The organism is Nonomuraea jiangxiensis (assembly GCF_900099965.1).
Lineage (GTDB): Bacteria > Actinomycetota > Actinomycetes > Streptosporangiales > Streptosporangiaceae > Nonomuraea > Nonomuraea jiangxiensis.
On sequence record NZ_FNDJ01000047.1, the window covers coordinates 1 to 57199 of the forward strand.

Here is a 57199-nt window from a genome sequence, read left to right on the forward strand (position 1 = left end):
CGGGTTGAAGGCGGCTCGGTTGGCTGGGCCGGCCGGGGTGGCGATGCTCGTGCCGTCCCAGGCCACCAGCAGCAACTCGCCCAGGTGGGACCAAGGGGCGCGGCCCGCTGTCAGGGGCGAGGCCACCCGCTGCAGCAGCTGCGCGAACACCACGCTGCCCAACCGCGCACGTAGCTTTGACAAGGCGGTGGAGGAGGGGATGCGCCAGCCTGCCGTCCGTAGCCGGTCGGCCAGTCCGGCCACCATCTGCCCGGCCACATCGATCGAGTTCAGGTGCGAAAACAGGCATAACGCCAGCACGAAGTACACCCCGAACCGGGCTGGCAGCGCCCGTGTCCGCGCCTTCTTGCCATGCGTGGGCCGCCAGCCGGCGAGTACTTCATCGACCAGGTCGGGCGGCAGGAACCGAGTCAGTACGCCCAGCCCGACGTGATCCAAGATCTTGCTGTGACTGGATCTTCTCAGTAGCGATATGGCAGCATCAGCGGGCAACGAGGCTCCTTGCCAGGCCAACGATCTTCAGCAATCGTCAGTCCTAGCAGGAGCCTCGCCACATCTCACACCATCGCCATCGACCGGCTCCATATCGTGATCACCTGATCCGTTGCAGACCCAAGATGCCCTTAAGTTCCTGGCATTGAAGCCGGCCGCCACCCGCCGCACGTGGCTGAGGGCCTCCAGGAGAACGGCCGCTGACCGGCGCGGGGCGGGGCGCCGTTACGTGCGCCTCGTGGGCCGTCCGGGTGGTCCCCGGTGACCTGTGGACGTTCGCGCGCGGCCGGTGGCACCCGATTGCTCCACGGCCATCGGGCACCACGACCACCGCCACATGATCGACCCGTGGGGAGCGGGATAGCCTGGGGCGGTGGCGGAGATTCGGGTGGGGCTGGTTGGTTATGGGACCGCTGGGGCGTACTTTCACGCTCCCCTCATCCGGGCCACGCCGGGCTTGACGCTGGCCGCGGTCGTGACCAGGGACCCGGTGCGGCGGGACGAGGTGGCCGCGACCTACGGCGCCGTGGCCGTGTCCGAGGTGCCGGAGTTGTGGGACCTGTGCGATCTCGTGGTGGTCGCCTCGCCCAACCGGACGCATGTGAGCATCGCGGCCGCGGCCCTCAACCACGGCAAACCCGTCGTCGTGGACAAACCCCTGGCGCCGACCGCCGAGGAGGCCCGGGAGCTGGTGCGGCTGGCGGAGAAGCGCGGGCTCATGCTGACCGTCTACCAGAACCGCCGCTGGGACGGGGACTTCCGCACCCTGCGGCGGCTGGTGGCGGAGGGGCGGCTGGGTGAGGTGCTGCGCTTCGAGTCGCGGTTCGAACGCTGGCGGCCGGTGCCCAAGGGCGGCTGGCGGGAGACCGGGGGCGCGGCGGAGATCGGCGGGCTGCTCTACGACCTGGGCAGCCACCTCATCGACCAGGCCCTGCGACTGCTCGGGCCGGTGCGCGAGGTCTACTGCGAGAGCGACGTCAGGCGACCGGGGGTGGTCTCCGACGACGACACGTTCGTCGCGCTGACCCATGCCGGTGGCGCCCGGTCGCAGCTGTGGATGAGCTCGATGGCCGCCGCTCCCGGGCCGCGGTTCCGGGTGCTGGGGTCGGCGGGGGCGTACCTGAAGCACGGGATGGACGTGCAGGAGGAGCGGTTGCGGGCCGGGATGGCACCGGACGCGCCGGGGTTCGGCGACGAGCCGGAGGCGCGCTGGGGGGTGCTCGGCACGCCGGACGAACAGCACGCCGTGGTGACCGAGCCGGGGGCGTACCTGGACTTCTACCGGGGCGTGGCGGCGGCGCTGCGCGACGGCGGGCCACCGCCCGTGGACCCCGGGAGCGTGGTGGACGTGCTGGCCGTCATCGAGGCGGCCCGATTGTCGGCCACCCAGCGCGTCGTCGTCCACCTCGGGTGACAGGGGCGGGAGGCCACACCCGCCGCATCACTGTCAGTCGCGTAGGCGGGTGCGCAGGGCGGTCGTGTCGGCGTCTGTCCAGCCGTGCCGGGCCAGCCAGCCCATCGGGCCGCCGAAGCGGTCGTCGAGCACGCTCAGGAACTGCTCGATGTAACCGGCGCGCGGCATGTGGTCGTCCGTGGGCCGCGAGTCGAGGTCCACCCGGTAGGTGTCGCTCGCCCGCAACCGCTTGAGGATCAGCTCCAGCCGCTGCCCCGTGGCCGTGTAGTCCTCGACGATCGCCTCCCGGGTCGCGCCCGCCACCTCCAGCGCCAGCGCCGACAGCACCCCCGTGCGGTCCTTGCCCGCCGCGCAGTGCACCAGCGCCGCCCCGTCGGCCGACGCCATCGCGCGCAGCGCCGACACCACGGAGTCCGGCCGGTCGCGCAGGTAGCCGAAGTAGATGCCGGTCACCCGCAGTTCCTCGTCCAGCACACGCTCGGCCCAGGGCAGCACCCGGTCGGCGTCGATGCTGTCGGCCTCGACGTCGGTGTAGCGTCCGCCCTCGGCGAACAACGTCAGATGGTGATGCCGCACCTCGGGCACCCGGGTGAGCGGCCCCGGCCCCTCCAGCGCCACTTCCGCGTTGGAGCGCAGGTCCACCACGTGCCGCAATCCCAGGTCGGCCACCAGCAGGGACACATCGGCAGAGGTGAGCCCCTGCAGATTGTCGGCACGGAAGATCCTTCCGCGCCGGGTGCGTCCCCCGTCGCTGGTGGGGAGTCCTCCCAGGTCACGCGCGTTGACCGCGCCTTCCAGATCGATCCACCTCGTCAGCTCGTCCATTATCTCGACCCTATATGTCCGCCAAAGATGAGCGGATCCGAGGTTCATAACGCAGCATGAACGTATGGATCCACGAGCTCTGCCTCCCCGGCTGGTGATCGATCCATCGCTGCCCCCGGAGGTCGCCCTCGAGTTGCGGTCGAGCCCGCACATCCTCCGGATGGCTCGGTCAGGCGCTCGGGTGGACACCACCCACAATCCCACCCTGCTGTTCGCGCTGCCCGGTTTCCTGATGCTGGTCTCCGTGATGGCCGGCTTCACGGGCCTGTTCGCCGTGAGCCTGGGGTTCGGTCTGATCGTGTTGATGCGATGGATAGCGACGGACAGCACATATCGCTCGACGAGACGAAGACTGCGCCTGGCCCGGGAGCACGCGGCCCGCTATATCCTGCCCGAGGACCTGGACTACCCCTGCCAGATGCTCCTGCGCCGGGCTCAGAACGCCGTCGAGACGATCCTCAACTCCCGGGTCCACCGGGACGGGCTGATCGACACCATCGACAACCAGGTGACGCTGCCGGAGGAGGTCTGGCAGATCGGCCAGCGGCTGCGGCGGCTGTCCTCCATGCACGCCGAGCAGGGCCGGATCATCCCGCGTGAGCTGCCGCCCGGCATGGAGAACGCGTTCAAGCCGTACACCAAGGCGCTGGACGCCGCCTGGACGTCCCTGTCGCGGCGGGTGCGCCACCTGGAGTCGTACGCCAAGCAGGTGCTCAAGGCCGACAAGGTCTACCAGACGCACCGCAGGCTGGAGGCGCTGGCCGCCAAGACCCCGGAATACCAGCAGCTCATCGCCGACACCGTGCGGGACGAGCTGGCCCAGGAGCGCATCAGGGAGCTGGCCGACCAGGCGGCGCACGTGCGCAAGCTGTTCGAGGAGAGCATCCTGGAGGCCAGGCTGGCGGCGGGAGAGCTGATCAGGACGCCGCTGACCTAGTGTCCGGCCCGCTGGAGGAGCTCCAGGGTCCTGCGCATGCCTGCCTCGTTGCCCAGGCTGCGGTAGATCTCCCTGGCCTGCTCCAGCGGCTCCACGGCGGCCGTGCGCGCGCCCGCGTCCAGGTGGGCCTCGCCGAGATAGCGCAGGCTCCTGGCCATCCACCAGCGGTCCTCCAGCTCCTCGAACCCCTCGACCGCCCGGCGCAGCTCCGCCGCCGACTCCTCGGTCCGGCCCAACCTGGCCAGCGCCCGGCCGGCCGACACGGCGTTGCGGGCCACTCCCCACGAATCACCCAGCGCGACCAGGATGTCGTCGGCCCGCCGCACGTAGTCCAGCTCGCGCAGCCCGTTCTCCGGGTCGCCGACCTCTCCCGCGGCCCGCAGGCAGCGGGCCTCCTCCCACAGCTCGCCGCGCTGCTTGAACATCTCCGAGGCCCGGTCGAGGCTGAACCCGGCCCGGGTGAACAGGTTGGCGGCGCCCCGGTGGTCGCCCGCCCGGAGCTCGCCGCGTGCCTGCGCCGCCAGCACCTCCCCGTACACGCGCAGGGTCTGGGCCTCGGAGTAGCGGTTGCCGTCCCGCTTGAAGATCTCCAAGGCGTCCTCCAGCAGGTCCCTGGCCTCCTCGGGCCGGCGCTCGGCCATCCGCATCTCGGCCAGGTTGCGCTGGGTGCGGGCCATCCACCACAGGTCCTCCTCGCCCTTGAACGCGGTGATGGCCCCGATGAGGTAGTCCTGTGCCCGGTCGAGGTGGCCGTCGCTGAACAGCGTCATGCCGATCGTGCGCATGCAGCGGGCCGCCCACCACGACTCGCCCAGCTCGGTGAAGATCTCCAGCGCGCGTTCGGCCTCCTCCAGCGCCCGCTCCCGCAGCCCCAGGCCGCCGTGCACGGAGGCGCTGTCGAGCAGCGCGATGGCCAGCGCGCGCCGGTCGCCGGTACGCTCCGCCGCCGCGCGGCCGAGCTCGGCCACGGCCACCCAGTCGGCCCAGTACGCCCGCAGCGAGTGGCAGAGCGAGCAGAACGCCCTGGCCAGCCCCCACGTCAGCTCCCAGAGCCGGAGCTGCTCGGCCTGGTGGATCATGGCGATCAGCGAGAGCCGCTCGGCGTTGAGCCAGTCACCGGCCCTGACCTGCCCGTCGGCACTGGACTGGCGCCCGCCCCGGCTCCAGTCCTGCGGCCAGCGGTTCTGCGCCGCCTCCTCGGCGCGGCGGCGGTAGCCGTACAGGACCCGCTCGACGGCGGCGCGGCGGCGCTCGGCCTCGTCCTGCTCGGCCAGCTCCGCGGCGAAGACCCTGACCAGGTCGTGCAGCCGGTAGCGCATCGTACCGGTCTGGTCGGTGCCCGAGCACTCGGCGAGCTGGGCGTCGATAAGGGCTTCGAGCTGGTCTGAACCGTCGAGACCGGAGATGTCGAGCAGCTCGCCGGCCACCCAGCCGGGCACGTCGGGCGCGGTGAGCGAGCTGAGCAGGCGCAACAGGCGGCGCTGCATGCCGGTGCAGTCGTCGTAGCTGAGCTGTACGGAGGCGCGCACGCTCTTGTCGACCGTGGGCGCCACCTCCAGCTGGTCGAGACGGCGGCGCGTGTCGTTCAGCCGGCCGGCCATCTCGCGCATGGTCCACTGCTCGCGGGTGGCGAGCCGGCCGCCGCAGATGTTGATCGCCAGTGGCAGGTAGTCGCACAGCCGCACGACTTCCTTGGCCGATTCGAGGTCCTCGACGATCCTGGCCCCGCCGGCCAGCCTGGCCAGCAGCTCGACGCCGTGCGCCTCGCTGAACACGCCCAGCCGCGTGTCGTGGGTGCCGTCCAGGAACAGCGGCGCCCGCGAGGTGACCAGGACGGCGCAGCCCGGCTCGGCCGGGATCAGCGGTTTGACCTGGGCGGCGTCATGGGCGTTGTCCAGGCCGATGAGGATCTTGCGGCCCTTGGTCCAGGTCAGCCAGAGCTTGCGTAACTCGTCCAAGCCGCCGGGGTCGGTGGTCAGGCGCACGTCCAGCGCCCGCAGGAACCCCATCAGCACCTCGTCGGGGCTCACCGGGGCATCGACGCCGCCGCGCAGGTCGGCGTAGAGCCTGCCGTCGGGATACCACGCGGCGACCTCCTGCCCGAACCTGGTCATCAGCGCCGACTTACCGACGCCGCCGCGGCCGTACACGGAGACGACGAGCGGCGGTGAGAGGTCGGAGGCGCCGCGGCGCTCGGAGAAGACGGCACGCAGGTCGGCGAGGGATTCGGCGCGGCCGGTGAAGTGCTCGGGGACGGGCGGCCACTGGGCGGGCGCGAGCGAGCCGGAGGCGGTCAGCGCCGGGCGTCTGGCGCGCGAGTCGGTGGTGGCCCAGGTGGTCAGTCCGACCAGGACGGCCGCTCCGAAGGTCACGCCGACCTTGGCCGCCGGAGGGATCTCCCACTCCATGGAGGCCGTCAGCACGCTCGCGGCCGCGGCCGCCAGGCCCGCGGAGAAGGGCGCGGCCCACGTCAGCTTTCTACGTATTTTTCGCCGTTTGTCCGGTAGATCCCCTGGCAACGAACACCCCTTTCGGGGGTGATTCAAGCCGATGGGGCACGGCTTGCGCCAGCCGTACCCCATCGTTTGTCTAAAGACCGATCACATGACAGGTGGCGGTCATCGTCTTGCCCGGGTCACTCTCCGACGTGGCGGTGAGCTTGACCCTGGCCAGCCTGTCACCGCCGGAGGCGCGCACCGCGTTCACGGTGACGACCTCCTGCTTGCCGAACGCGACGGAGGCCAGGGCGTTCGGCAGCTGGGCGGTCCAGCCCTTGCCCTGCACCTCGGCCTTGAGGCGGTAGACGTCGGAGTTGAGGTAGGCGCTGACGTCCTCGGGGTGCTGACCCTGCGCCGGGGCCGCCTTACCGGTGTTGAACAGCGGGAACTTGCAGGTGGACAGGTTCTTGCCGGAGGGGACGCCGGCCCCGGGCAGCACCTTGACGCCGCGCTTCTGCGGGCCCGAGCCGTCGAGCGAGCGGATGGCGACGGTGTAGGACAGGGTCCCGTCGCGGTCCCGCTCGAGGTCGGTGACATAGAAGTGCAGGCGGTTGGCCTCGTCCGTGAACTCGTACTCGCTGCCGGAGTCGGTGCCGGCGTGGAAGAGAGCGTCGGAGAGCTGCCGGTAGTCGCCGATCGTGATCGGCACCTCGGTCCCGTCAGGCATGACGTAGTCGGTCATGTTGATGTCCTGCGGGTTGGCGTCGATCACCCACTCGAACGGGGCCCGGTCCTGGTTCTTGGTCTTGGCCAGCAGGACGCCGGAGTCGGGGGTGAAGGAGTCGGCCCCTACCCGGTCCACGACCTCGACCGTGTAGTTCTCGTAACCGCCACCGTCGCAGAGCGGCTGCTGGTTCGGGTTGCAGGCGGGGCTCTTGTCGCCGGTGTCGAAGGAGATGTTGACGCCGGAGAGCTCGTTAGCGCCCGGTTGCACCGCGCGGGCCTTGACCCTGGCGGTGACCAGGCCGGACTCGTCGAGCGCCTCACGGGACAGGCGCAGGACGTTCTGCTCGTCGACCATCTCCAGTTTGATCTTGTTGCGCAGCATGTGCTGCGCGCCCATGGACGCGCCCGCGGTGGGCGGGATGAGCCAGCGCGAGTGCGGGCCGCCTGGCCCGTTGAAGCTGCCGCGGCTGAGCATCTCCCAGATGCCGGTGTACGCCCGGCGCGGGGGTATCCCGTAAGGGTTGTTGTAGTTGTCGGCGATGCCCATGATGTGGCTCAGCTCGTGGGCGTAGGTGGCCATGCCCGAGCTCTCGGCCTGGACCGAGTCGACGCCGAAGCGGGCGTTGGGCCAGAAGGTGGAGCCGGCCTGCCACGAGGTCCAGTCGACGTAGCGGGTGTCCACCCAGTTGGGCAGCGCGGCGTCGCTCTCCGGGCCCCACTCGTCCGGCACGTCCTCCTTGGTGGGGAACTTCATCATGCCGAACTCCTGCCAGGTCGCCGACTCGTCCTGGCCCGCGGTCAGGTAGAAGACGAAGTCGAACTGGTCGGCCACCTCCTGGCCGACGTCGGCGATCCAGGCGGCGTTGCCGTCGGTACGCAGGTTCTTGTTGCACGAGTCGCCGGCCGGGCAGCCGGTGCCGCTCTGGAACTCCATGGCGTACTCGTGGTCCTTGCCGGACAACGTGTAGGGACCGAAACCGGTCAGCTCCACGCCGTACCTGCCGCCCGAGTCCTCCATCCAGTACTCGTGGATGGTGTGACCCCGGTTGAGGTCGTTCGGGGTGTTGAGGAAGTCCTGGTAGAACTTCGCGACCTGGTCACGCGGGACGTCGTGGGCCTCGGCGCTCGGGTTGCCGAAGACCGTCGAACCCTTGGGCTGGGTGACCACGAACGGCTGGTTCGGGTAGTCCACCAGCACGAGCGCGCCCTTGAAGGTGCGGCTCGACCCCTTCACCGAAGGGTCGTTCCACTTGGTGCCGGGTGGGCGCTTGTAGTCCGCCCACGTCATGTGGTCGGGATTCTCCCAGTTCTGCGGGTCGATGGGCTTGATGCCGCCCGGCGGGCGGCTGCGCAGGGTCTGGGCGTCGGCGGGTGCGTCGAGCTGCCAGGGCTGCGTCTGCGGCCAGTGGTTCTGCCGCCACGGGTACTCGGGATCATCGGGGGGTGCTGCGGAAGCAGGGGTCGCCATCAGGCTCACCGGGATCAGCACGATGGCCGCCAGCAAACCCTTGAGCAGCTTCTTCGGGGCTATCACGGATTGACGGTATAGACCTTGTTGACGGAGATCACCGATCAGTTGTAGGGAAGAGGGATACCAGCCCTTCCGACAATTGATGAAATATCCACGTAAAGGTGTGTTTGTGGCGGATCTCCAGCGGATCGTTGACGAGCTCGCCGCCCGTCTCGGCCGTCCCCTCCTGCTTGAGGACCGCGTGCAGCGGGTCGTGGCCTACAGCGAGCAGCACGGCGCCATGGACGACATCCGCCGGGACTCGATCCTGCGCCGGCAGACCACGCCCGAGGTACGCCAGTGGATACGCGCGGCGGGGGTGCACGACTCCCCCGGCCCGTTACGCACCCCGGGCGCGCCGCACCTGGGCCTGCTGCCCCGCGTCTGCCTCCCGGTACGGCACGCCGACGGGCTGCTCGGCTTCCTGTGGTTCATCGACGCGGAGCCGGCCATGTCCGACCAGGAGATCGCCGAGGCGTCGGCCGCCATGCCCGCCCTGGCCCTGGCCCTGTTCCACGAGAGCCTGGCCGTCGGGCTCGCCTCGCATCGGGAGCTGGAGGCGGTCAACGGGCTGCTGCTCGGTGAGCGGGACGCGGCCAGGCAGCTCATCGAGGCGGGCGCGTACCCGCAGGCGCAGCCGGTCACCGTACAGGTGGCCAGGCCCCGTACCGCCCAGCCGGACGACGCGCTCAGGCTGGCCCTGGAGCAGGGCCTGCTCGCGGTACGGCGGCGGCTGAGCGGGCACCACCCGCTGCACCTGGTCCGCTACGACCACGCCGTGCTGCTCACCGCCGGGCCGCCGGTCTCGGCCGACGAGGTGCACGCGGCCATGCCGGTGCCGGTGGTGGTCGGGATCGGGCGCACGCGGCCGGAGCTGGCCCAGGCGGCCGACTCCTACCGGGAGGCCCGGCACGCGGCGGAGGTGACCGCGCGGGTGCCGGGGCTCGGGCGGACCTCCGAGTGGGCGCGGCTGGGCGTCTACCGGATGCTCACCCAGTTACCCGAACAGGAGCTGCATCCGGGGCTCGAAGGGCTGCTGGACGACGCCCAGTACCTGCCGCTGCTGGAGACGCTGGAGACCTATCTGGACCTGGCGGGCAGCGCGGTCGCCACGTCGCGGGCGCTGCGGTTGCACCGTACGTCGCTGTACTACCGGTTGCAGCGGGTGGAGGAGCTCGCGCGTACCGATCTGAAAGACGGCGGGGAACGGCTGGCGCTGCATCTCAGCCTCAAGCTGGCCCGACTCTCAGGGCGCTACTTACCGAGAGATTCACATACTTCGTCCTGATTGCGTTAGCTATCCCCGCTCACGTTTAATGCCGGAAAGGGTAGATCCGACGGGAGTTCCTATGCCGCCTGGGAAGCGAGCCGGCTCTGCTCTGGGCAGGCGGGTGTCCGCGCCCGTCGTGATCCATTCCGCGCCGCTCGTGTTGCCCGTCTGCGCGGATCCGGTGCGCGACGGCGCCGTGGTGACCAGGGACGACCGGGTGCTCAAGGTCGGCGGCCGGGCTCAGGCGCTCTCCTCGTACCCCGCCGCGCACGAGGTGCGGTGGCCGGGGATGATCGTGGCGGGGCTGGTCGACGCGCGTTCCGGCGCCGCGCCCGCCGCTCCCGGGGTGACCTCGCGGGCCGGGGTGATCTCGGGCCTGGCCGATCAGGGCGGGCGGCACCGCATCGCGTACGTCGAGGTGACCAGCGCGAGCGAGGAGGAGTGGGAGGAGACCGGGCGGGACGCGGTGATCACGGCGATCCGCGAGGTCGACCGGCCGTTCGCGGTGGGGATCGCGGCGCACACCCGGGACCCGCAGGTGCTGGAGGACGTGGCGGTGCTGGCCAGGACGTTCGGGCTGCGGCTGCTGGTCGATCTGGACCGGCTCTCCCCCGCGACGCTGGACGAGGCCGGGGTGCTCGGGCCGCTCTGCCATGTGGCGTGCGCCCGGCCGCTGGATCCGGGCGAGCGCAAGCTGCTCAGGCTGCGCGACACCGTGGTGGCGCTCTGCCCGCCCGAGGGGTTCCCCGCCTCCGAGGTGCCGGCCCTGCTCGACGAGGGCAACCTGCTGGCCCTCGGCACCGGCGCGACCGGGAAGGGCAGCCCGCTGGGGGTGGCAGGGGCGATCCGGCGCGGCGCCCGCGCGCTCGGGCTGCGGCCCCGGGGGCTGGACCGCAGGCTGGTGGAGGCCGCCACGCTGGGCGGCGCCCGGGCACTGGGCATGGACCGGGGGCAGGGCCGGATCGGGTCGCTGGCTCCCGGCGCCCGCGCCGACTTCGCCGTCTTCGACGCCCGCGGCCGCTACCCGTACGGGGCCCTGCTGGCCGGGCCGCCCTGCCTGGGCACGGTGGTGGGCGGCACGATCATCGGAACCGACGGCGCCGGAGCCGGGGGCGCACTCGCGGAAGCCGCGGGCATGATCACCGGAACTGGGCGTCCACTTGGGCCAGCAGCCCTCTGAGCTGCTCGCGCTCGGCCTCGGCGAGGACCGCGAACAACTCCTCGCCCGCCTGCCGGCGCGCGTCCCGCGCACGGCCGGAGAGCTCGCGCCCCCGCGGCGTGATCACGACCAGCGTGGAGCGGCGGTTGGCCGGATCCACCTCCCTGCGCGCCAGCCCGGCCGCCTCCAGCGCGTCCACGACGGGCGTGAGCGAGCGCGGCACGATCCGCAACTCGTCGGCGAGGCGCACCATGCGCAGCGGCCCCTCGGCGTCGGCGAGCACCCGCAGCGCCCGCGCCTGACCGGGATTGAGCCCGAGCGGGACCAGCCGGGCCACGTAACCGTGCCGCAGCCGCCTGCCGACCAGGTGCAAGAGCTCGGCGAGCTCCTTGTCTGCCATGCCCGAAAGTTTAGCCTGAGCAAATATGAGTTAACCTCTGTTATGGGACGCCTGAAAGGAGCCGCCCACTTGGAGGAGGAACCACGCGCGCCGCTCGGGCGCATCGTCAAACTGTTCCGTGCCTACCGCGGCCGCCTGGCCCTGGTGGGCTCACTCATCCTGCTCTCATCGCTGGTGTCGCTGGCCTCGCCGTTCCTGCTGCGCGAGGTGCTGGACGTGGCCATCCCGGCCAGGGACGCCACGCTGCTCGCGCTGCTCTCCCTCGGCATGATCGCGGTGGCGGTCACGACCAGCGTGTTCGACGTGCTGCAGACACTGATCTCCACCACCGTGGGCCAGCGGGTGATGCACGACCTGCGCGTCACGGTCTACAACCACCTGCAGCGCATGTCGGTGGCGTTCTTCACCCGTACGCGCACCGGTGAGGTGCAGTCGCGCATCGCCAATGACATCGGCGGCATGCAGGCCGTCGTCACCTCGACCGCCACCTCCCTGATCTCGAACCTCACCTCCGTCATCGCCTCCGTCGTCGCCATGGCCGCGCTCGACTGGCGGCTGACGCTGATCTCCCTCGCGATGCTGCCGGTGTTCGTGTGGATCAGCCGCAAGGTCGGCGAGGAGCGCAAGCGCATCACGGCCGAGCGGCAGCGCAAGCTGGCCAAGATCGCCTCGATGGTCCAGGAGTCGCTGTCGATCAGCGGCATCCTGCTGGGGCGCACCATGGGCCGCTCCACCGAGCTGACCGAGCGCTTCGGCCGGGCCTCGGACGAGCTGGCCGAGCTGGGCGTGCGGACGAGCATGGCCGGGCGCTGGCGGCAGTCCTCGATCCAGATCGTCATGGCGGCGATGCCCGCGCTGGTCTACTGGGCCGTCGGCTATACCGGGGCCATCTCGGTCGGGACCCTGGTGGCGTTCACGACGTTGCAGGTCGGGCTGTTCAGGCCGGCGGTGTCGCTGCTGCGGCTGGGGGTCGAGGTGCAGAGTTCGCTGGCGCTGTTCGGGCGCATCTTCGAATATCTCGACCTGCCGGTGGACATCCACCCGGGCACGCGGGAGCTGGCGGACGTACGCGGGGAGGTCCGCTTCGAGCACGTCGACTTCTCCTACGGCGAGACCCCCACGCTCACCGACGTGGACATCACCGTGCCGGCGGGGGCCAGCCTGGCGGTGGTGGGCGAGACGGGCTCGGGCAAGACCACGCTCAGCTACCTGCCGCCCCGGCTCTACGACGTCACGGGCGGGCGGGTGACGATCGACGGGGTGGACGTACGGGAGCTGACGTTCGAGTCGCTGAGCGACGCGGTCGGGGTGGTCTCGCAGGAGACGTACCTGTTCCACGCCTCGATCGCCGACAACCTGCGCTTCGCCAAGCCCTCGGCCACGGACGAGGAGCTGGTGGAGGCGGCGACGGCGGCGCGCATCCACGACCACATCGCGGCGCTGCCCGACGGTTACGACACGCTGGTGGGCGAGCGCGGCTACCGGTTCTCCGGCGGCGAGAAGCAGCGCCTGGCCATCGCCCGCACCCTGCTACGGGACCCGCCGGTGCTGATCCTGGACGAGGCCACCAGCGCCCTGGACACGCAGACGGAGCGGGCCGTGCAGGAGGCGCTCGACGCGCTGGCGCGCGGGCGTACCACGATCACGATCGCGCACCGCCTGTCCACGGTCCGCGACGCCGACGAGATCGTCGTGCTCGACGGGGGGCGGGTGGTCGAGCGGGGCACCCATGACGAGCTGATGGCCCGCCGGGGCCACTACGCGGCGCTGGTCAGCCGGGACCAGCCTCTCGAACTGGTCTGACGCCCCATCGGACGGCCCGCGCATGGGCCCGGCTTACCTGAAAGTTACATCTGCCTTACCTCATTTGCCTGGACTCACTGCTGTAGTTAACCTATAACTGTAGTTGCAAGTTAGCTACAGGCGATGGACCAACAAGGGAGTCCGGAAATGCTGTTGACCTCGATCGACCCGTTCTTCCAGGAGTTCGAGCGCCAGTTCAACCGTCTGGCCCGCCAGACCGTCGACAGCGGCTCCGCTGTCATGCCGATGGACGGGCTGCGCCGCGACGACGACGTGCTCCTGCGCTTCGACCTCCCCGGCATCGACCCCTCCTCCATCGAGGTGACGGTCGACCGCGGCGTCCTCACCGTCAGCGCCCGCCGCGAGGAGGAGATCCAGGACAACGAGCGGCTGTTCGTCCGCGAGCGCTCCATGGGCACCTTCACCCGGCGCGTCTACCTGTCCGAGCACCTCGACGCCGACCAGATCGACGCCAGCTACGCCAACGGCGTGCTCGCCGTCCGCATCCCGGTGCTGGAGCGGGCCAAGCCGCGCAAGGTGGAGATCCGGCGGGGCGAGACCAAGGCCATCAAGGCCTGACGTACGGTGCGGGGACGAGTGCCGTCCCCGCCTGACGTACGGTGCGGTGGGGCGGCGCCGCCGCCCCCTGCGCCGCCCTCGACCGACCAAGGAGCCCCCGATGTCCCACCTGCCCTTCGACGACGAGCACGCACCGCTCTACTCCCTGGGACAGGTGGCGGAGATGCTGCAGGTCCAGCAGGCCTTCCTGCGACGGCTCGACCAGTACGCCGTCATCACCCCGAGCCGTTCGAGCGGCGGCCAGCGGCGCTACTCCCGGCACGACATCCTGATCGTGCAGCACGTCACGCGCATGACGGAGGAAGGCATGACGCTCATCGCCATCCGCCGCATTCTCGAACTGGAGCAGGAGGTCGCCGAGCTGCGCGAGAAGCTGAAGGACGCCTACGCGCGGCTCCGCGACCTGGAATGAACCTGTGGTGATGAGCCCCGCCGGCGAGCGGCCTCTCGGCCAGGGCAGATCATCCGAAATACCTAAAAGGCAGGTCAGGTTACAGGATTCCGGTCCGCTCCCTGGGTAGGGGGCGCGTATGACCGAAAAACCTCCGGACCGGCACGGGCTGAGTGACGAGCAGGAGATCGAGGTCGAGGAGTGGACCGACGATCTCGGCCTTCATCACGAGGTCGAAGCCGACGACCCCCAGCACAGGGACACGCTCGACGAGCGGCTGCGCCGCGAGGCCAGGGACCGGCTGCACGAGCCCCGGCCCAAGCACCGGCTGACCCAGCCGGACGAAGGGCTGGCGCCGGACCTGGACGACGAGGAGATCGGCGTGGACTGGGGCGACGACGACGGCAACGACCTCTCGGCGGAGGAGCGGGCCGTACGCATCGATCCCGAATGAGAACCTCAGGTAAGCCGCCGCAGAGCGGGCAGCACGGCATGGAGGTCGTCGACGATCGCGTCGGCGGCCTCGGCCTGCGGGCGCTCGGCGTGCAGGTAGCCCCAGGGGCCGCGGCGGATCAGGGCGGTGCGCATGCCCGCCCGGGCGGCGGGCAGCACGTCGTTGTCGAGCCGGTCGCCGACGTAGAGGATCTCGCCGGGCTCCCGGCCGGCGACCGCGGCGACCTTGGCGAAGAAGCCGGCCTCCGGCTTGGCGACGCCCCACCCCTCGGAGGTGTGCACGGAGTCGACCGGCAGGTCCATCGCGACCAGCGCGTCGTAGGCCCGCCTGGGCTGGTTGCCGGCGATGATCACCTCGTGTCCGGCGGCGCGCAGGGCCGCCAGGGCGTCGCGCACGTCCGGGTAGAGGTCGTCGGCGTCGAAGTGGTTGCGCAGGCCGCCGGGGTCGTCGCGTTCCCAGGCGGCCTCCTCCACGGCCAGGTCGAAGCCGGGGCGTACGAGCTCGAAGGCGTCGCCGTGCGGCCGGTCCAGCGCCGCCATGCCGCCGAGCGCGCCCATCAGCACGAACCTGCCCACCCCGAGCCGGTCGGCCCAGCGGGACCAGATGCGCTCCTCGTTGATCAGCGTCTCCCCGACGTCGAACACCACGGCCTTGACCATCGATCCCCCTACTCGAACCTGTTTCGACCTATTTGTCTGGGCAGCAGCTGAGAGGCCCGACAAATTACTTCAAGGGGGATTTTTCCATGCCAGACCGCGATGCGAAGGACCGGCAGCTCGACGGCAGCCGGGTGCCCTCGGACAAGCTCAACATGACCACGGACCAGGGTATCCGGGTCGACGACACCGACAACTCCTTGCGGGCCGGCACTCGTGGTCCCACGATCATGGAGGACTTCCACTTCCGGGAGAAGCTCACCCGCTTCGACCACGAGCGCATCCCCGAGCGGGTGGTGCACGCCCGGGGCGCCGGCGCGTACGGGGTCTTCCAGCTCTACGAGCCCCTCGGCGACCTGACCTCGGCCGCCTTCCTGAACGACACGTCCACGCCGACCCCGACCTTCGTGCGCTTCTCCACCGTGGCCGGGTCGCGCGGCTCCGCCGACACCGTGCGTGACGTGCGCGGGTTCGCCACCAAGTTCTACACCACACAGGGCAACTTCGACCTGGTCGGCAACAACTTCCCGGTGTTCTTCATCCAGGACGGCATCAAGTTCCCCGACTTCGTGCACGCGGTCAAGCCCGAGCCGCACAACGAGATCCCGCAGGCGCAGTCGGCGCACGACACCTTCTGGGACTTCGTACAGCTCCAGCCCGAGTCGCTGCACATGATCATGTGGCTGATGTCCGACCGGGCCATCCCGCGCAGCTACCGGATGATGCAGGGGTTCGGGGTGCACACGTTCCGGCTGGTGAACGCCTCGGGGCAGGGGACGTTCGTCAAGTGGCACTGGCGGCCGGTGCTGGGGACGTACTCGCTGGTGTGGGACGAGGTGCTGCGCATCCAGGGCAACGACCCCGACTACAACCGCCGCGACCTGTGGGAGGCGATCGAGCGCGGCGCCTACCCCGAGTACGAGCTGTGCGTGCAGCTCGTGCCCGAGTCCCGGGAGCACGACTTCGACTTCGACCTGCTCGACGCCACGAAGATCATCCCCGAGGAGCTGGTGCCGCTGCGGCCGATCGGCAGGATGACGCTCAACCGCAACCCGCAGAACTTCTTCGCCGAGACCGAGCAGGTGGCCTTCCACACCGCCAACGTCGTGCCGGGCATCGACTTCACCAACGACCCGCTGCTGCAGGCCAGGAACTTCTCCTACCTCGACACCCAGCTGCTGCGCCTGGCGGGGCCCAATTTCCCGCAGATCCCCATCAACCGCCCCATCAACGAGGTACGCAACGACCAGCGCGACGGCTTCCACCAGCACCTGATCCACGAGTCGCGTACCAGCTACGCCCCGAACTCCATCAGCGGCGGCTGCCCGGCGGCCATGGACGGCTACCGGCACTACCAGGAGAAGGTGGAAGGCCACAAGATCCGGATGCGCAGCCCCAGCTTCGAGGACCACTACAGCCAGGCCACCCTGTTCTGGAACAGCATGTCCAACTGGGAGAAGCAGCACATCGTGGCCGCGTTCCTGTTCGAGCTGGGGCATGTGGAGCGCAAACCCATCAAGGAGGGCGTGGTCCGGCACCTCGGCCAGATCCACCCGGACCTGGCCACGCAGGTCGCCGAGGGCCTCGGCCTGCCCGCCCCGGCCATGGCACAGGTGCACGCCGGGACCTCGCCCGCGCTCAGCATGACCGACCAGCCGCAGAGCGTCGCCACCCGCAAGATCGCCATCCTCATGGCCGACGGCACGGACGCCGCCGAGGTGACCGCCCTGCGCGAGACGCTGGAGGGCCGCGGCGCCATCTGTGAGGTGATCGCCCCCGCCGAGGGCACCGTCGGCGGCATCCGGGTGGACCGGCAGCTCGGCGCGGCCAGTTCGGTCCTCTACGACGCGGTGGTGGCCGCCGACGGCCAGGCGCTGGCGCCGCTGGGGCGGGCGCAGTTCTTCGTCAAGGAGGCCTTCAAGCACGGCAAGGCCATCGGCGCGGTGGGCACGGGACGGGAGCTCATCGAGGCCGCTCGCCTGCCCAACTTCGTCGGGGTGGTGATGGGGGACGGCATCGCGGAGAAGTTCGCCACGGCGGTGGCGGGCCACCGCTTCCACGAACGCGACGTGGCCGCCGTCCCAGCCTGAGCTCCTTCCCTCTGTACGGAGGGCAACCGATCGAGGTCGCGACCGCTCGCGGAAGGTGGAATACTTAGCGTGCTTGTTCGAATACGGAGAGGAAGCACGAGTGACCACCACCGCGGGCCGTCGCCCCCCGCGCACGGCGAGAGATCTCTGGGAGTCGCTCGTCGACCTGGACCTCTTCCGCGTCCAGGTGCTTGACGGCCGCCTCATCGCCCATCGCAACGACCCGCCCGAGCACGCCTTCCGCGTGGCGGCGCTGGCAGGGGCGCTGTTCCAGTCGTGCTTCGCGCGAGGCTGGCAAGTCGCCACGAACAGCGCTGCCGTGTGCATGGCGGGCACGCGCGATCCGGTGGTGCCCGACCTCGTGCTGTCCCCCGCCGACTGCCCGCTGTGGCGCGGGACCGAGTTGCTGTCGTCGGGCGTCGTCCTGCTGGCCGAGGTGGTCTCCGACCAGACCGCGCACGACGACCGGGAGGTGAAACCGCATGTCTACGCCCGCGGCGGGGTGCCGGTCTACCTCCTGATCGACCCGCTGGACGACCCGCCGAGCGTCACCGTGTTCAGCGGCAGCGGCGGCGCCTACCAGTCCGTGACGCGCGTCCTCATGGGCGAGCCGATCCGGTTACCGCAGCCGATCGACCTGGAGCTCGACACCTCCCTCTTCAACGAGCTTCGCCGTGCTGGGAAGGCGGCCCATTGATGTGGCGCCCGCCCACGGGAGGTGGAATACTTAGCGTGTCCGTTCGAATACGAAGGGAAAGATTCCATGGTCGCCATGCTGGAAGAAGAGCACCGCACGGAATCGACTCGCGTAAGCAACTCCGAAAGACCCCTCACCGCTCGCGAGCTGTTCGATGTCCTACCCCCCCTCCCCGGTTTCCGGGTCGAGGTCATCGAAGGGAATCTGATTGTGAGTCCATCGGGGAGCCCTGAGCACCACTCGCTACCCCTGAAGCTGCACGTAGCTCTCCAACCGATGTTGAGGGAGCTGGGGTTGTGCAGCGGAGCAGGCGGCCCGAACATCTGCATCGAGGGGCCTCGAGACTCTCTCGTGCCGGACTACGTGGTGTATAAAAGCGACTGCGGCCGCTGGGGTAACGAGCTGCTCTCACCAGGAGTGCTCCTGGCTGCCGAAGTGGTCTCACCGAGCAGCGTCCGCATCGATAACGAGGACAAGGTCCGCCTCTATGCGCTGGGGCAGGTCCCGATCTACCTGTTGATCGACCCCGTCAGCAATACGCCGGGCGTCACCGTGTTCAGTGACATCAAGGACGACACCTACCGGACGATCGTCAAGGTGGACATGGGCACGCCGGTCAAGCTGCCTCCCCCGGTCGACTTCGAGCTCGACACCTCCATCTTCAAGGTGTGAGCTTCTCCATCGCCTTGGCGATGCGCTTCTCCGACACCGGCGTGGGGGTGCCGAGTGTCTGGGCGAAGAAGCTCACCCGCAGTTCCTCGATCATCCACCGGATCTCCCGCACGTCCGGGTCCCCGCGCCGCGCCGGGTGGAGCTTGTCCAGCAGGTCGTGATATTCGTCCTCGACCTTGTGCACGCGGCTCATCCACTCCTCGTCGCGCCACGGCTCCTCGGGGAGCTTGGTGAGGCGGCGGTCGATCGCCCGGATATAGCGGAGGACGTCGGAGAGGCGACGATAGCCGGTGGCCGTCACGAAACCCGGGTGCACGAGCTTGCCGAGCTGGTCGCGCACGTCGTCCGTCGATGCGCTCGCGCGCAGCGTGTCGAGGCGGGCGCCGCAGTCGTGCCAGACGCTCAGGATCTGCTCCACCCTCCCCAGCACGTCCTTCGCGGTGTCATGGAGGTTGGCCCGCACGTGCTGATAGAGACGGTCGAAGGCGACCGGGTCCCAGGCGGGGCCGCCCACGTCCAGCATGAGCTTGTCCACGGCCGCGTTGACCACGTCGTCGAACAGCGCCACCGCCCCGCCGTGCGGGCTGCGTGACAGCGCCAGCTTGGCCTGGTTGGACAGGCCGCCGAGCAGGGACTTGGCGGGGTTGGTGACGTTGAGGAGCAGCAGGCGGCGTACGCCGGGCCAGTGGGAGCGGCGCTGCTCGGCCTCCGTCTCGAAGATCTTGATCGACACCGAGTCCCCGGCGTCCACCAGCGCCGGATAGCCCTTCATCCGGCCCTGCTCGAACACCTTGGGCAGCGTGCCGAAGCTCCACGTGTGCAGGCCGCTCTGCTCCAGGTCGTCGCCGGCCTGCGACAGCGTCTGGCGCAGGCGCGGCGCGAGGCGGCGCTTGAGCGCGTCGAGGTCCTTGTCCTCGGCGATCGTGCGCTTGCGCTCGTCGATCACCCGGTAGGTGATCCGCAGATGGTCGGGCACCTGGTCGAGCTGCCAGGCCTCGCGCGGCACGCGCACGCCGGTGAGCCGCAGCAGCTCGCGCTCGACCGCCGCGAGCAGCGGCTCGCCGCCCTGCCTGACGCCGGCCAGCACCTGCTTGGCGTAGTTGGGGGCGGGCACGAAGTTGCGGCGCAGGTTTTTCGGCAGCGAGCGGATCAACGCGGTGATCAGCTCCTCGCGCAGGCCCGGGATCTGCCAGTCGAAGCCGTCGGAGTTGACCTGGTTGAGCACCTGGAGCGGCACGTGCACGGTCACGCCGTCGGCGTCGGTCCCCGGCTCGAACTGGTAGGTCAGCCGCATCCGCTGGCCGAGCTGCTTCCACGTGTCGGGGTAGTCGCGGGTGCTGACCTCGGCGCCCTCGTTGACCAGCATCTCCGGCGAGAACGTGAGCAGCTCCGGCTGCTCCTGCCTGGCCTTCTTCCACCAGGAGTCGAAATGGCGGGCCGAGACCACGTCGGCGGGCACCCGCTGGTCGTAGAAGTCGTAGAGCGCCTCGTCGTCGACCAGGATGTCGCGGCGGCGGGCCCGGTTTTCCAGCTCCTCGACCTCGTCGAGCAGCCTGCGGTTGTCCTTCAGGAAGCGGTGGTGGGTGTCCCAGTCGCCCTCGACCAGCGCGTGCCTGATGAACAGCTCCCGCGACAGGTCGGGGTCGATGCGCCCGTAGTTGACCTTGCGGTCGGTCACCAGCGGCACGCCGTAGAGGGTGACCTTCTCCAGCGCGATCACCGCGCCCTGGTTCTTCTCCCAGTGCGGCTCGGAGTAGGTACGTTTGACCAGGTGCTGGGCGAGCGGCTCGACCCAGTCGGGCTCGATCTTGGCGTTGACCCGGGCCCACAGCCGGGAGGTCTCGACGAGCTCGGCCGACATGACCCACTGCGGCTGCTTCTTGGCCAGCGCCGAGCCGGGGAAGATGGCGAAGCGGGCGTTGCGGGCGCCGGAGTATTCCTGGATCGGCCGGCGGCCGTCGGCGCCGCGCTTTTCCATGACCTCCTTGACGCCGATGTGCGACAGCAGCCCCACCAGTAGCGACACGTGCACGTGGTAGGGATCCGCGGGGTGGCTGTTGGGCTGCACCCCGAGCGACTGGCGGAGCTGGCTGTAGATGTCCTGCCACTCGCGGACCCGCAGGTAGTTGAGGAACTCGGCCTTGCACAGCCGCCGGAACGCGCTTGACGACAGCTCCTTCTGCTTGTCGCGCAGGTAGTTCCACAGGTTGAGGTAGGCCATGAAGTCCGACTCGGGGTCGGCGAAGCGGCGGTGCTTCTCGTCGGCCTGCTGCTGCTTGTCGGAGGGGCGCTCCCGCGGGTCCTGGATGGACAGGGCGGCGGCGATCACCATGACCTCGCGCAGGGAGCCGTTCTTCTCCGCCTCCAGCACCATGCGGCCCAGGCGCGGGTCGACGGGCAGCCCGGCCAGCCTGCGGCCGACCCCGGTGAGCGTGCCCTGGCCGTCGAACGCGCCGAGCTCGTGCAGCAGGTTGACGCCGTCCTTGACCTGGCGGCGGTCCGGCGGCTCGACGAACGGGAACGCCTCGATGTCGCCCAGCCCGATCGAGGTCATCTGGAGGATGACGGAGGCCAGGTTGGTACGCAGGATCTCGGGGTCGGTGAACTCCGGCCGGCCGAGGAAGTCCTCCTCCTCGTAGAGCCGGATGCAGATGCCGTCGGAGGTGCGGCCCGAGCGGCCCTTACGCTGGTTGGCGCTGGCCTGCGAGATGGCCTCGATCGGCAGGCGCTGCACCTTGGTGCGGTGGCTGTAGCGGGAGATGCGGGCGAAGCCCGGGTCCACCACGTATTTGATGCCGGGAACGGTCAGCGAGGTCTCGGCCACGTTGGTGGCCAGCACGATGCGGCGGCCGGTGTGGCGCTGGAAGACGCGGTGCTGCTCGGGGGCGCTCAGGCGGGCGTAGAGCGGCAGGATCTCGGTGTTGCGGAACTCTGCCTTGGCCAGCGCGTCGGCGGCGTCACGGATCTCCCGCTCGCCCGACAGGAAGACCAGGATGTCGCCCGGGCCCTCGCCGATCAGCTCGCGGCAGGCGTCCACGATGCCCTGCGTCTGGTCGTCGTCCTCGTCCAGCGGGCGGTAGCGCACCTCGACCGGGTAGGTACGGCCGGAGACCTCGATGATCGGGGCGTCGTCGAAGTGGCGGGAGAAGCGCTCGGGGTCGATCGTGGCGCTGGTGATGACGACCTTGAGGTCGGGGCGCCGGGGCAGGAGCTGTTTCAGGTAGCCGAGGATGAAGTCGATGTTGAGGCTGCGCTCGTGGGCCTCGTCGATGATCAGCGTGTCGTACTGGTCGAGCATGCGGTCGTGCTGCAGCTCGGCCAGCAGGATGCCGTCGGTCATCACTTTGACCAGGGTGCGGTCGCTCGCCTGGTCGGTGAAGCGGACCTTGTAGCCGACCACCTCGCCCAGGCCGGTGCCGAGCTCCTCGGCTATGCGCTCGGCGACGGTGCGGGCGGCGATGCGGCGGGGCTGGGTGTGGCCGATCAGCCCGCGTACGCCGCGCCCCAGCTCCAGGCAGATCTTGGGGATCTGGGTGGTCTTGCCGGAGCCCGTCTCACCGGCGATGATCACGACCTGGTGGTCACGGATGGCCGCGAGGATGTCGTCCTTGCGCTGCGAGACCGGCAGGTTTTCCGGATAGGTCACCGCGGGCACGGCTTCGCGGCGGCGTCGCAGCCGCTGCTCGGCACGCTCCACGTCGGCGAGGATCTCCGCGACGATCTTGTCCCGGGTGTCGCGGGAGCGCACCCGGCGCATGCCGTCGAGCCTGCGCTGCAGCCGCCGCTGGTCGCGCGGCATGAGCTCGGGCAGGCGGGACTGGAGGTCGGTGAGCGGAGAGGACAAGGAAGATGTTCCCATACTGCTTTTAGGATATTTGAGCTCCGCGGCCCCGGAGCCAACGGACCATGCTGCCCGACCGTGTCGGCCACGCGCATCCCAATATCCCGCCGCCCGGCACCCCGGCACCGGGACGGTGAGCCGCAGGCGGGGGTCAGTCCATGGCGGCGGCGTGCGCGGCGCCGATGATGCCCGCCTCGTTCTGCAGGGCGGCGGGCACGACGGGCGTGTCGAGGTGGACGTGCGGCAGGAACCGGTCGGCCTTCTTGCTCACGCCACCACCGACCACGATCAGCGACGGCGAGAACAACTTCTCCACGTGCCGCAGGTACTCCTCCACCCGCTCGGCCCACTTGTCCCAGCTCAGGTCGTGCTCCTCGCGGATCCGGGCCGCCGCTCGGTGCTCGGCGTCCTTCCCGCGCACCTCCAGGTGTCCCAGCTCCGTGTTGGGCACGAGCACGCCGTCGATGAACAGCGCGCTGCCGATGCCCGTCCCGAAGGTCAGCACCAGCACGGTCCCCCGCCGCCCCCGTCCCTCGCCGAAGGCCATCTCGGCCAGGCCCGCCGCGTCGGCGTCGTTCAGCACCGCCGCCCCGCCGAACAACCGCGAGGCGTCCACGCCGATCCACGAATGGTGCACGTTGGCGGCAGTCCGGATCACCCCGTCCACCACCACCCCGGGGAACGTCACCCCGACGGGACCGTTCCACGTGAAATGCCGGACGATCGAGGAAACGACCTCCGCCACCTCGTGCGGCTTCGACGGTTGCGGGGTCGGAATGCGCAGGCGGTCCGCCATCAGCTCGCCGACCGCGGTGTCCACGGGTGCGCCCTTGATGCCCGAGCCGCCAATGTCGATGCCCAAGACCTTCATGAATCTCATCTCCCCCATGAGGCACGAAAAACTCCCGGACCTATATTCCCGGACCGGCTGAACCCGTTCACCGCTCTCCGCGTATCTCGCCACACAAGCGCTAACTAGGAGGCAACGGATGCGGCCACGCATCATCACACTCTGCGCTGTTGCGGTCGTTCTGGGAGCGACTCTCACCACTCCCGCACACGCCACCACCAGGACACGTTTCGACGTCATCAACCTTGTGTCGGACCTCAAGGGCAAGGCCCCGGTGACCGACGCCAAGGTCGTCAACCCGTGGGGCCTGGCCATGGGCAAGACTCTGTGGGTGTCGAACACCGGCACCGGTAGTGCCACCGTCTACTCCGGCACGGGCAAGAAGGAGAAGACGGAGGTCGCCATCCCCGGCGGAGCTCCGACGGGCCAGGTGTTCAACCCGGGCGAGGGCTTCACCGTGAAGGGCAAGCCCGCCACGTTCATCTTCTCCAGTCCGAGCGGCGCCATCAGCGGCTGGAACGCGGAGGTCGACCCGGCCAACGCCGTCATCGCGGCCTTCACCCGCGGCGCCGACTACAAGGGACTCGAACTGGTCCAGGCGGACGACGGAGACTTCCTGCTGGCCACGGACTTCGCCAGCGGGCGCATTCACGCCTTCAACACGGACTTCCGGCGCATCCAGCTGCAGCGCTGGCAGTTCAGGGACCCGGCGGTTCCCTCGACGTACAAGGCGTACAACGTCGCGATCGCCAACGGGAACATCTGGGTGAGCTACGCCCTGCGTGACAAGACCACCGGCAAGCCCGTGTTCGGCGCCGGCAAGGGCTTCGTCAGCCGCTTCGACGGGAACGGGCGCCTGACCGGCCGCATCTCCAGGGTCGGGCTCAACGCCCCCTGGGGGCTGACCGCCGCGCCGAAGGGCTGGCGGGAGTACGCGGGCGCGCTGCTGGTCGGCAACTTCGGCGACGGCACCGTACACGCCTACAAGGGCGGCCGGCACCTCGGTGCCCTGACCCTGTCCAACGGCAAGCCGGTCGTGCTGCCCGGCCTGTGGGACCTGCAGCCCGGCACGGCCGCCACCGGCGGCGAGAACTCCCTGTGGTTCTCCGCGGGCATCGAGGCCACCAAGCACGGCCTGGTCGGCGTGATCGCCCCCAAGGGCACGAAGGTGACCTCGTCGGGCACGCCCAGGCCCTCGACGAGGAACAGCAGCGCCCCGGCCACCCAGCCGCCCGCCCAGCAGGACTCCTACGGCGGCTACTGACCGGCGCTCCCCGCGCCGTCGCCCCCGCCCAGCGAGAAGCGCAGCTCGCCCACAACGGGCGGGGGCGGCGGTCCCACGACGTTTCCGGCGCGGTTGGCGCGAGCCGCGCCGGAAACAACCCCTCACACAGCCACAGCCCCTCACGCGGTACGGCACGGAGCCGGGGTCTACAGTCGGTCCCGTGAGTACGGGATCTTTCAGCCGATGGCTACGCGAGCAGTCCGAACCCGAGTGGACGGCAGTGGTGACGCACCCCTTCGCCATGTCGATCACGACAGGCGCGGTGCCCGCCGCGGACATGCGGCGCTACCTGGAGCAGGACTTCCAGTTCGTGGACTCCTTCACGGCCCTGCTCGGCGCGGCCGTGGCCGCCGCGGACACGTTCGAGGCGCGGGTGCCGTACGGGAAGTTCCTCGGGCAGGTCGCGACCACGGAGGAGAAGACGTACTTCCACCGGGCCTTGGCCGAGCTGGGCGGGCGGACCGACGCGCCGGCCGAGCCGGTCACGGAGGCGTTCCGGCGGCTCATGGACGACGTGCGGACCTCGCAGGACTACGCGCTGATCGTGGCCGTGCTCTGCGTGGCCGAGTGGTGCTATCTCGGCTGGGCGTCGCGGGCCGTTGAGCCGCTGCCGGAGAGCTTCGTGCACCGCGAGTGGATCGAGCTGCACGAGGGCGCGGAGTTCCGGGCCTGGGTGGACTTCCTGAAGGGCGAGCTCGACCGGCTCGGGGCGGCGGCGGACGAGGAACGGCGGCTGGAGGTGCTCGGCGTGTTCCGCCGGGCCGTCGAGCTGGAACGCTCGTTCTTCGACATGGCCGCCGGTCAGCCCAGTACGGCCGCCAGGTCGTCGAACGTCCGGTAGTGGACGCCGGTCATGCCGAGCGCCCTGGCGGCCTCGACGTTCGGCAGCCGGTCGTCCACGAACAGGCAGCGCTCGGCCGCGACCCCGGCCCGTTCGACGGCGATCTCGTAGATCCGCGGGTCGGGTTTGGCCACGCCGACCCTGGCGCTGCTGATCACGGCATCGGCGAAACCGGTGAGCCCCAGCAGGTCGAGGTGGCACTCCAGGGTGTCCATGGCGTTCGTCACCAGGATCAGCGGGACGTGCTGCCGTGCCCGCGCCAGCAGCGCCTTGACCTCCTCGTCCACCCAGAACCGGACCTCCGCGAACTCGGCGACCGCCCGGCGGACCCGCTCGTCGCCGCCCAGCGCGACGGCGATCGACTCCACCCACTGCGCCTCGGTGGCCTGCCCCAGCGTCGGCGGCATGATCAGCTCGGGATCGAAGGCGGTCCGGATGAGCGGCAGGCCGTAGCGGGCCTCGATCTCGGCCTGGGCAGCGTGGTCGAAATGGCGCAGCACGCCGTCCAGATCCGAGAGAACCGCGTCATAGGGGATCACAGTCCCCCATTGTGCCGCGCGAGCGGGTCCGCGTCGCTGAGCGCCGTACAGACGAGCGCGCCGACGTGCCCGCGTGCGCCCGCCGTGCTGGCGAGCGCCATGGCGTGCCCGCGTGCGCCGTACCGGCGGGCGTCCCACCGCCGGCCGGCGGAGAGTGCGGGTTTTCGCGCGCTGCCCGCCGAACTGAGGCGAGCGACCGCACTACCATCTCCGAGACAGGATTCGGTATCGGAACGGTAGGGCATGGACGATCACCGGCTGCCACGCGAGCTGTGCCAGCTCTTCGCCGACGGCGGCAGGGGGCGCAAGTTGCCGGCGGGGCTGCCCCCCGGCGAGGTGGTCTGGCCCGATCCGGGCTACACCGGGCAGGGCCAGGCGATCAGGCCCGCGTTCTGGATGAGCGACGAGCCGGCGGCCGGGCAGGACTGGGCGCTGCTGCGCAAGTGGCACCCGCACAGCGGCCTGTGGCCGGTGCTGCTGGACGAGTCCACACAACCCTGGGCGATCGGACAGATCGTGCCGGACGATCCGCGCCAGATCGATCACTTCACCGCCGACGGCTTCATGGCCGAGGTGTGGCAGGAGTGGGTGTCGCAGATGCCGCAGGACGCGCTGGGCGAGCTGGAGCCGTTCGGGGCGATCTGTCCCGGTCTTGCCCCGCCCGGCGTGCTGCGGGCCACCCCTGGCGAGGTCGCCGACTGGTACGCGGGAGAGCTGGCGGGCAGGGACATGCCACTGGGACTGGTCGCCGCCGGGCGGGGCGCGGACGCGCTGGCGGTCATGGGCTGGCAGGGGGCGCTGCACCACAACGAGTGGATGGTGCCCCTGGCGGCGGTCGTGCGTAGCTGGGAGGACAGGTTCGGGGCCCGGGTGGTGAGCGTCGGCTTCAACACCCTGGACCTGAGCGTGGCGGCGCCGCCGGTCGATCCCGAGCACGCGTTACACGTGGCGGCCGAGCACTGGGCGTTCTGCCCGGACAACGTCGTCCAGGGGCCCGGCGATCTGCAGGGTTACGCCCAGCAGATCATCGGCGTGCACGCCTGGTCCTTCTGGTGGGACTGAGCCGGGGCCGTCCCGAAGGTCCCGCTCGTGGGACCGGTGCCCGGGTCGTTCCGAAGGTCCGGCCGGTGGGGCCGGGCCTTCGGTCGCGACCGAGGTGTCACCGCTGTCAAGGAACATGGGCCACGGCACCGTAAGCGCCCGAGGCGGCCGGCTCTTCGAAGCAGGCAAGCTCATGGCCGTTGGGCCGCCATTCCGGAACCCACACCAATCCCGGATCCACCAGCACCAGACCTTCGAGCAACGCCTCAACCTCCTCCCGGGTGCGAACAGCGTGACCCGGCAGCGTCATCGCCAGCAGGTCGTGAATGGCGGGCAGCAATTCCGCCGGGATTCCGTCGAACGTGGTCTGCAGCAACGACAGATAGCTCCGTTCGGGCACCACCTGCCGGATCCGCTTGATCACGTAATGGAAGAACTCGTCGTCGTTCAGGCTGTGGGTCGACAGCAGCAGCACGGCCATGGGGCGATCCCAGTCCAGGAACGTCTGCAGGACCCGGTCCTCGAGAACGTCGTCGATCTCGCGTACATCGCCCTCTACAACGCGTACGAGATCGGTGACGGGCTCGATCGTGGCACGTGCCCCGGCCAGCACCATCGGGTCGCTCTCCACATAGACGACCCGTGCCGCCGAGGTACGCGCGGCGTCCCTGGCCACGTCATGCAACTGCCTGCCGGCCGGCAGGCCGCTCGGGACACCGCTCCCGACGATTACGAACTGATCCACACCCTCGGTCGCCAGGTGGCGGACCACCCGGCTCAGGAACTGCAGCACGGCGCACGCGGCCGTGGTGGTGATGGCGGCGGCCTGGTCGTAGCGGCGCACTGCGTCTCTGTCCGCTACGAAATTGTTCTTTCCACCCGCCGCGGCGTCGAGAATCCGGGTGATCCTTGCTTGGGTCATCTCCAGCTTCGCCAGGTTTCGGATGGCACGCTGACGCATTGAGTGTTGCCCCTTTCCCCTCGCCCACTATCTCGGGAAAAAAGTTGATCCTTGCGGACCCCACTCGATGACCCAGACCATATGATCCTCGTTACCGGGCAGAAGACAACCGGAAAACCTATTAGTTTTCGGTATATGTGCGTAACCAATCGCACGCTTAATGATCAGCCGCCCGGGATACAGATCATTTTCCGAGGGAACGCGAAAGCCTTTCGCGATGCTGGTTCAACACCTCGAAGGTCTCCTCGCGGGTGGTGGTCGTCACCGACAACTTGGTGAAGGCCTGGTGGTAGGACTCCACCGCGGCGGTGTCGGTGATCAGCTCCTCCGACTCGATCCCGTGGGCGCACGCGATGTCCGGCTCGAACGCCTCCGCGAAGCGCCAGAGGGTGAACGGGCCGGTGCGCGGCAGATAGGCGGGATCGTCCATCGGCACCACGTGCAGGGAGACGTTGGGCCGCTTGGCGTGCTCCAGCAGCAGGTCGAGCTGGCGGAGCTGGCCGAGCCGGCCGACGATCGAGCGCATCAGGACGCTCTCGTCGATGACGGCCCACACCACGAGCCCGCTGTTGCGGGCCACGGCCTCCTGGCGGGCCAGCACGAGGGCCACCGCCTCCTCGACCGTCGCCTGCCCGAGGGTCGCGGGGCCGGACACGGTGACGGCGGCCCTGGCGTATTCCTCGGTCTGCAACAGGGGCGGCACGAACTGGTTGTGATAGGTGCGGATCACCGTGGCCCGCTGTTCGAGGGCGTAGGTGGTGGCCAGCCAGACGGGCACTGACTGCGCGTCGTACCAGGCGGCCTCGCGTTCGCCCCGGGCCAGTGACAGCACGTATTCGCGGATGGGCGGGGCGGTGACGCCGTAGACCGTGAGCAGGCGCTCGACGGTGATGGGCGCGGGGGCGAGCCGGCCCTCCTCGATGGCGGGGACGGCGGCCGCGCCCTTGCCGACGGCGGTCTCCACCTGCTCGACGGAGAGCTGGGCGGTCAGCCGCAGGCCGTGCAGCCGCTTGCCGAGCGCCCTGCGCTGCGGCCCGCTCAGCGGCGCGGCCGCCTCCGGGATCTCGGAGCTGGGCTCCGGCTCCTCGGGCAGTCCCTCGGCCTTGCGGGCGAGCTCGACCACGCCGCGCAGGACGGCCAGCGAGCCCTCCGACAGCCCGGAGGCCGTCAGGCCGACGGAGGCCGCGCGCAGTTGCAGCTCCTCCGCGGAGCCCGACTCCAGGTAGTCGTCGCCGACCAGCCAGCCCACACTCACCTGGAGGCAGGAGGCCAGCGCCCGCAGCACCCCGAGGGTCGGGTTGGTCTGCTTGCCGGTGCGCAACTGGCTGACGTAGGCCCTGGTGATGGGGATGCCGGCCTCCGTCAGCGTGGAGGCGACCTGCGCGCCGGTGAAGCCGCGCTTGGTCAGCGCGAGATCGAGCCGTTCGGCGAAGTTCGCCACGGCACACCTCCTACCGCCCGTGAACTTTTCCAGCGTAAGGGACTGCGGGCCGCACTGTCCCCTGCCATGCGGGCAAGCTCTGCCACGCGGGTAGGTATCAACTTATGCGCAAACTGTGAGTTGACATAGTGGCGCTCGTAAGCGGAGTATCGGAGCGCATGGTAACTGTGACTTAACAGTCGGACTGGCTCTCGAAGAGTTCCCCAGCGAGGAGGTGGCCGGACGTGACCATGGATTGCTCGGGCGGTTCCTGGGTCGTGGAAGACCGCGTCTCCCGTGGGCAGGAGCAGGTGGTCCAGCGCATCTGCGCGCGGGTGGCCGGACCCGTCGCCGGGGCCGGCGTACACGTCGCGAGCCTGCCGCTCGGCGGGGTCGAGGTCTGGCTGGACAGTCCCCGTCATCGCTGGCGGTTCCACCACCGGATGGCCCGCGAGCTGCGGCTGGCCGGCTGGCACACGGAGACGGGGTCTGATCGGCTGGTGTTGCTCGGGTGGAGTGCGGTGTGCCTGAGCCACCGCGCCCGCATGCTGGGAGCGGCGCTCACGGGACGGCTGGCGGACTTCGACAGGACGGCCTTCACGGCCGTCATGATCGCCACCCGGCTGTGTCACGCGGGGTTCCCCATCGAGGAGCTTCCGGCCGAGGTGGAGGCCCGCTGTGGCGAGGCGTTGCGCTGGCCCGCCCGGCTGGCCGATCTCGACGGCCTCGAACGCAGGTCGTCACTGGAGCCGCTGCGGCTCCGGCTGGCCCAGGTGGCCGGGCTGGAGGCCAAGGTGCTCCGTCGCTGCGGCGAGCATCTCGCGCTCGCCTCGAAAGTCGCGCGCACGGTCGCCGGTGGTGCGGGGCCGGTCCGGGCGCGCGTCCCGGGGTCGCGGATGTCACCGGCGGGCGCGGGCCTGACGGAGCGCATGGTCTGCGTGAGCGTGCCCAACAGCGTGCCGGACGCCGCCGTGAGGGCGGGGACGGCGAAATGACGCTGACGCTCCTTCGCGAGCACCGGGCCACCCCGGTCGCGGCCGTGTCACGGCCGGCCGGCGGCGGCGTGGCGTTCGCGATCACGGCGGACCGCGTGACCGCGGCGACGGCGGTCGCCGCGTCGCCGGCCGTCTCCGGGCGGCCGGCGCATCTGATCGGCAGGCGGAGCGTGCTCGCGTTCGGCCTCGTCCTCTCCTGCCCGGGCGCGGCCATCACGGCCCTGTCCTGGCAGGTCCTGGCGGGCGGGCGGCTGATCCAGGGCACGGACGCCACCATGAGGTTCCCCGCCTCGCTCGCGCTGCTCCTCTGCGCGTTGCCCACGAGCCGACGGGCTCGGGGCATCACGCTGGGCTGCGCGTGCGGCGGCGGCGGAATGCTGGCGCTGCTGACAAGTAACGGGTGGCTGCCGGTCGTGCACGGCCGGCAGACCCCGTTCGTCCCCTGCGCGGGACTGGTGGCAGCGCTGCTGCTGCTGGCCCCGGCGCTTCCCCACCCCGGCACCGTGCGTCACGTGCCCGACTTTGTCGGCGCGGTGCCGCCGGCCAGCGCGGTAGCGGCTGGCGTGCTGGCCAACCCAAGGGGTAGCGTCTGGGGCTGGCTTTCTCCACGTTCGCCGGGCCACGCGATCGACTCGCGGCCCTGGCGGCGTGACGGTTTCCCCCGGGTGACAGGCTCTGCCTGCCTGTTCGGCGCGGTCTCGTTCGCCGCGCTCGCCCTGGGGCCGCCCTATCCGATGGCGACCGGGCTCACGTCCTCGCCGGCCTGGACGTGGCCGGTCGTGTCGTCGCCGGCAATGATCGCTTCGAGCGTGGCAGCCACCCTGGCCGGTCGCCGTATCGGCCAGTACGAGGTCATCTTTGGCGGGGGCCTCGTACTCGGCGGGTTCGCGATCGGCGCCATCGGCACGGGGGCGAGGCTGGGCGGTGCGATCGGCGTGACGGGCGCCACGGTGCTGATCGACCGGCCGTTCCCGGAGGGGCCAGTGCCCGGGTACGCCTCCGTGCTGGTGGTCATTCCGCCGGCCGTTCTGCTCGCCGCCACGGCGCTGGTGCGGGTCGCCGGGGCGTCGAGCCATGGGATGGAACATCGATCTCAACGCGCGGCGGACGGGGGCCGGCGAAGTCCCGCCGGCCCCTCGCCGGGCCGCGCGACCCCTTCGACCAGGTACGGAGCGAGGCCGCGGAGGAGCCGGCCCGTTTCGAGGTCCACGACGTGTCCCCAACCAGAGTGATCAACCCGCGATGACCAGGAGCGAAACATGCTCACCGAAGAAGTACGCAGGTCGCAGCCACACGAAGTACACGCGCGGGGCGTACGGCCCGGCGCGCCCCCGCCGTCCCGGGGCGAGGACCAGGACGGCGAACAGGCGGGACCGGCGCGGACCGTGCACCGGCTGCGCCGCCTCCGGCAGGTGTCCGTGCGGGCCGTCACCGAGATCGGCCTGCGGCACCCCGCCCCCTGAGCCCTGCTGTCCCCCGACCTCCGGCGTAACTCCCAGGAGGAGATCCATGCGCACCGTCCTCGCACCCGCACGTTACGGGGGTGTGCTGTGAACCGCGGCAGGGTAGGCGTGATCGTGGCGCCCGCGAACCCGTCGGCGGAACCCGAGCTGACCCGGCTGCTCGGCTCACGCGCCGATATGCACGTCACCCGCTTCCCGGTACGGCACGGGCTGAGCCTGGCCGAACGGCTTGAGAGCTACAACGCGGCCCTGCCCTCCATGGTCTGGGCGTTCGACGGCCTGCCGTTGAGCGCCATGGTCATGGCCTGCAGCGAGCCCCGCTACCTGATCGGCCCCGACGAGGACCGCGAGCAGTGCGCCGAGCTGAGCGAGCACGCCGGGGTGCCCTTCGCCTCGGCCACGCTGGCCACGCGTGAGGCGATGCGGCACGTCGGGGTGGGCGACATCGTGCTGGTCTCGCCGTACCAGCCGTGGCTGACCGAGCTGGCCGAACGGTTCTGGAAGACCTCGGGCCTCAACGTCACCCAGGTCGTCCAGGTACGCGCCAAGAACGGCTATTCGCCGTACGCGGTCACCCCGGCCGAGCTGATCAGCCAGGTCGAGCTGGCGGAGCTGCCGGGCGACGCCGTGCTGCTGCTCACCGGCACCGGCATGGCCACGCTGCCCGCGCTCGGCCCGCTGAACGCCGGCAACGACCGCCTCCTGCTGACCTCGAACCTGTGCGCAGCCTGGTGGGCCCTGTCCAGGGCCGTCGGCCGGCCTGTGACGCTGGGCCGGGTGCCGCACCGCCGCCGGCGCATGGCGGCCGCCGGGGGCGCGCAGGTGGGAGGCACGGCATGAAGGGCGTCATCGTGGTCGGCGCGGGCCCCGCGGGCCTGACCGCGGCGCTCTCGCTGGCCAGGGCCGGGATCCCGGTCACCGTGCTGGAGCGGGAGAACGAGCTGCCGCGGCAGGCGCGGGCCTGCACCTTCCACCCGGCCACCCTCGACCTGCTGGACGACCTCGGCGTGGCCTCCAGGCTGGTGGCCAAGGGCCGGGTCGTCGACCGGGTGCAGTGGCGCGACCGCTCCGGGATCGTGCTGGCCGAGATGGGCATGAACCGGCTGGACGGCCTGACCAAGCATCCGTTCCGGATCCACGCCGACCAGACGTCGCTGACCCCGCTGCTGCTGTCAGCCCTGAGCGTCTACCCGGACGTGGACGTGCGGTTCGGCACCCATGTGGACGGCGTGGCCGAAGGCGGCACAGGGATCCGGGTCCGCGTCGGCCACACCTGGACGCGGGCCCGGTACATGATCGCCGCCGACGGCGCCCACAGCACGGTACGCGGTTCGCTGGGGCTGCCGTTCCCCCGGTCCGCGTATCCGACGCAGGCGCTGCGGGTGTTCACCGACTCACCGCTCGACCGGCTGCTGCCGAGCCTGGCGCCGCTGACGTACGTACGGGACGTGCAGCAGTCGTGCACCCTGCTCGCGCTGCCGGACCACTGGCGGATCATCTTCAAGATCCCGTGTGACGCGCACGAGCCGCTGTCGCCGCCGAACCTGTCCCTGCTGGTCCGCCGGACCCTGCCGGGGGCCAGCGAGCCCATCCACGTGACGGGCGCCGACCGGTTCGGGCTGTCACGGGGGGTGCTGACGTCGTACCGGTGCGGGCGGGTGCTGTTCGTGGGCGACGCCGCGCACCTGACCTCCACGGTCGGCGGGCTCAACATGAACGCGGGCATCCACGACGCCGTCGAGGTCGGGCAGGTGATCGCGGCCGTGATCGGCGGCTACGCCCCGCCCACCGCGCTGGAGGCGTGGGCCTGGCGGCGGCGCTCGGTGCTGCTGCAACGGGTGGTCCCCAAGGGCGAGACGCGGCTGGTGGGCGTGCGCGAGCGCGACAGCGCCAGGCTGGCCGCGGCCATGGCCGGGCTGCGGGCCATCGCCGGGGACCCCGACGCGACCCGGGCCTACCTGGCCCAGGCGTCGCTGCTGGACACGGTCGCCCACTCCGGCGGACCCCCTTCCGCCGGGCCCGATCCCGTCGGGAGGTCCTGACCTGACGTCACCGCGATCCGCGTATCGACCAGAGGAGGTGTGAAGCCAGATGTGGCGAACCCTGTCCGACGACGCGCGCCAGGCCGTCCGCGGCCTGTGCGACAAGCACGGAGCCCGCCTCTACGACTACTGCCGCACCGAGCTCGCCGCCGGCGATGCCGAGCAGGCGGTCGCCGGCGCCATGCTGACGGCGCACCTGTACGCGGAGCGCATGCCGGATCCCGCCCTGCGGCGGGCCTGGCTCTACGGGGTGGCCAGGGCGCACCGGGCGTTCGTGGCCAAGCCCGCGAGCATCGGCTCGTGGTCGCGCCCCGGCCGCATGTCGGAGCTGCTGCCCGAGGCCCTGATGTCCCTGGAGCGCCCCCAGCGGGAGCTGCTCGACCTGTCCGTACGGCACGGCCTGGCCGACGCCGAGCTGGCCACGATCTTCGAGCTGCCCCCGGCCGAGGTGCGCTCCATCGTGGCCAAGGCCGCGGCCGCCCTGGAGGAGTGGTTCGCCGCGGTCATCGCCGCGCGCGGCCGCGACGGGTGCCCCGACCTGATGGCCCGGGTGGCGGACTGGGTCCGGGCCCCCGGCAGGCGGGCCAGGGCCAGGATCGGCCGCCACATCCACTCCTGCCCGACCTGCCGGGCGGCGCCCAGGACGATGACGGCGGCCGCGCTGCTGCGCCGCCTGCCGATCGCGACGCTGCCCGGCACACTGCCCAACCGGCTGACGCTGGCGCAGCCGCTGCCCGGAGAGGGACCCCTCTGGCGGGCGGACGGCTTCCCGGTGCAGGCACGCACACTGGTGGAGACGGGTCCTGCGCCTGTCCCGCCGGTCGCCGACGTCACGCCGTCCGCCCAGGTCGCCGACCCCACGACGGCGACCTCGGGAAAGCCCTGGTCGGCGGCGGGCGCGGCTGCCGCCGACCAGGAGCATCCCGCCGCTGCGGGCAACCGGCAGCCGCCGCTCGCGGCCCCCGTCGACTTGCCTCCCACGACCGCCGCCGACCAGCAGCTCGCGGCTCCGGCGGCACGCGGGCGGCATCCGTTCGCCCCGCCCAGCCGGACGCGAGCCCTGCGCGCCACCGGCCCAGGCGCCCACAGCGACAGGCTCGTCTACAGCACGACCCTCAAGGGCGAGAGCAACGGCACGCACAGCACGGGGGCGATCATCCGCTACGGCGGCGTCCCCCTGACCGATCTCGACCGGCTGTCCGGCTCGGACGGTGTCCAGGAGTTCTGGCGCGACCGGCCCGACGACGACGATGCCGAGGCCGGGGCGCCGATCAGGACCGTGGCCAGGCTCGGGCTGATCGTCGGTGTCGGGCTGCTGGTGGCGGGCCTGATCTGGGCCATCATGAACTCCAGCCGGCAGCCGGCCATGATCACCAAGGCCGCCGCCGCCGCGGAGCCGACGGCCCTGTCAGCGAAGCCGACCGCGTTGTCAGTGGAGCCGACGGCCCTGACGGTGGAGCCGACCGCGCTGTCGCGGGAGCTCGCGGCGCCCTCCAGGGAGTCGGCCGTGCCGGCGAAGGAGCCGCCGCGCGGGGCGGCGTCGGTGGCGACCGCCGGGTCCGGCCTGGAACGGATGACCAGGGCGGCCGAGCTGCCGCGACCGAAGCCGCCGGTGGCGAGGTTGACGCCGGCGTCAGTGTGGCTGGGTGCGGAGCGTACCGGGTCGTTCTCGCTGTCGTGCACGGGCCGCTGCGCGATCGTCTCGGCCACCGCCACGAACGGCATCGCGGTGTCCCACACGACCTTCAGGGTGAGCGCCCCCGTCCCCCGGAACGGGTGCGAGACGCGGGTGGAGCGCGGGCGGATCATCCTGCGGTGGACCGGCCGGACCACCGGCGACGGCACCCGCACCGGCGGGACCACGCCCGGCAAGGGCACCCTGACCATGAACCTGTCCTGGGCCGCGGCCCTGGACGGCGACAGCGGCTCGCGCACGCTCGAGTCGGGGCGTCGCGTCCACCGTAGCGGGTGCGAGTAGGCGGCCTTGGGCCCGCGCGGGGCCCAAGGCCGATCGGACGGGTTTAGAAGAAGTGGAACCCGGGCTCGGGCTCAGGCAGCTCGACCCGGTCGGGACCGCGGAACTTGGCCGCGTCCTGCGGCACGTCGGCCTCGGCCAGCGGCGTACCGAGCACGAACGGGAGCGTGACGCTGGACTTGGCCAGGTCGACGGTCACGTTGGCGCCGGTGCCGGTCTCATCGCTGTAGGTGGAGTCGGTGCCCGCGATCACCAGGCCGATCCGGTGGCCCTTCCTGAAGGTGTAGTCCTGCGGCAGCGTCAGCCACTCGACCTTGCCGTACGTGCCCACCGGCAGCGGCTTGGCCTGGCTGAGCGAGTCGCGGTTCTGCACGTCGATCCAGCCGCGGGCGACGATCTCCAGCGGGCGGGTGGCCACGTTCGTGACGACCTTGCGGTAGCAACCGTCGTCGGCCGCGGTGCTCTCCCCGTGGCAGTCCTCCTCGGTGAGCGTGGTGATGCCCTGGCCGCGACGCCAGTCGACGCGGGTGGCCTCGCCGAAGTCGACGAGCAGGGCGGTCAGGTTGGAGGTGGGCTTGTCCAGCTTGACCCGCAGGTCGGCGGTGGGCGTGCCGGACAGGCGCAGGTCGAGCGGGAGCTCGCCGGTGGTGAACGCGACCCGGCCCGGGTTGGCCGTGCCGACGTCGGCGACCATGTCGTTCTCGCTCATGTCCACGTCGGTGAAGGAGGCGGTGCTGTTCTTCTTCGCGGGCTTGAGGCCGAGCGAGCCGTCGGGCGCGGGGCGCAGCGACGCCTTGGCGGCGAACGGCGCCGGCCAGTCGCGCTGGGTGATCCACTGCGCCGGGCCGATCTCGACGTCCGCGCGGGGCTCGTTCATGATCCCGTTGCGTACGCCGTGCAGCCAGTAGTCGAACCAGCGGTGCAGGGTGTCCACCCACAGGTCCCGGCGGCCCTCGAAGTCGAACGGGTCCACGTGCTGGGTCTGGCCGACCCAGATCTTGCGCGGCACGTGCCGGTCGGCCAGCTCCTTCCACCAGGCGGAGAAGTTGTCCGGCTTGACGTTGAGGTCGTTGACGGTGTGGACGACGAAGACGCTGGCCCGGACCTTGGAGACGTCGCCGAGCAGGCCGTCGATGTAGTCGCGCTCGGCCCAGAACCGGTTGTAGTCGCCGGTGGCGTCGCCGTCCTCGGCGTGCAGCTGGTCGCGTACCTGCTGGCACTTGGCGTCGGGGTCGGTGTCGACGGCGTTGGTGAGGAACCGGACGTAGTCGTAGTTGTAGATCACGCCGTTGGAGCGCTGGTACTTGTACCAGGAGCTGATGGCCGAGATCGGGACGATCGTCTCCAGGCCCTTCACGCCGGTGGCGGCCACGGCGTTGGCCAGCGTGCCGTCGTACGACTTGCCGATCATGGCGGACTTGCCGGTGGTCCAGTCGGCCACGGCGGCGGTGCCGTCCGCCTTGTAGCCCTTGGCGCGGCCGTTCAGCCAGTCGATGACGGCCTTGCCGCCCAGTACGTCGGCCTTGCCGCCCATGTCCGGGCAGCCGTCGGATCGGGTGGTGCCGAGCATGTCCACGTTGAGGACGGCGTAGCCACGGGGCACGAAGTAGTTGTCGTAGAAGAGCGGAAATTTCGTGACATTTCCGGCTTCGTCGTAAACCTTGCGCTCTGCCTCGTTGCCACGGCCCGAGTTGTCGTAGTACGGGCTCTCATCGATGATCACCGGCACCTTGAGCCGCGGACCGGACTCCTTGGGCCTGATGATGTCCACGCGTACGCGGTCGAGCCTGCCGTCGAGGTCGCTGTCCACGGTGGACTCGACGTACACGTGCTCGCGGATCGCGTCCGCGTACGAGAAGACCGGCTGTGTTCGGCCGTTCTCGACAGTGATGCCCGGTCCGACGGCCGCTGCCGCCTGGGCCGGGGTCGCCACCGCCAGGGTGAGGGCGATGGCGACGAGGGTCGGGCGTAATTGTGACACGCGTGACCTCCGTGATTTATAGCGAAATTAGACGAAATCTTTCAGACGGGCCGGGACCTGGCAAGATCCCACCCATGGATGTTCTCGACCGAGTCCGGGGCTGCCTTCTCGGCGGCGCGATCGGCGACGCCCTGGGCGCGCCGATCGAGTTCCTGTCGCTGCGGCAGATCCGCCGCGATCACGGCGAGCAGGGCCTTTCCGGATATGCCACGACCTGGCGGGGCCGGAGCGCCCTCGTCACTGACGACACCCAGATGACTCTGTTCACTCTGGAGGGTCTGCTCAACAGCCGCCCCACCCAAACCGGCGCGGCTCACCAGGACGGCGGCACGACGACTGCGGCGGTCCGGGAGGCGTACCTGCGCTGGCTGGACACCCAGGAGCACAGCGCTCCCCCGCCCGCCGACCGTCCCCACCGCACCGGGCGGCTGCGCGAGGAGGGCTGGCTGTACTCGCGGCGGGCGCCGGGCAACGCGTGCCTGTCGGGGCTGCGCCGGCCGTTCCCCGGACCGTCGCCGCTGGGCCGGCCGGGTCCGGTGAACCCCGACTCGAAGGGCTGCGGCACGGTGATGCGCTCGGCGCCGTTCGGCCTGGTGACGACGGACGCGCGGGCGGCGTTCGAGACGGCGGCGGCCTGCGCGCAGATCACGCACGGGCACCCGACCGGCTACCTGGCCGCCGGGGCGTTCGCGGCCGTCGTCGCCGGCCTGATGGCCGGTGCGGCCCTGGAACCCGCCGTCCTGCGGGCCCTGGAGCTGCTGGCCGCCTGCCCGGCGCACGAGGAGACCTCCACCGCCCTGGACGCCGCCGTGAAGCTGGCGGCGCAGGGCGCGCCCACGCCGGAGCGGGTCGAGTCCCTCGGCGGGGCCTGGGTGGCCGAGGAGGCGCTGGCCATCGGCGTCTACTGCGCCCTGGCCGAGCCCTCCGTCGAGCGGGCGCTGCTGCTGTCGGTGAACCATTCCGGGGACAGCGACTCGACCGGCTCGGTGTGCGGCAACCTCCTGGGCGCCCTGCACGGGGCCGCCGCCCTGCCCGCCGCCTGGCTCGCGCCGTTGGAGGGCCGCGAGACGATCGAGCGCCTGGCCGCCGAGCTGGCCTGACGCCACGGACGGTCCCGGGTCACGGGCCGTCATCGGCTGGAGATCGCATCGTTACGTGGCGTGGTCCCCGGTCGGAGGGGTGCCAGAGTCTAGGGTGGATGTGCTCCAGCCGATGAGAAGAGGGTGCATGCGAAACGTCGCTCGGACCTCGCTCGTTGACGCCGCCATCGACGAGCTCCGCCGGGAGATCGCCAACGGGGTGTGGCCGGTCGGCACGAAGATCCCGTCGGAGAGCCGGCTCGCGGAGAGCCTGGGCATGAGCAGGCTGTCCGTACGCGAGGCGGTGCGCGTCCTGGCCCACGCCGGCCTGCTGCACACCCGCCAGGGCGACGGCACCTACGTGACCGCCACCGACGAGTCCAGGGTCGCCCTGCGCAGGCGGCTCGACACGGCGGCCGCCATGGACATCGTCGACGTGCGCCGCGGGCTCGACCTCGTGGCCGCGCGGCTGGCGGCGGCCCGGCGCACCGAGGAGGACCTGGCGGCGCTGCGGGACACGCTGGCCCGCAGGGACGCGGCGGGGCGGGCGGGTGACCTCGACGGGTTCGCGGACGCCGACGTGGACTTCCACCTGCTGGTCGCCGACGCGGCGCACAACCCGCTGCTCGCCGACCTCTACCGCAGCATGAGCGACGCCCTGCGCGACGCCGTCCGCGACCAGGAGCAGGCGGCACTGGCCCCGGACAGCTCGCACGACGACCTGCTGCGCGCGATCGAGGACGGCGACGCGGCCCGGGCGGTCGCGGTGTCCATGGCCATCCTGGACCAGCAGCAGTTGGATCTCTGACCCCCACCCACCCGACCTCACCGACCATGGCCTGCCAAGGTCGCCCGGGATAGCCGGGGTGGTGCTTGCCGGGTCGTGCGGGGGGAGCCGGGGTGGGCCGCGACGCGGGCCGCTCGGGAAAGGGGGCGTCGCAGGCGCACCCCGGCAGTCCGGGAGCGGCGCGCCGGCCCCCGCGACGGCGCGCCGGGTCGTCTACCGCGAGCTGACGATCGTGTCCGCGGACTCGTCCACCGGCGGGTCCGGCTCGTCCTCCCCCCGGCGCGGCAGGCCCCGCGAGGTCAGCGCGGGCAGCAACCGCAGGGCCGCCACCGCGAGCAGCGCGCCACCGGCCACGGCGATCAGCAACGTGTACGCCGGCACCCCGCCGGAGTCCCGCCCCGCGTCACCGGCCGGGGCCTCGGCCTGGGGCGCGGGTGCCCCGCCCTGGACCGGCTGCCCCTGCGCCTGGGTCTGCGGCGCGGCCGTGGGGGTCGCCGCCCCCGCCGTGGCGGGCGCCTTGCCGGGAGGGAAACCCGGCGGGCGTACGGCACCCCAGTAGTCCTTCCCGTCCGCCGGGACGCCCATGACGATGTCCGGGCGCACCGGGTTGACCTTGAGGGCCCCGGGAACGGTGAGCGTGCCCACCTCGTACGGCTCGAAGATGCCCTGGATGCCCTCCACCTTCCACTCCCCGGCGGGCACGACCACCGACGTGGCGTAGTGGCCGGCCTCGGGCAGCGCCGTGCCGTCGAACGTCAGGCTCTTCCCGTCCTCCCCGGTGAGCCGCAGCGCGACAGGGCCGAGGTCCCCCTCGTACGGGTGGGACCCGTGCTGGAGCACCCAGAACCCCAGCGCGTACGACTTCCCGCCCTCGAACGCCCGCGGCGGCGGATCCATGTAGGTCACCGCCCAGTTGCCCATCGCGGCAGCGGGAACACCCCCGCCGACCAGCGCCATCACAGCGGCCGTCACTATGGCCAGAACAGCCGGAATCCTCTTCATCGGACCACCTCCGATGTAGATACACCGCCGATCCCACCCAGGTTCCCGGACGGCGACCGGTCAGCCGGCAGGGTTGCGGGCGCGGCCCAGAATGTGGGCCATGGCCGGTGCCGAGGGAGCCGCCCTGAAGGAGAAGCGCTCACACTCCTCGATCACCAGCCCGCTCTCGGTGATGGCCCGCTCGGTGTCCCGGTTGGGCCGGCAGTCCCCGGCCACCCGTCGCCACAACGGCGTGACCAGGTCTTGCGCCAGCCCGGCCAGCCGGTTCCGCGACCGTACGTGCTCGTAGAAGCGCAGCTCCCCACCGGCCTTCAGCACCCGCCGTACCTCGGCGAGCACCGCGCGCTGGTCCGGCACCGAACACAGCACCAGCGACACCACGGCGACGTCGAACCCGCCGTCCTCGCCCGGCAGTGCCCCGCCGTGCCCGGCCACCACCCGTACCGGCACCCGTGCCCCCGTCGCGGCCCGCTCAGCCAGGGCCCGCAGCCGGTCCTCGGGCTCGACGGCGACGACCTCGCGCACGCCGGGCGGGTAGTGCGCGAAGTTCATCCCGTTGCCCGCGCCGATCTCCACCACCCGGCCCGACAGCCCGGCCAGCAGCCGCCGCCGGTGCTCGGCGGTTCCCCTGAGCTCGGCCTGCACGCTCAGCCGCTCGTACATGCGGGCGAAGCGTGGGTGCTGGAATCCCGACAAGTCCGCCATAATTCGAGGCTACGGCCCGCCCCCACGCAAAGACGCCGCCGCCCGGCAGGTCATGCCGGACGACGGCGCCCCGCCCCGTGGAACGGCCGTCACGAAGCCCGGTTGTTCATGAGCTCCGAGATCTTCCACTGGCCGCCGTCCTGCATGAGCACGAACAGCTCGCGGTAGCTTTGCTGGCCCTGCTTGCTGGTCGCCCGTACGATGGCGTCCTCGGCGCCGGCCGCGCGGGTGTCCTCGATGGTGTGCGTGGCCTGCTTCATCTCGTTGCCCTGCAGCTGCTTCTGGTACAGGGTGCGGATCGCCTCGGGGCCCTTGGCCGTGGCCTGGCCGTTCAGTTCGACCACCGCGTTGTCGCTGAAGGAGTCGACGACCTTGTCCACGTCCCCGGCCTTAAGCGCATTGAAGTAGTCCTCGACGGCCGTGCGCGCGCCTTCCACGCCGGTCACCGTCGGCGAGGCGGTGCCGGTCTCCGTCATGCCCGGGGAGACTTCGCCCGGCTCCACGGTGCTCTCTCCCGTGGGCGGACTCGCCGCCCCCTTCATCGCCTGCTGGCTGCCCGCGGAGCAGCCCGCGACCAGGAGTGCTGGGACAATCGCGGCAAGCAGGAGCGCCTTGCGCTGGAAAATCTTGCTCATGGCCGCTTGATGCCCCACGCGGACTTGATCGAATGCGCGGTTTAGGCACTTCGCACGACGCCTTTACCTGGTTCGGGTATTACTCACGGTAACATTTCACTGTCGTTGGAGAGATCGTTCAGAGCCGCGATCGTTGTCCCCCCGAGACCAGCGCGCGAAGCGCCCGGGATAGCGTCCCAACACGTGCCTCGAACCCTCCATCCCGAGCCCTTGCCTCAGCGTGACGACGCCGAACGCTGCGACACCGTCGAGGACGGGAGGCGCTGCGTACTGCCGACAGCACACCAGAGCCCTCACGTCTATCCCCCCAGGGGTAACGGAGTGTGACCGCGAGCCGTCCCCGACCCCGCCTCCTGGGACCCTGACAGGGACGAGAGGCTCACCTCCACCCGCCCGTCGCGGACCCGCACCCGATAGACGGGCACCGACACCGCCTCCTCGTCCAGACACACGCCTGACACCAGGGAGAAGACCTGCTTGTGCAGCGGCGAGGCGACCGTCGGCTCGTCCTTCCTGGTGCCGACGATGCCACGGGAGAGCACGTAGGCCCCGCTGAACGGATCCCGGTTGCCCACCGCGTGCACCCCGCCGTCGTACGTGCGGAACAGCGCCACCTGCACCCCGTCGACCAGCGCGCACACGCCACGCTCCGGCAGCATGACCGTGTAGTCGCAGACCTGCGTCCAGCTCGTCCGGCGGCTCATCGGGCCATCACCGGCCTGATCTGGCCGCGCTCGCTGTCGAACACGATCGACGGGTCGGGCATGCCGGGCGCGTTCACGAAGCTGACGAACCTGCTCAGTTTCTCCGGGTCGTCCAGCGTGGCCTGCCACTCGTCGGCGTAGGTGGCGATGTGCTGCTCCATCTGCGCGTCCAGGTCGGCGCAGATCCCGAGCGAGTCGTCCATGATCACCTCGCGGAGGTAGTCGAGGCCGCCGTCCAGCGACTCCAGCCAGGCGGCGGTGCGCTGCAGCCGGTCGGCCGTGCGGATGTAGAACATCAGGAACCTGTCGATGGTCCTGACCAGCTCGTCCGTGCTCAGGTCGGTGGCCAGCAGGTCGGCGTGGCGGGGTCTGAAGCCGCCGTTGCCGCCGACGTAGAGGTTCCAGCCCTGCTCGGTGGCGATGACGCCGAAGTCCTTCGAGCGGGCCTCCGCGCACTCGCGGGCGCAGCCGGACACGGCCGACTTGAGCTTGTGGGGCGCGCGCAGGCCGCGGTAACGCAGCTCCAGCGCGACGGCCAGGCCGACCGAGTCCTGCACGCCGTAGCGGCACCAGGCCGAGCCGACGCAGGACTTCACCGTACGCAGGGCCTTGCCGTACGCGTGTCCCGACTCGAACCCGGCCGCCACCAGCCGCCGCCAGATCTGCGGGAGCTGCTCGACCCGGGCGCCGAACAGGTCGATGCGCTGCCCGCCGGTGATCTTGGTGTAGAGGCCGAAGTCGCGGGCCACCTCGCCGATCACGATCAGCTTGTCCGGCGTGATCTCGCCGCCGGGGATGCGCGGGACGACTGAGTAGGTGCCGTTCTTCTGCAGGTTGGCCAGGAAATGGTCGTTGGTGTCCTGCAGGGCGGCCCGCTCGCCGTCGAGCACGTGCCCGTTGTGCAGCGAGGCCAGGATCGAGGCCACCACCGGCTTGCAGATGTCGCAGCCCCGGCCCTGCCCGCGCCGGGAGATCAGCTCGGAGAACGTCGTGATGCCGCGTACCCGGACGATGTCGAACAGCTCGGCCCGCGAGTGCGCGAAGTGCTCGCACAGGCTCTTGCTGACCGCCACGCCGGACTTCTCCAGCAGTTGCTTGAGCAGCGGCACGCAGCTGCCGCAGGTCGTCCCGGCGCGGGTGCACGCCTTGATCCCCGGCACGTCGGTGACGCCCCGGTCGGCGACGGCGGCGCGGATCTCGCCCGCGCATACGTTGTTGCACGAGCACACCTGCGCCTCGTCGGGCAGGTCCAGCGCCGCCCCGGCCCCGCTGAACAGCAGGTCGGACGGCGCGGCGGGCAGCTCCTTGCCGACGAAGGGCCGCAGCGCCGCGTACGGGGCCGCGTCGCCCACGCAGATCCCGCCGAGCAGCGTCCGCGCGTCGTCGCTGACGAACAGCTTCTTGTAGACCCCGCCCACCGGGTCCATGTAGGTCACGTCGAGCGCCCCGGACATCGCTCCGAACTGCGCCACCTCCACGCCGAGCAGCTTGAGCTTCGTGGACATGTCCGCGCCGGTGAAGCTCGCCGAGCCCCCGGTGATCCGGTCGGCCGCCACCTCGGCCATCGTGTTGCACGGCCCGACCAGCCCGTAGATCATGCCCTCGACCAGCGCGCACTCGCCGATGGCGTAGATGGCGGGGTCGGAGGTGCGCATCGCGGGGTCCACCACGACGCCGCCCCGCTCGCCCACCGCCAGCCCCGCCTCCCTGGCCAGCTCGTCACGCGGCCTGATGCCCGCCGAGAACACCACGACCTGTGCGTCCAGCACCGTTCCGTCGGGTTTGCGCAGCCCGGTGACCCGGCCGCCGGAGTGCACGATCTCCCGTACGCCCGCGCCGGCGTGCACCCCCAGCCCGAGCCGCTCGATGTGCGACCTCAGCACCGCGCCGCCGCCCTCGTCCACCTGCCGCGGCATCAGCCAGGGGCTCATCTCCACGATGTGCGTCCGCAGCCCGAGCGAGCGCAGCGCGTCGGCGGCCTCCAGGCCGAGCAGCCCGCCGCCGACCACGACCCCCTCCGCGGCGTCCTTGGCGGCCACCCTGATCGCGTCCAGGTCCTCGATGGTCCGGTAGACGAAGGCGTGCTCGGCCCCGGGCACCGGCGGCACGAACGGCGCCGACCCGGTGGCCAGGACGAGCACGTCGTAGGGCACCCGGCCGGTGCCGGTGACCACCTGCCCGGCGGCCCGGTCGATCGCGGTGACCCGGCTGCCGAGCCTGGTGACGACCCCCGGGGGCACCGGGTAGGTGAGGTCCTCCGCGCTGGTGCCCGACAGGTACGAGGTCAGAGCGACCCGGTCGTAGGCCGGGCGCGGCTCCTCCCCGATCACGGTGATCCGCCCGTCGAAGCCCTTGCCCACGAGGGTCTCGACGAGCCGGTGAGCGGCCGGGCCGTACCCGGCGACGACGAGGTTCCTCATACCGATATCCCTTCCTGTTCGCGCAGCCACCCGACGATGCCCGCGACGGCGTCGCGGCAGGTACCGCAGCCGGTGGTGGCCCTGGTCGCGGCGGCCACCCCGGCCACGTCCCCGGCTCCGGCCTCCCAGCACTCCCTGATCTGGCCCTTGGTCACGTTGTTGCAGCGGCAGACCGTGGCCGCGTCCGGCATCAGCGTCGGGCTGTCGGCCACCGGCGCCGCCGACAGCCCGGGGAACAGCAGCCCCGCCCTGTCCCCGGGCACCGGGGCGCCGCGGTCGAAGAGCTGGGTGAGCGTGCCCACGGCGTCGCTCTCGCCCAGCAGGATCGCGCCGACCAGCCGGTCGTCGCGGATGACGAGCTTGCGGTAGGTGCCGCGGGCCCGGTGGCTGAAGCGCACCACCTCGGCGTGCTCCTCGGTGAGCTGGGTCTCGCCCATCGCGGCCAGCTCCACGCTCTGGGCCTTGAGCCTGGTGACGAGCCGGGAGCCGCGGTAGAGCGCCTTGCCGCCGGTGATGACCTCCGCGGCCACGGCGGCCTGCTCCCAGGCGGGGGCGACCAGGCCGTACACGGTGCCGTCGTGCTCGGCGCACTCGCCGACGGCGAAGATCGAGGGGTCGTCGGTACGCAGCTCGTCGTCCACCACCACGCCGCGCCGTACCTCCAGCCCGGCCCCGGCGGCCAGCGCCGTGACAGGGCGCACGCCGCAGGCCAGCACGACGAGGTCGGCCTCGACCAGCTCGCCGTCGTCGAGCCGGACGCCGTCCGCGTCCACCGAGGAGGCGCTGACGCCGGTGCGGGTCTCGACGCCGAGCCCGGCCAGCGTCTCGCCCAGCACCTCGCCCGCCTCGACGTCGAGCTGGCGCTCCATCAGGTGCCCGGCCAGGTGCAGCAGCGTGACGGGCAGGCCGCGCCCGGCCAGCCCGCGGGCTGCCTCGATACCGAGCAGCCCGCCGCCGATGACCACGGCCCGGCGCGCCCGCTCGGCGGCGGCCATGATGCGCTCGCAGTCGCCGAGCGTGCGGAACGGCACGGCCCGCCGCACGCCGGGGATCGGCGGCACGATCGCGTCGCTGCCGGTGGCCAGGACCAGCAGGTCGTACGGCTCGCGCCGGCCGTCCTCGGTCACCACCGTCCTGGCGTCCCGGTCGATCCAGGTGACCGCGCTGCCGAAGGCGGCCTCCACGTCGTGCGCGGCGTACCAGGAGGTGTCCAGCAGCCGCACCTGCTCCGGCCGGGAGCTGCCTGCCAGCACGTTGGACAGCAGCACCCGGTTGTACGGCGGGCACGGCTCGGCGCCGAACACGGTGATCCGCATTTGCGGGTCCCGCGCGCGTACCTCGCTGACCAGCCGCGACCCGGCCATCCCGTTCCCCACGACGACGAGTCTCATGAGTCCCTCTCCACCCTGACGGCGCAGACCTTGAACTCCGGCATCCTCGACACGGGGTCGAGCGCCGGGTTGGTGAGCCGGTTGGCGCCCTCCCAGTGGAAGGGCATGAACACCGTGTCCCGCCTGATCGCGTCGCTGATCCTGGCCACGGCCTTGCTCTGGCCCCGCCTGCTGGTGACGCGCACCATGTCGCCGGCCGCGATGCCCAGCCGCTCGGCGAGGTCCGGGTGCAGCTCCACGTACGGTTCCGGGGCGGCCCGCACCAGCGGGGCGATCCTGCGCGTCTGGGCGCCGCTCTGGTAGTGCGCGAGCACCCGCCCGGTGCTCAGGTGGACGGGGTAGTCCGCGTCGGTCTCCTCGGCCGGGGGCCGGTGCTGGACGGGCACGAACCTGGCGCGGCCGTCCGGGGTGGCGAAGGAGTCCAGGAACGGGCGCGGCGTGCCGGGGTGCCCGGGTGCCGGGCAGGGCCAGAACACGCCGGTCTCGGCCACGATGCGCTCGTAGGTGATGCCGGAGTAGTCGGCGGGGCCGCCCGCGCCGGCCCGGCGCAGCTCGTCGAACACCTCGGCGGGATCGGTGGCGAACTCAGGGGCGAACTCGGTGGCGGACTCGGAGCGGGGCCCGAGCCGCCGGGCCAGGGCGGCGATGACCTCCAGGTCGCTCCGGACGCCCGCGGGCGGCGGCACGGCGCGCCGGCGGAGCAGGACGCGGCCTTCGAGGTTCGTCATGGTGCCGGTCTCCTCCGCCCACTGCGTCACCGGGAACACCACGTCGGCCAGCGCGGCCGTCTCCGACAGGACGACGTCGCAGGTCACGAGCAGGTCGAGGGCGCCGAGGCGGGCGGCGACGTGCTCGGAGGCGGGCGCGGAGACGACCGGGTTCGACCCGAACAGCAGCAGCGCCCTGGGCCCGTCCGGGGTGCCGAGCGCGTCGAGCAGCTCGTACGCCGACCGCCCGGGCCCGGGGATGTCCGCGGCCGGGATCCCCCAGACGGCCGCGACGTGCTCCCGCGCCGCCGGGTCGTCGATCTTGCGGTACCCCGGGAGCTGGTCGGCCTTCTGCCCGTGCTCTCTGCCGCCCTGCCCGTTGCCCTGCCCGGTCAGGCACCCGTACCCGGAGCCCATCCGGCCGGGCAGGCCGAGCGCGAGCGCCAGGTTGATGAACGCGGTGACGGTGTCGGTGCCCTTGGCGTGCTGCTCGGCGCCGCGCCCGGTCAGCACGTACGCGTTGCGGGCCGCGGCCAGCGCCCGGACCGCCTGGCGCATCTGGTGCACGGGCACCCCGGTGATCCGCTCGACCCGCTCGGGCCACCAGGAGGCCAGCGAGGTGCGTACGTCGTCGAACCCGACGGTGCGGGCGGCCACGTACGCCTCGTCCACCAGCTCCTCCGCGACGGCCAGGTGCGCCAGCCCGAGCGCCAGCGCCAGGTCCGTGCCGGGCGTCGGCTGCAGGTGCAGCCAGGCCAGCCGGGCCGTCTGGGTGCGCCGCGGATCGACCACGATCAGCCGCGGGCCGGTCAGGTGCCGCACCAGCGGTGGCATGGTCTCGGCCACGTTCGCCCCGGCCAGCAGCACCACGTCGGCGTCGTCCAGGTCGGTGACCGGGAACGGCAACCCGCGGTCCATGCCGAACGCCCTGATCGAGGCGGCGGCGGCCGAGGACATGCAGAAGCGGCCGTTGTAGTCGATCTGGCTGGTGCCGAGCGCGACCCTGGCGAACTTGCCGAGCTGGTAGGCCTTCTCGTTGGTCAGCCCTCCCCCGCCGAACACCGCCACGGCGTCCGGGCCGTGCTCGGCGCGGATGGCGGCCAGCCGGGCGGCCACGTGGTCGAGCGCGACCTCCCACTCCACGGGCTCGCCGTGGAGCAGCGGGGTGGTCAGCCGCGCCCCGTTGACCAGCAGCTCGCCCGCCGTCCAGCCCTTCTGGCACAGTGCGCCCGAGGCGTTGGCCGGGATGTCGGTCCGCGGGCTGACGACCAGCTCGGGGCCGATCTCCATGCCGCACTGCAGGGCGCAGTACGGGCAGTGGGTGGCCGTCACGTCAGACCCTGGCATGGGCGAGGCTGGCGACGACCGACACGCCGACCCTGCGGGTGTAGCACCACCAGGTCAGCGCGAAACAGGCGAGGTAGAACAGGGCGAAGGCGAGGAAGGCGGGGGCCGGGGTGCCGGCCGCGGCGAACGACATGCCGAACGCCCGGTTGATGAGGAACCCGCCGAGCGCCCCGACCGCCGAGATGATCCCGATCGCGGCCGCGGCCTGCCTCCTGCCATGCAGCAGGGCCTCCTCGCCCGCGCCCCGCTCGGCCACGGCCTTGGCCTGGAAGATCGCCGGGATCATCCGGTAGGTGGACCCGTTCCCGATCCCGGCGGTCAGGAACAGCAGCTGGAAGGCCAGGAAGAAGAGCCAGAACCCGCCAGAGCCGGCGGCCGCCCACACCAGCAGCACGCCGCCGCCCATCGCGGCGAAGTTCCACAGGGTGACCGGCGCGCCGCCGAGCCGGTCGGCGAGCCACCCGCCCACCGGCCTGATGAGCGACCCGAGCAGCGGCCCGGCGAAGGCCACCGCCGCGTACGGCGACCCCGGGAACAGGTTGTGGCTCAGCAGCGGGAAGGCCGTCGAGTAGCCGATGAACGAGCCGAACGTGCCGACGTACAGGAACGACATGATCCAGGTCTGCGCCCGGCCCGCCACCGCCAGCTGCTCGCGCGGATCGGCCTTGGCGCTGGTCAGGTTGTCCATGAAGAACCAGGCGCAGACGGCGGCCAGCACGATGAACGGGATCCAGAACCACCCGGCCGCGGCCAGGCCGAGCGAGCCGATCACCAGCGGCAGGACGAGCTGGACGGAGGAGACGCCGATGTTGCCGCCCGCGGCGTTCAGCCCCAGCGCGATCCCCTGCTTGGCGCGGGGGTAGAAGTAGGTGATGTTGGCCATGCTGGAGGCGAAGTTCCCGCCGCCCACCCCGGCCAGCGCCGCGATCACCAGGAACAGCCAGTACGGCGTGCCGGGATCACGCACCGCCACGCCCAGCAGCACGGCGGGGACCAGCAGCAGCAGCGCGCTGGCCACGGTGAAGTTGCGCCCGCCGTACCTGGCCGGGCCGAACGTGTAGGGCACCCGGAGCACCGAGCCGATCAGGTTGGGCAGCGCCACCAGCCAGAAGAGCTGGTCGGTGGTGAACTCGTAGTCCCCCATCCGGGTCGCCACGATGCTCCACAACGTCCAGACGGTGAAGCCCAGATGCTCGGCGGCGATCGACCAGATCAGGTTGCGGCGCGCCACGCGCTTGCCGGAACTTTCCCAGAATGCGGGGTCATCGGGGTGCCACTCGGCGATCCAGCGCGCCATCGACCTCTCCTACGCTCGGCGTCCGGAGACTCCAACGTAGGAAGGGCGCGTTACGCACGATGACCGTACGTGGCCGTGAGTGCGTTACGGGTGCATCACCACGGTAACAAGCCACGCACATGTGTCACGGCGGAAACATGCCGGAAATGATCGCTTACTCGCCACCCTCCCGGGTAACTGCACTCACAGCAAGGGGGGAAAAATGATCAAGAAGCTGCACCAGATGGGCCTCCGGTCGGGCCACATGTACACCGCGGGGGCGGTATCCATCGGCCTGTCCTTCGCGTCCTGGCTGATGTCCAACAGCCTGGAGGCCAAGGGCATCGACCGGGCCGACCGCTGGGGGATCTTCATCGGCGAGTGGGCTCCGACCTTCGTCGCGCTGGGAGTGGCCCTGCGCATGGAGGAGACCCACCATGACCTCGAAGAGTCCGAGATGAAGATGTACGACAAGGCCGAGCGCCGGCGGGCCGACGCTCACGCGAAGGTCTGACACGTTCGTCGCGCGGGTCACGCCACGCCGCGTGACCCGCGTGGCCCGCCCCTCCGAGCTTCCCGGGTCAGTCCCTGCGGCCCGCCAGGCGTTGGAGCGGCTCGTCGGTCAGCCGGTATTTCAGCCACTCGTCCAGGCGCACCGCACCAAGCTTCTCGTAGAACTCGATGCTGGGCTCGTTCCAGTCGAGCACCGCCCATTCCAGGCGCTGGTATCCGCGCCGCTCGCAGATCGCGGCCAGCTCCCTCATCAGCGCCAGGCCGTGGCCGCCGCCGCGGTGCTGGGGGCGTACGTACAGGTCCTCCAGGTAGATGCCGGGCACGCCCCGCCAGGTGGAGAAGGTCAGGAACCACAGCGTGAACCCGACCACCTCGCCGTCCTGCTCGGCGAGGTGGACGAAGGCGGCGGGGTGCTCGCCGAAGAGCGCCTCGCGCAGCTGCTCCTCGGTGGCGCGCACCTCGTGCGCGGCCTTCTCGTACGTGGCCAGCTCGCGGATCATGTCAAGGATCGCGGGCACGTCGTCGGATGTCGCGGGACGAATCATGGCCAACAGCGTAGCGATCCGGCCCAGGAGCCCCGTTCCAGGTAGGAATCTTCCTAGAACGGTATTCGGGGGACCGTGGGGACGCTCATCAAAGGTGACCGACCCGGGGGGGAGCGGAAACGTGGGCGTTGTACAGGAGCGGAGGGTGTTCCCGCCCTCATGCCCGGATCACAAGCTGACGCTCGTCATGGGCGAGCGGGCGCTGTATGTCAACGGCGACCTGCAGACGGCACGGCGCTGGTTCGACGCGGCCTACCGGCAGGCCGCGCTGCGCGGCGACCCGCCCGCGCTGGCCCGGGCCGCGCTGGGGCTGGGCGGCGTGTGGGTGCACGAGCACCGTACGTGCGCCGAGGCGGAGATGGTGCGCTCCCGCCAGCGGCGCGCTCTGTCGATGATCGACCCCTGGTCGCCGCTGTCGCTGCGGCTGCACATCCGGATGCGGGGTGAGCAGGACTACCGCGCGGGCCGGCACGACACGATCATGCGGTTCCTGGTTCAGGCCAGGGTCTCCGGCGACGCGACCGCGGTGGCCGAGGCGCTCAACCTGGCACACCACTGCCTGCTGGGCCCCGAGCACGCGGCGATCCGGATGGAGCTGTCCGGGGAGCTCATCGGGCAGGCGGCGGTCACGGACCGGCGGGCCGACCTGCTGATGGGGCTGATGTGGCGCACGGTGAACCTGCTCATGGCCGCCGACCCGCATGCCGAGCGCTGCCTGGAGGAGCTGCGCGGCCTGCTGGCGCAGCAGCCCTACCTCGCGGTCGGCTACGTGGTCAACGCCATCGAGGTGATGCTGAGCATCCGGGCGGGCCGCTTCGAGGCGGCGGAGAAACTGGCCGGCGAGTGCTTCGAGCGCGGCGTCGCGGCCGGCGACGTGGACGCGACCGGCTGGTACGGCGGCCAGCTCGGCGCCATCCGCTGGTACCAGGGCCGCGCGGGCGAGCTGCTGCCCCACCTGTCGGACCTGGTCAGCTCCCCCACGCTGAGCGCGATCGACAACTTCCCGCTGGCGGGGCTGGCGCTGGTCGCGGCCATCACGGGTGAGCGGCGGACGGCGGCCGGCCACCTGGCCCGGCTGCGCGGCCGGGACCTGGCCGACCTGCCCAGATCGAGCACCTGGCTGGCCACGATGTACTGCGTGGTGGAGACGGCCCACCTGTTGCAGGACGCCGAGACGGCGGCGCGGGCGTACACGTTGCTGAGCCCGTACGCGGGGCTGCCGGTGCTCGCCAGCCTCGGCGTGGCCTGCTTCGGGTCGGTGCGGCACTCGCTGGGCATGGCCGCGCTCACCCTCGGCGACCTGGACCTGGCCGTGGAGCACCTGCGTGCGGCCGTGCACGCGAACCTGGCCCTGGGGCACTGGCCGGCCGCGGCCCTGTCGCGGTGCCGGCTCGGGCAGGCGCTGGCACTGCGTGACGGCCCGCACGACGCGGCGGCGCGCCGGGAGCAGGCCACCGCCGCGGCGGAGGCCAGGGAGCTGGGCATGACGCTGCCCGGGGTGGTCGGGCGGGCCGCCAAGGGGCACGAAACCTGCCGTTTCCGCAGGCACGGGCGGCACTGGCAGGTCGAGCTGGGCGGGCGGCTGGCGCTGGTCGAGCACAGCGTGGGCATGGCCCACCTGGCCGTGCTGATCGCCAACCCCGGCCGGGAGATCCTGGCCGCCGACCTGGCGGCCGGAACGTGGACGCGGGCGAGCGAGGCCGTGGCGGCGGCCCAGCCGATGCTGGACGACCAGGCGATGGACACCTACCGGCAGCGCCTGGCCCAGTTACAGGCCGAGATCGACGAGTTCGAGTCGATGTACGACCTGGAGCGGGCGGCGGCGCTGCGGCTGGAGCGGGAGTGGCTGGTTTCCGAGCTGACCGCGGCGACGGGGATCGGCGGGCGGGCGCGGTCGTTCACGGGCAGCGAGGAACGCGCCAGAATCGCCGTCGGCAAGGCCATCAGGCGGGCGCTGTCCCGCATCTCGGCGGTGGACCCGGCGATGGGCGAGGAACTGCGCGCGGCCGTGCAGACCGGGCTGCGCTGCTGTTACCGGCCGTACTGAGGACGGACGGAACGAAGTGTCACGCCTCAGGAGAGGAGTCCGCACCGCACCGACGACGAGAAACCCTCGTTATGCGCGGCCCTGGCATTCGCGGTCGTGCCGGCTCCTGGGCGCGGGCACCGGCGCGGCCGTCCACGCTGCTGCTCCCGGCGGAGCCAGGGGCGTGCTGCCGGCCGGCGCGCCTCCCCCTCTCACCTGGCCCGGGAGGGGCCCGCGTGCACGATGACCTGCCGCGGTCCGCGACACTAGGGCGGTATCCCTTTTGCAAAACAGGAAGGTTGGCTCCCCCATGGAACACCGCGTGTTGGGACGTACCGGACGCCAGGTCGGCGTGGTCGGCCTGGGCGCCTGGCAGCTCGGCGCCGACTGGGGCCAGGTGAGCGAGGACGAGGCCGTCGCCACCCTCCAGGCAGCCGTGGACGCGGGCGTCACCTTCATCGACACGGCCGACGTCTACGGCGACGGGCGCAGCGAGCAGATCGTCGGCCGCTTCACCAAGGGCCGTTCCGGCCTGACCGTGGCCACCAAGATGGGCCGCCGGATGGCGCAGGTCCCGTCGAACTACGTGATGTCCAACTTCCGCGCCTGGAACGAACGCTCCCGCCAGAACCTCGGCGTGGACACCATCGACCTGGTCCAGCTCCACTGCCCGCCGACGCCGGTCTACTCGGAGGACGCCGTCTACGACGCCCTCGACACCCTCGTGGCCGAGAAGAAGATCGCCGCGTACGGGGTCAGCGTCGAGACGTGCGAGGAGGCGCTGACCGCCATCGCCCGGCCGGGGGTGGCGACCGTGCAGATCATCCTCAACGCGTTCCGGCTCAAGCCCCTGGAGCAGGTCCTCCCGGCCGCCCGCGCGGCCGGCGTGGGCATCATCGCCCGCGTACCCCTGGCCAGCGGCCTGCTCACGGGCCGGTACGACGAGCACACGACGTTCGCCGACGACGACCACCGCACCTACAACAGGAAGGGCGAGGCGTTCGACGTCGGCGAGACCTTCTCGGGCGTCGACTACGCCACCGGGCTGGAGGCGGTCCGCCGGCTAGCGCCCCTGGTGCCCGCCGGGGCGGTCATGCCCCAGTTCGCCCTGCGCTGGATCCTGGACCAGGAAGGCGTCTCGGTCGTCATCCCTGGCGCCCGCAACCCGTCCCAGGCCGCCTCGAACGCGGCCGCGGCCGCCCTGCCCCCGCTGTCCGCCGAGGTCGCCGCGCAGGTGGCGGCCGTCTACGACGAGCTGATCCGCCCGCAGATCCACCATCGCTGGTAGCGGCCACACCCGATCGCGGCCTCTCGGCCGGTGACGTCCGCTCGCCACCGCCGAGGGGCCACGACCCGCCGCGCCCTGGCCACTGCCGTCACCATCGTCTGCACGCGGGCCCTGCTGCCGCTGCCGGCCCACGCGACGTCCTCCGCTTCTGCGAAGACGTACCTCACCCTGTTCTCGGACACCGCCTTCTCGCGGCCGGCCACCACCGTCGACTACGACACCTGCGAACACTTCATCGGCACAGTCCCGGGCTTCACCGTCGGCTCCTTCGACAACCGCCCGCCCGCCGGATGCGAGGTCATCCTGCACACCACCGCCGGTGACCTGCACCTTTGCGTCGGCCTCGACATAGGCGAACCGGCCTACCGCCGGGTCCTGCTGTACACGATCCACGAGGCCCAGAGCGCGCCCTGCCGCCGGCCCATCCGGCCATGGGCCACAACCCGCACGGGCCTCAGCGTCCTGCGGAGTCAGCAAGAAAGCACAGGTCCGGTCATGCCCCGGCCACCTGCGCCGGGCCCCGCCGAGGGCTTGGCCGCCAAGACGTGGCCATGCGGAGTCTGCTCCCCCGCCTCCGGCGCCCGTACGATCATCCCGGTCAGCTCGAATCCGGCGCCTCGCAGCAGTTCGGCGACCTCGTCCGGCCGCTGCCGATACCAGTCGAGGCAGACGGGCGTCCCCCACGCCTCGTCCCGGTGCCGGTGCTCGTCCCCGACCTGGAAGCCCAGCATCACCTGCCCGCCCGGCGCCAGCACCCGATGGAACTCGGCGAACACCTCGGGCCGCAGCTCCCACGGAACATGGATGATCGAGTAACTGGCGACCAGCCCGCCGAGCACCCCGTCCGCGAGATCCAGGGCGAGCATCGACCCCACCTCGAACCGCAGCTCCGGGTAGGCCAGCCGCGCCTGCGCGACCATCCCTGGCGACAGATCGATCCCGAAGGCGTCCAGCCCCAGCCGGTGCAGCACGTCCGTCAGCCATCCGGTCCCGCAGCCCACGTCGGCGACCGGCCCGTTCCCGCCCGCCCGCACCAGCTCGGCGAACGCGGCGAACAGGGCGCGATCGAGCGGCCGCTTCCGCGGATCGCGAGCCGGGTCGAACCTGTCGAGGTAACCGGATGCCAGGGCGTCATAGGAGTCCCGGGTCGCGGCGATGAAGGATGCGTCGGCCATGCCCCCACAGGCTAGGCGATCCCCGCCGACCCAGCCGGATCGGCCCGCGATCGCGTGCGCTTGGTCAGATCGCGCGGTTAGGTCGAAGCTCGGTTCAGCGCAGCTCGCACAGCTTGCCGTAGCGCGAAGCCGCATAGCCGGGCAAGTCACGGAGAACGCGAAGCGACATATCCTTCGCCCGTGGGACTGCGGTTCAAGACGCGCGAGTCGGACTCGGCGTGGGTCGACATGGTGTGGACATGCACGAGCGAGCAGGTCACTGCGATGACGTCCGTCGCAGGGGTGCGTTGGGGCCTGGTGTTCTGGGAACACGCCGGCCGGGCGTACGCGGGCATCACCGGTCCCGAGACCCGGACCGGCACGGCGCCGGTGCCGGAGGGCGCGACCTTTACGGGCATCGAGTTCGCCGTGGGCACCTCGTTGCGGGCCGTGCCCACGCCGGCGCTGGTCGACGGGGGCATCGTGCTCCCCGACACCACGCGCCGGACGTTCCGGCTGGACGGCACGCGCTGGGAGACGCCCGGCCCCGACGACGCCGAGGCTCTGGTCGAACGTCTCGTCCGGGCCGGGATCGTGGTCCGTGACCTGCTCGTCACCGACGTGGTGCGGGGTCACCGCCCGGTCGTCTCGGGGCGCACGGTCGAACGCCGGTTCCGCGCCGCGACCGGACTGACGCGGGGCGCGGTCCGGCAGATCGAGCGGGCCCGCACGGCGGCGCAGCTGCTGGCTGCCGGCGACGCGGCCACCGACGTCGTCGCCAAGCTCGGCTACTGCGACGAGCCGCACCTGGCCCGGGCATTGCGCTCCTACGTCGGACGCACCGTCAGGCAGCTGCGCGAGGGTGCCGGCGGCGCGATCGCCCTTGACCTGGATCAGCGCCTGACGTCGTAGACCAGCTTCAGGATCCCGTTCGAGTAGCTCTCCGATTCCCGCAGGGTCAGCATGTGCTTGTCCCGGTCGGCCCGGCCGAACAGGCTCTTCCCGGCACCGAGCAGCACGGGAAAGACAAGCAGGTTGTACTGGTCGATCAGCCCCGCGTCCGACAGCCGCTGGGCCAGCTCCGCGCTCCCGTGGATGAAGATCGCACCGCCCTCACCCTCCTTGAGCGCCGCGACGTCCTCGGTCGAGCGCAGGATCGTGATCGGCCCCCATCCGTCGACGATGGCGTCGTCGGACAGCGTGGCCGACACGACATACTTGGGCAGTTCCTTGTAGGCGGCGTGGTCCTCCGAGCCGGGCCAGACCCCCGCGAACGCCTCGTAACTGCGACGGCCGAACATCAGCGCCGTCGTGTCGGTGAGCTCCTCAGCCTTCAGCGACCAGGCTTCGGGGACGAAGTCGAGGTCCTTGACCACCCACCCGCCGCTGCGGTGTTCTTCCCCCGGCCCGCCGCCAGGTGAGTCCACGACGCCGTCAAGCGACATGAAACCGGTGTAGACCAAGTTACGCACTGTGCCGTCTCCTCATGCTCGGGCGAATTGCCGGATCCACGCTAGATCACGGCCGCGGTAACTGTCTTGAACGGAAACGACAGCGGGTCCAAAACAGGCCGGCCGTGTCGGTGACGATGAACCGCTTGCGTGCGTTGATCTTCTTGCTGTTATGCCTGGACCGGCATAAGAATAATTATCTGGGGTTGGATGTTATGCCGGGCTGGGTGGATCAGGGCTGGCCAGCGAAGGTCTGACAGCGTGGCCGCCAGAGATAATTACAGGTTTTCCAGGAAGGCGAGCAGGCTGTCGCCGGGGCGGTAGCGCCGGGTTCCGACGCCAGGAGGTGCGGTGCGGGCCAGGGCCTTCTCCTTGGTGGCCAGGTCGGCGTGGAGGTAGATGTCGGTGGCCTTTGTGCTGGT

50 protein-coding genes (1 of these 50 cut by a window edge) are annotated in these 57199 nt (G+C 71.1%); 26 read left to right on the forward strand and 24 right to left on the reverse strand.

The annotated features are described in order from the left end of the window. Positions 1 to 438, reverse strand: a 438-nt coding sequence (locus BLS95_RS51170) for a transposase domain-containing protein (RefSeq protein WP_218136421.1), incomplete at its 3' end; no start/stop codon positions are given. Positions 439 to 865: 427 nt separating this feature from the next. Between BLS95_RS51170 and BLS95_RS51175 the strand changes: the two genes are divergently transcribed. Then, positions 866 to 1906, forward strand: a complete 1041-nt coding sequence (locus BLS95_RS51175; RefSeq protein WP_090946909.1) for a Gfo/Idh/MocA family protein — start codon at positions 866 to 868, stop codon at positions 1904 to 1906. 33 nt (positions 1907 to 1939) lie between these two features. On the opposite strand, the gene BLS95_RS51180 is transcribed toward BLS95_RS51175, so the two are convergent. Next, positions 1940 to 2731, reverse strand: a complete 792-nt coding sequence (locus BLS95_RS51180; RefSeq protein ID WP_090946910.1) for a tyrosine-protein phosphatase — start codon at positions 2729 to 2731, stop codon at positions 1940 to 1942. 64 nt (positions 2732 to 2795) lie between these two features. On the opposite strand from BLS95_RS51180, the gene BLS95_RS51185 reads away from it, so the two are divergent. Beyond that, positions 2796 to 3668, forward strand: coding sequence for a hypothetical protein (locus tag BLS95_RS51185; RefSeq protein ID WP_143044267.1), 873 nt, complete (start codon positions 2796 to 2798; stop codon positions 3666 to 3668). On the opposite strand, the gene BLS95_RS51190 is transcribed toward BLS95_RS51185, so the two are convergent. Further along, entirely contained in the window at positions 3665 to 6187 is a 2523-nt protein-coding gene (locus tag BLS95_RS51190; protein ID WP_176993864.1) for an ATP-binding protein, read from the reverse strand. The two genes, BLS95_RS51185 and BLS95_RS51190, sit on opposite strands and share 4 nt — an antisense overlap. A 70-nt stretch (positions 6188 to 6257) precedes the next feature. Beyond that, complete coding sequence (locus BLS95_RS51195) at positions 6258 to 8366, reverse strand: M6 family metalloprotease domain-containing protein (RefSeq protein WP_245765784.1); 2109 nt, start codon at positions 8364 to 8366, stop codon at positions 6258 to 6260. A 106-nt stretch (positions 8367 to 8472) separates the two neighbouring features. Here BLS95_RS51195 and BLS95_RS51200 point away from each other — a divergent pair, with 106 nt between their 5' ends. Further along, positions 8473 to 9630: a PucR family transcriptional regulator gene (locus BLS95_RS51200; protein ID WP_176993865.1), complete on the forward strand. Its 1158-nt coding sequence runs from the start codon at positions 8473 to 8475 to the stop codon at positions 9628 to 9630. 61 nt (positions 9631 to 9691) lie between these two features. Then, complete coding sequence (locus BLS95_RS51205; protein WP_176993866.1) at positions 9692 to 10792, forward strand: amidohydrolase family protein; 1101 nt, start codon at positions 9692 to 9694, stop codon at positions 10790 to 10792. Here the strand turns inward: BLS95_RS51205 and BLS95_RS51210 are convergent. Then, positions 10752 to 11171 carry a MarR family winged helix-turn-helix transcriptional regulator gene (locus BLS95_RS51210; protein WP_090946915.1) on the reverse strand — a complete coding sequence of 140 codons (420 nt, stop codon included), beginning with the start codon at positions 11169 to 11171 and terminating at the stop codon, positions 10752 to 10754. The two genes, BLS95_RS51205 and BLS95_RS51210, sit on opposite strands and share 41 nt — an antisense overlap. 69 nt (positions 11172 to 11240) lie before the next feature. Between BLS95_RS51210 and BLS95_RS51215 the strand changes: the two genes are divergently transcribed. The 4 genes from BLS95_RS51215 to BLS95_RS51230 all read left to right on the forward strand — a co-directional run bounded on the left by BLS95_RS51215 (position 11241) and on the right by BLS95_RS51230 (position 14398). Next, entirely contained in the window at positions 11241 to 12974 is a 1734-nt protein-coding gene (locus tag BLS95_RS51215; protein WP_245765785.1) for an ABC transporter ATP-binding protein, read from the forward strand. Between the two features lie 147 nt (positions 12975 to 13121). After that, entirely contained in the window at positions 13122 to 13553 is a 432-nt protein-coding gene (locus BLS95_RS51220; RefSeq protein WP_090946917.1) for an Hsp20/alpha crystallin family protein, read from the forward strand. 100 nt (positions 13554 to 13653) lie between these two features. Further along, on the forward strand, positions 13654 to 13965 hold the full coding sequence (locus BLS95_RS51225) for a MerR family transcriptional regulator (protein ID WP_090946918.1): 312 nt from the start codon (positions 13654 to 13656) through the stop codon (positions 13963 to 13965). 118 nt (positions 13966 to 14083) lie between these two features. After that, positions 14084 to 14398, forward strand: a complete 315-nt coding sequence (locus tag BLS95_RS51230; protein ID WP_176993867.1) for a DUF5709 domain-containing protein — start codon at positions 14084 to 14086, stop codon at positions 14396 to 14398. 5 nt (positions 14399 to 14403) lie between these two features. Here BLS95_RS51230 and BLS95_RS51235 read toward each other — a convergent pair whose 3' ends face one another. Next, complete coding sequence (locus BLS95_RS51235; protein ID WP_090946919.1) at positions 14404 to 15057, reverse strand: HAD family hydrolase; 654 nt, start codon at positions 15055 to 15057, stop codon at positions 14404 to 14406. 86 nt (positions 15058 to 15143) lie between these two features. Here BLS95_RS51235 and BLS95_RS51240 point away from each other — a divergent pair, with 86 nt between their 5' ends. The 3 genes from BLS95_RS51240 (at position 15144) to BLS95_RS51250 (ending at position 18513) form a co-directional block, all read left to right on the forward strand. Next, a complete protein-coding gene (locus BLS95_RS51240) occupies positions 15144 to 17144 on the forward strand; it encodes a catalase (RefSeq protein WP_090946920.1) in 2001 nt (666 codons plus the stop codon). 100 nt (positions 17145 to 17244) lie between these two features. Beyond that, positions 17245 to 17841, forward strand: a complete 597-nt coding sequence (locus BLS95_RS51245) for a Uma2 family endonuclease (RefSeq protein WP_176993868.1) — start codon at positions 17245 to 17247, stop codon at positions 17839 to 17841. 66 nt (positions 17842 to 17907) lie between these two features. Beyond that, positions 17908 to 18513 (forward strand): Uma2 family endonuclease, encoded by a 606-nt coding sequence (locus BLS95_RS51250; RefSeq protein WP_090946922.1) that lies wholly within the window; start codon positions 17908 to 17910, stop codon positions 18511 to 18513. Here the strand turns inward: BLS95_RS51250 and hrpA are convergent. Both hrpA and ppgK read right to left on the reverse strand, forming a co-directional pair. Further along, on the reverse strand, positions 18503 to 22372 hold the full coding sequence (hrpA, locus tag BLS95_RS51255; protein ID WP_090946923.1) for an ATP-dependent RNA helicase HrpA: 3870 nt from the start codon (positions 22370 to 22372) through the stop codon (positions 18503 to 18505). The two genes, BLS95_RS51250 and hrpA, sit on opposite strands and share 11 nt — an antisense overlap. Before the next feature lie 133 nt (positions 22373 to 22505). Next, positions 22506 to 23225: a polyphosphate--glucose phosphotransferase gene (gene ppgK, locus BLS95_RS51260; protein ID WP_090946924.1), complete on the reverse strand. Its 720-nt coding sequence runs from the start codon at positions 23223 to 23225 to the stop codon at positions 22506 to 22508. 118 nt (positions 23226 to 23343) lie between these two features. Here ppgK and BLS95_RS51265 point away from each other — a divergent pair, with 118 nt between their 5' ends. Both BLS95_RS51265 and BLS95_RS51270 read left to right on the forward strand, forming a co-directional pair. Beyond that, positions 23344 to 24468 (forward strand): TIGR03118 family protein, encoded by a 1125-nt coding sequence (locus BLS95_RS51265; RefSeq protein ID WP_090946925.1) that lies wholly within the window; start codon positions 23344 to 23346, stop codon positions 24466 to 24468. Positions 24469 to 24649: 181 nt separating this feature from the next. Further along, entirely contained in the window at positions 24650 to 25330 is a 681-nt protein-coding gene (locus tag BLS95_RS51270) for a TenA family protein (protein WP_245765786.1), read from the forward strand. Here the strand turns inward: BLS95_RS51270 and BLS95_RS51275 are convergent. Continuing rightward, positions 25291 to 25869, reverse strand: coding sequence for an HAD family hydrolase (locus BLS95_RS51275; protein WP_090946926.1), 579 nt, complete (start codon positions 25867 to 25869; stop codon positions 25291 to 25293). The two genes, BLS95_RS51270 and BLS95_RS51275, sit on opposite strands and share 40 nt — an antisense overlap. Positions 25870 to 26112: 243 nt before the next feature. Here BLS95_RS51275 and BLS95_RS51280 point away from each other — a divergent pair, with 243 nt between their 5' ends. Further along, positions 26113 to 26931: a DUF4253 domain-containing protein gene (locus tag BLS95_RS51280; protein WP_090946927.1), complete on the forward strand. Its 819-nt coding sequence runs from the start codon at positions 26113 to 26115 to the stop codon at positions 26929 to 26931. 106 nt (positions 26932 to 27037) lie between these two features. On the opposite strand, the gene BLS95_RS51285 is transcribed toward BLS95_RS51280, so the two are convergent. Next, complete coding sequence (locus BLS95_RS51285; RefSeq protein WP_245765787.1) at positions 27038 to 27871, reverse strand: SAM-dependent methyltransferase; 834 nt, start codon at positions 27869 to 27871, stop codon at positions 27038 to 27040. 184 nt (positions 27872 to 28055) lie between these two features. Continuing rightward, positions 28056 to 29312 carry a helix-turn-helix domain-containing protein gene (locus BLS95_RS51290; RefSeq protein WP_090946928.1) on the reverse strand — a complete coding sequence of 419 codons (1257 nt, stop codon included), beginning with the start codon at positions 29310 to 29312 and terminating at the stop codon, positions 28056 to 28058. Between the two features lie 224 nt (positions 29313 to 29536). Between BLS95_RS51290 and BLS95_RS51295 the strand changes: the two genes are divergently transcribed. The 6 genes from BLS95_RS51295 to BLS95_RS51320 all read left to right on the forward strand — a co-directional run bounded on the left by BLS95_RS51295 (position 29537) and on the right by BLS95_RS51320 (position 35769). After that, complete coding sequence (locus tag BLS95_RS51295) at positions 29537 to 30286, forward strand: hypothetical protein (RefSeq protein ID WP_090946929.1); 750 nt, start codon at positions 29537 to 29539, stop codon at positions 30284 to 30286. Continuing rightward, positions 30283 to 31518: an MFS transporter gene (locus BLS95_RS51300; protein ID WP_090946930.1), complete on the forward strand. Its 1236-nt coding sequence runs from the start codon at positions 30283 to 30285 to the stop codon at positions 31516 to 31518. The genes BLS95_RS51295 and BLS95_RS51300 overlap by 4 nt, the downstream gene beginning before the upstream one ends. A gap of 27 nt (positions 31519 to 31545) precedes the next feature. Then, positions 31546 to 31749, forward strand: coding sequence for a hypothetical protein (locus BLS95_RS55170; RefSeq protein ID WP_143044270.1), 204 nt, complete (start codon positions 31546 to 31548; stop codon positions 31747 to 31749). A gap of 87 nt (positions 31750 to 31836) precedes the next feature. Next, on the forward strand, positions 31837 to 32589 hold the full coding sequence (locus tag BLS95_RS51310) for a maleate cis-trans isomerase family protein (protein ID WP_218136422.1): 753 nt from the start codon (positions 31837 to 31839) through the stop codon (positions 32587 to 32589). Further along, complete coding sequence (locus BLS95_RS51315; RefSeq protein WP_090946932.1) at positions 32586 to 33791, forward strand: FAD-dependent oxidoreductase; 1206 nt, start codon at positions 32586 to 32588, stop codon at positions 33789 to 33791. The genes BLS95_RS51310 and BLS95_RS51315 overlap by 4 nt, the downstream gene beginning before the upstream one ends. Before the next feature lie 49 nt (positions 33792 to 33840). Beyond that, on the forward strand, positions 33841 to 35769 hold the full coding sequence (locus tag BLS95_RS51320; protein ID WP_090946933.1) for an RNA polymerase sigma factor: 1929 nt from the start codon (positions 33841 to 33843) through the stop codon (positions 35767 to 35769). Positions 35770 to 35812: 43 nt separating this feature from the next. Here BLS95_RS51320 and BLS95_RS51325 read toward each other — a convergent pair whose 3' ends face one another. Further along, positions 35813 to 37747: a Xaa-Pro dipeptidyl-peptidase gene (locus BLS95_RS51325; protein ID WP_090946934.1), complete on the reverse strand. Its 1935-nt coding sequence runs from the start codon at positions 37745 to 37747 to the stop codon at positions 35813 to 35815. A 74-nt stretch (positions 37748 to 37821) separates the two neighbouring features. Here BLS95_RS51325 and BLS95_RS51330 point away from each other — a divergent pair, with 74 nt between their 5' ends. Next, on the forward strand, positions 37822 to 38847 hold the full coding sequence (locus BLS95_RS51330; protein ID WP_090946935.1) for an ADP-ribosylglycohydrolase family protein: 1026 nt from the start codon (positions 37822 to 37824) through the stop codon (positions 38845 to 38847). A 127-nt stretch (positions 38848 to 38974) separates the two neighbouring features. Further along, positions 38975 to 39634, forward strand: coding sequence for a FadR/GntR family transcriptional regulator (locus tag BLS95_RS51335; RefSeq protein ID WP_090946936.1), 660 nt, complete (start codon positions 38975 to 38977; stop codon positions 39632 to 39634). A gap of 192 nt (positions 39635 to 39826) precedes the next feature. Here BLS95_RS51335 and BLS95_RS51340 read toward each other — a convergent pair whose 3' ends face one another. The 8 genes from BLS95_RS51340 to BLS95_RS51375 all read right to left on the reverse strand — a co-directional run bounded on the left by BLS95_RS51340 (position 39827) and on the right by BLS95_RS51375 (position 49821). Beyond that, a complete protein-coding gene (locus BLS95_RS51340) occupies positions 39827 to 40615 on the reverse strand; it encodes a hypothetical protein (RefSeq protein WP_143044271.1) in 789 nt (262 codons plus the stop codon). 60 nt (positions 40616 to 40675) lie between these two features. Further along, positions 40676 to 41320: a class I SAM-dependent methyltransferase gene (locus tag BLS95_RS51345; RefSeq protein ID WP_090946938.1), complete on the reverse strand. Its 645-nt coding sequence runs from the start codon at positions 41318 to 41320 to the stop codon at positions 40676 to 40678. A gap of 89 nt (positions 41321 to 41409) precedes the next feature. Beyond that, the gene (locus BLS95_RS51350) at positions 41410 to 41955 is read right to left on the reverse strand and encodes a YybH family protein (protein ID WP_090946939.1); all 546 of its coding nucleotides are present in this window, start codon (positions 41953 to 41955) and stop codon (positions 41410 to 41412) included. Positions 41956 to 42254: 299 nt separating this feature from the next. Beyond that, on the reverse strand, positions 42255 to 42659 hold the full coding sequence (nirD, locus tag BLS95_RS51355) for a nitrite reductase small subunit NirD (RefSeq protein ID WP_090946940.1): 405 nt from the start codon (positions 42657 to 42659) through the stop codon (positions 42255 to 42257). Next, on the reverse strand, positions 42656 to 45079 hold the full coding sequence (gene nirB, locus BLS95_RS51360; protein ID WP_090946941.1) for a nitrite reductase large subunit NirB: 2424 nt from the start codon (positions 45077 to 45079) through the stop codon (positions 42656 to 42658). The genes nirD and nirB overlap by 4 nt, the downstream gene beginning before the upstream one ends. Continuing rightward, positions 45076 to 46470, reverse strand: a complete 1395-nt coding sequence (locus tag BLS95_RS51365; RefSeq protein ID WP_090946942.1) for an FAD-dependent oxidoreductase — start codon at positions 46468 to 46470, stop codon at positions 45076 to 45078. Before BLS95_RS51365 ends, nirB begins: the two co-directional genes overlap by 4 nt. Beyond that, positions 46467 to 48524 carry a molybdopterin oxidoreductase family protein gene (locus BLS95_RS51370; RefSeq protein WP_090946943.1) on the reverse strand — a complete coding sequence of 686 codons (2058 nt, stop codon included), beginning with the start codon at positions 48522 to 48524 and terminating at the stop codon, positions 46467 to 46469. Before BLS95_RS51370 ends, BLS95_RS51365 begins: the two co-directional genes overlap by 4 nt. Next, the gene (locus BLS95_RS51375; RefSeq protein WP_090946944.1) at positions 48511 to 49821 is read right to left on the reverse strand and encodes an MFS transporter; all 1311 of its coding nucleotides are present in this window, start codon (positions 49819 to 49821) and stop codon (positions 48511 to 48513) included. Before BLS95_RS51375 ends, BLS95_RS51370 begins: the two co-directional genes overlap by 14 nt. Positions 49822 to 50023: 202 nt before the next feature. Here BLS95_RS51375 and BLS95_RS51380 point away from each other — a divergent pair, with 202 nt between their 5' ends. Further along, positions 50024 to 50314 carry a hypothetical protein gene (locus BLS95_RS51380; RefSeq protein ID WP_090946945.1) on the forward strand — a complete coding sequence of 97 codons (291 nt, stop codon included), beginning with the start codon at positions 50024 to 50026 and terminating at the stop codon, positions 50312 to 50314. A gap of 67 nt (positions 50315 to 50381) precedes the next feature. On the opposite strand, the gene BLS95_RS51385 is transcribed toward BLS95_RS51380, so the two are convergent. Then, a complete protein-coding gene (locus tag BLS95_RS51385) occupies positions 50382 to 50858 on the reverse strand; it encodes a GNAT family N-acetyltransferase (RefSeq protein ID WP_090946946.1) in 477 nt (158 codons plus the stop codon). A gap of 121 nt (positions 50859 to 50979) precedes the next feature. On the opposite strand from BLS95_RS51385, the gene BLS95_RS51390 reads away from it, so the two are divergent. Further along, positions 50980 to 52905: a hypothetical protein gene (locus BLS95_RS51390; protein ID WP_245765788.1), complete on the forward strand. Its 1926-nt coding sequence runs from the start codon at positions 50980 to 50982 to the stop codon at positions 52903 to 52905. Between the two features lie 289 nt (positions 52906 to 53194). Next, a complete protein-coding gene (locus BLS95_RS51395; RefSeq protein ID WP_090946947.1) occupies positions 53195 to 54172 on the forward strand; it encodes an aldo/keto reductase in 978 nt (325 codons plus the stop codon). A gap of 470 nt (positions 54173 to 54642) precedes the next feature. Here the strand turns inward: BLS95_RS51395 and BLS95_RS51400 are convergent, their stop codons facing one another. Next, positions 54643 to 55347 (reverse strand): class I SAM-dependent methyltransferase, encoded by a 705-nt coding sequence (locus BLS95_RS51400; protein WP_090946948.1) that lies wholly within the window; start codon positions 55345 to 55347, stop codon positions 54643 to 54645. Between the two features lie 180 nt (positions 55348 to 55527). Here BLS95_RS51400 and BLS95_RS51405 point away from each other — a divergent pair, with 180 nt between their 5' ends. Then, the gene (locus BLS95_RS51405) at positions 55528 to 56238 is read left to right on the forward strand and encodes a helix-turn-helix domain-containing protein (RefSeq protein WP_090946949.1); all 711 of its coding nucleotides are present in this window, start codon (positions 55528 to 55530) and stop codon (positions 56236 to 56238) included. Here BLS95_RS51405 and BLS95_RS51410 read toward each other — a convergent pair. Further along, positions 56220 to 56798 carry a dihydrofolate reductase family protein gene (locus BLS95_RS51410; protein ID WP_090946950.1) on the reverse strand — a complete coding sequence of 193 codons (579 nt, stop codon included), beginning with the start codon at positions 56796 to 56798 and terminating at the stop codon, positions 56220 to 56222. The two genes, BLS95_RS51405 and BLS95_RS51410, sit on opposite strands and share 19 nt — an antisense overlap. A 257-nt stretch (positions 56799 to 57055) precedes the next feature. Then, positions 57056 to 57199 carry part of the coding region annotated (locus BLS95_RS51415; protein WP_176993869.1) for a tyrosine-type recombinase/integrase on the reverse strand (this coding region is incomplete at its 5' end). Its footprint extends 116 nt past the window's final position, so 144 of the 260 annotated nt are shown.

Coding starts and splice junctions, on each gene's coding strand:
- BLS95_RS51180 (WP_090946910.1), bottom strand. CDS start 2,731: ATGGACGAGCTGACGAGGTGGATCGATCTGGAAGGCGCGGTCAACGCG.
- BLS95_RS51185 (WP_143044267.1), top strand. CDS start 2,796: ATGGATCCACGAGCTCTGCCTCCCCGGCTGGTGATCGATCCATCGCTG.
- BLS95_RS51205 (WP_176993866.1), top strand. CDS start 9,692: ATGCCGCCTGGGAAGCGAGCCGGCTCTGCTCTGGGCAGGCGGGTGTCC.
- BLS95_RS51210 (WP_090946915.1), bottom strand. CDS start 11,171: ATGGCAGACAAGGAGCTCGCCGAGCTCTTGCACCTGGTCGGCAGGCGG.
- BLS95_RS51220 (WP_090946917.1), top strand. CDS start 13,122: ATGCTGTTGACCTCGATCGACCCGTTCTTCCAGGAGTTCGAGCGCCAG.
- BLS95_RS51225 (WP_090946918.1), top strand. CDS start 13,654: ATGTCCCACCTGCCCTTCGACGACGAGCACGCACCGCTCTACTCCCTG.
- BLS95_RS51230 (WP_176993867.1), top strand. CDS start 14,084: ATGACCGAAAAACCTCCGGACCGGCACGGGCTGAGTGACGAGCAGGAG.
- BLS95_RS51235 (WP_090946919.1), bottom strand. CDS start 15,057: ATGGTCAAGGCCGTGGTGTTCGACGTCGGGGAGACGCTGATCAACGAG.
- BLS95_RS51240 (WP_090946920.1), top strand. CDS start 15,144: ATGCCAGACCGCGATGCGAAGGACCGGCAGCTCGACGGCAGCCGGGTG.
- BLS95_RS51250 (WP_090946922.1), top strand. CDS start 17,908: ATGGTCGCCATGCTGGAAGAAGAGCACCGCACGGAATCGACTCGCGTA.
- hrpA (WP_090946923.1), bottom strand. CDS start 22,372: ATGGGAACATCTTCCTTGTCCTCTCCGCTCACCGACCTCCAGTCCCGC.
- ppgK (WP_090946924.1), bottom strand. CDS start 23,225: ATGAAGGTCTTGGGCATCGACATTGGCGGCTCGGGCATCAAGGGCGCA.
- BLS95_RS51265 (WP_090946925.1), top strand. CDS start 23,344: ATGCGGCCACGCATCATCACACTCTGCGCTGTTGCGGTCGTTCTGGGA.
- BLS95_RS51280 (WP_090946927.1), top strand. CDS start 26,113: ATGGACGATCACCGGCTGCCACGCGAGCTGTGCCAGCTCTTCGCCGAC.
- BLS95_RS51285 (WP_245765787.1), bottom strand. CDS start 27,871: ATGCGTCAGCGTGCCATCCGAAACCTGGCGAAGCTGGAGATGACCCAA.
- BLS95_RS51300 (WP_090946930.1), top strand. CDS start 30,283: ATGACGCTGACGCTCCTTCGCGAGCACCGGGCCACCCCGGTCGCGGCC.
- BLS95_RS55170 (WP_143044270.1), top strand. CDS start 31,546: ATGCTCACCGAAGAAGTACGCAGGTCGCAGCCACACGAAGTACACGCG.
- BLS95_RS51315 (WP_090946932.1), top strand. CDS start 32,586: ATGAAGGGCGTCATCGTGGTCGGCGCGGGCCCCGCGGGCCTGACCGCG.
- BLS95_RS51320 (WP_090946933.1), top strand. CDS start 33,841: ATGTGGCGAACCCTGTCCGACGACGCGCGCCAGGCCGTCCGCGGCCTG.
- BLS95_RS51330 (WP_090946935.1), top strand. CDS start 37,822: ATGGATGTTCTCGACCGAGTCCGGGGCTGCCTTCTCGGCGGCGCGATC.
- BLS95_RS51335 (WP_090946936.1), top strand. CDS start 38,975: ATGCGAAACGTCGCTCGGACCTCGCTCGTTGACGCCGCCATCGACGAG.
- BLS95_RS51340 (WP_143044271.1), bottom strand. CDS start 40,615: ATGAAGAGGATTCCGGCTGTTCTGGCCATAGTGACGGCCGCTGTGATG.
- BLS95_RS51345 (WP_090946938.1), bottom strand. CDS start 41,320: ATGGCGGACTTGTCGGGATTCCAGCACCCACGCTTCGCCCGCATGTAC.
- BLS95_RS51350 (WP_090946939.1), bottom strand. CDS start 41,955: ATGAGCAAGATTTTCCAGCGCAAGGCGCTCCTGCTTGCCGCGATTGTC.
- nirD (WP_090946940.1), bottom strand. CDS start 42,659: ATGAGCCGCCGGACGAGCTGGACGCAGGTCTGCGACTACACGGTCATG.
- nirB (WP_090946941.1), bottom strand. CDS start 45,079: ATGAGGAACCTCGTCGTCGCCGGGTACGGCCCGGCCGCTCACCGGCTC.
- BLS95_RS51365 (WP_090946942.1), bottom strand. CDS start 46,470: ATGAGACTCGTCGTCGTGGGGAACGGGATGGCCGGGTCGCGGCTGGTC.
- BLS95_RS51370 (WP_090946943.1), bottom strand. CDS start 48,524: ATGCCAGGGTCTGACGTGACGGCCACCCACTGCCCGTACTGCGCCCTG.
- BLS95_RS51375 (WP_090946944.1), bottom strand. CDS start 49,821: ATGGCGCGCTGGATCGCCGAGTGGCACCCCGATGACCCCGCATTCTGG.
- BLS95_RS51380 (WP_090946945.1), top strand. CDS start 50,024: ATGATCAAGAAGCTGCACCAGATGGGCCTCCGGTCGGGCCACATGTAC.
- BLS95_RS51385 (WP_090946946.1), bottom strand. CDS start 50,858: ATGATTCGTCCCGCGACATCCGACGACGTGCCCGCGATCCTTGACATG.
- BLS95_RS51395 (WP_090946947.1), top strand. CDS start 53,195: ATGGAACACCGCGTGTTGGGACGTACCGGACGCCAGGTCGGCGTGGTC.
- BLS95_RS51400 (WP_090946948.1), bottom strand. CDS start 55,347: ATGGCCGACGCATCCTTCATCGCCGCGACCCGGGACTCCTATGACGCC.